The organism is Bradyrhizobium sp. AUGA SZCCT0105 (assembly GCF_018129565.1).
Taxonomy (GTDB): domain Bacteria; phylum Pseudomonadota; class Alphaproteobacteria; order Rhizobiales; family Xanthobacteraceae; genus Bradyrhizobium.
The window spans coordinates 53019-110689 of record NZ_JAFCMK010000002.1 but is presented as its reverse complement, the minus strand read 5'-3'; the positions used below and the strand labels follow the sequence as shown (position 1 = coordinate 110689).

Sequence of the window (57671 nt, the reverse complement as noted above, 5' to 3'; positions counted from 1 at the left end):
GGAATTCGCCGGCGAGGGCCGCGTCAACGCGCTGGTCAATCCGGCGGTCGATCCGCTGTCCGGCCAGCCGGAGTCCAAGCACACGCCGGTCAAGGCCGATCCTTACGCGCCGAAATGGCACGCCTTCATCCTGAGCCGCGATGCGATCAAGCGTCCGGCAAGCGGCTATTGGGTTTACGGCAAGGCCGGCGATTGCACGCGGCTGGAGCTTGCGCTCGACGTCCGCCCGGAGAGCTGGCGCGACTGGGCGCGCGCGCAGCTCGGCCTCGAAGGCGTCGAGATCGAGTGGATCGCCTATCGCGATCCGGCCGCGGGCCGCTTCCGCTACGCGGCGGTGCGTGACGGCCGGCTCGAGGGCTGCGTGTTCATCGCGCCCGATCACGTGCTGCCATCGCGGGCGTGGCTCGCCGGGTTGTTCGCAGAACAACAATTGTCGGCCAATGCGCGGATGGCGCTGCTCGCGGGGCGGCCGTTCGGCGCGGGCGAAGATGTCGGGCCGATCGTCTGCTCCTGCTTCGCCGTCGGACGGCACCAGATCACGGCCGAGATCAGGAAGGGCGCCGGCAGCGTCGAGGCGATCGGCCGCTGCCTGAAGGCCGGCACCAATTGCGGCGGCTGCAAGCCCGAGATCGGCAAGCTGATCGGCGCCACCGCGCAGGCGCGACAGGCGATCGCGTCCTAAAGGCCCGGCGCCGGCTTGAGCCGAGCGAATGAACGCATGATCCGGAAAGTGCGAAGCGGCTGTATTCATTGCGTATTGCCGGAAGACGTGCAATAGTTTCCTCAAGAAACTTCAGATAGCGTTCGTTCAGATGGAAGCCGCAATAAAAGATACGGTTTGCAGTATCTGGCGCTGCAGTTGCGATTCCATCAGGTTTCGGTTGATTCCGCACAATTCATTCATCGGTTTTCCGGCACTTCGATCGAAGTGCCACGTTGCGTGCGCCAATGATTTAAGGCTGAAGGCCGGCAGGTGACCGAAGGTCGGGCCGGCCCGATGAAGCTCCCGCTGCGGGCGATCGTGGAGCTACGAAGCAGCGGCGCACGATAGGATATTACTGCAAGAGATTTTGAGACCAATTGGGACGCGACCATGGATGTCGAGGAATGGTTGCAGGAGCTGGGCCTCGAACAATATGGAACGCTGTTCCGGGCGAACGAAATCGATGCCGAAGTCCTGCTTGAGCTGACCGAGATCGATCTTGAGAAGCTCGGCGTGCCGTTGGGGCACCGCAAGCGCCTGCTCAAGGCGATCGCGAAATTGAGCGCCACGGAAAAGGCGGAGGTTTCGCAACCGACGTCGGCCGAGCCGAGCCCGCGGGACGCCGCGGAGCGTCGTCAATTGACTGTCATGTTCTGCGATTTGGTTGGCTCGACCGCGCTGTCGGCGCGACTCGATCCCGAGGACATGCGCGAGGTGATGCGCTCCTATCAGGACGCGTGCTCCGGCGTCATCGCGCGCTATGAAGGTTTCGTCGCCAAATTCCTGGGCGACGGTATCGTGGCTTATTTCGGCTATCCGCTCGCACATGAAGATGATGCCGAGCGCGCCGTGCGCGCCAGTCTCGAAATCGTTGCCGTCCTTGCCGGGCTGGAGACGCGGGCTGCCGACCTGCTTCAAATCCGCATCGGTATTGCGACCGGGGTCGTGGTGGTTGGCGACCTCATTGGACAAGGCTCCGCGCAGGAGCATCCGGTGGTCGGTGACACACCAAATCTCGCCGCGCGGCTACAAAGCGTAGCCCACCCCGGCAGTATCGTGGTGAGCGAGCAGGTGCGCCGCCTGGCCGGAGGCACGTTCGATTACGAGGATTTGGGCGAGCTGACGCTCAAGGGCATCGCGCCCCCCACGCATGGCTATCGCATCCGCGGCATAAGCAAGACGGTCAGCCGCTTCGAAGCCGCCACCTCCGCGGGACTAACGGCCCTGGTCGGGCGGCACAGCGAGGTTTCGCTGCTGCAAGACCGCTGGGCCCAGGTGGTGGAAGGAACGGGGCAGGTGGTCTGCCTCAGCGGCGAGGCCGGTATCGGCAAGTCGCGCCTGGTTCATATGCTGCGCGCCCATGTGTCGGCCGGTCACGCGCTGTGCTTCTCGGCCAGCGGCTCGGCGTACCACCAGAACACCGCGCTGCACCCGGTTATCGATCTCCTGCAAGGGCTGCTGGGATTTGAGCCCGGCGACGACGCGCCGGCACGCCTGGCCAAGCTGCATCAGGGCCTCGCCTTGCATGGTCTCGGCGACGCCCGCATGGCGAGCGTGTTCGCCGCCTTGCTGTCGCTTCCCAGCGAAGCTGGCCAACCCGCCGCGACGGCCGGCACGCAAAAGGAAACGCTGGAAGCGATCCTCACTCTGTTGCTGGCGCTGGCCGCACGCAAACCGGTCCTGCTTGTGGTCGAAGATCTGCATTGGCTGGATCCTTCCACGCTGGAACTCCTGGGCTTGCTGATCGATCAGGTGCCCACGGCTAATATCCTGTTGCTGACCGCGGCCCGACCCAACTTCCAGCCGCCCTGGGGTGCGCGGCCGCAGGTCAACGCGCTGCGCCTCGGCCGGTTGGCGCGCAGCGAGATCAGCCAGCTGGTGCTGCAGGTGACGGGTAGCAAGCCGCTGCCGGCGGAGGTGCTGGAGCAGATCATCAAGAAGACCGATGGCGTGCCGCTATTCGTCGAGGAATTGACCAAGACGGTGATGGAACTCGGTCTGCTTAGGGATCTTGGCGAGCGCTACGAACTCGTGGGGCCGCTGACCCCACTGGCCATTCCGGCCACGGTGCATGACTCGTTGATGGCGCGCCTGGACCGTCTATCGACGGCCAAAACTGTGGCCCAACTTGGCGCCGTGCTGGGGCGCAGTTTTGCCTACGACCTGTTGCATGCGGTGGCGAAAATGGACGAGGCGACGTTGCGCCAGTCGTTGCAGCAGCTTGTCGTCGCCGAGGTGTTGCAGCAACACGGCCTGCCGCCCAGCGCCACCTACACCTTCAAGCACGCGCTGGTGCAAGACGCCGCCTATGGCTCCTTGCTGCGCAGCACGCGCCAGCTGTTTCACCAGCGCGTCGCCCAGGTACTCGTGGAAAGCTTCGCCACCCTTACGCAGGGACAACCCGAGGTGCTGGCCTATCACTACACCGAGGCTGGCCTGGCCGCACAGGCCATCCCGCAGTGGCAGCGCGCGGCGCAATTGTCGGTCGGGCGCGCGGCGCATCGCGAGGCAATCAGCCAGTTCAATGCGGCGCTCGGATTGTTGGCCGGCCTACCCGCAGGGTCCGAGCGGTCCAGGCAGGAACTTGAGGTGAGGCTCGGTCTCGGACCGGCGCTGATGGCGGCGCGCGGCTATGCGGCGCCGGAGGTCGAGCGGACCTACGAGCGGGCACGCGAACTCGCGAACGAACTGGGCGAGGCTGAGCAACGGTTCACCGTCTTGTTCGGGCTGTGGCGCTACTACTTGAACCGCGCCCGCCTGGCCACGTCGCGCGGTCTCGCCGAGCAACTCATCGCCTCGGCTGAGGAATCGAGCGTCGACACACAGTGGTCGATGGCGCGTTATGCGATGGGCACCACTCAATACTACCAGGGCGAGATCGAGCCCGCCGCCGCCAACCTGGAACAAGCCGCGGCGCTGTACGACCCGCGGCAGCATGTCAGTGTAGCGGCCAGCGACCCGCGCATCACCAGTCTTTCCTGCGGCGCCTGGGCGCTGTGGCATCAGGGCCTGGCCGACCAGGCCCTGATGCGCAGCGAGGAATCGGTGCGATTGGCGCACGAATTGTCGCATCTGCCGAGCCTCGCCCACGCCTTGTACTACGCCTCGCTGCTGCATCAGTTCAGACGGGCCGCGGATCGGGCGCGTGATTGCCTGCAGCAGTTGATGGCCTGCTCCACCGAGCGAGGCTTCTCCTACTGGGAAGCGCGCGGCTCCGTGCTTCAGGGCTGGCTGTTGGGCGAAGAAGGCCACACGGCCGAGGGCATCCGCACCATGCTGCGCGGCATCGAGGCGGTGCAGGCGACCGGTGCCGAACTGGCCCAGCCGAACTACTTGGCTATGCTGGCCGAACTGTATCTCAAGAACGGCGAAGCGGCCGCGGGGTTGCGCGCCGTGAACGACGCATTGGAGCGCATCGAGCACACCCTCGAGCGCCGCTGGCAACCTGAACTGCTGCGCCTGAAAGCCGAACTGCTGCTCGCCGAAGACGCCGGCGCGGCGGATGCCGCCCGGGACAGCCTGCACCAGGCGCTGGCCCTGGCGCGTCGGCAGAATAACCGGTCACTGGAGTTGCGCGCGGCGATGAGCCTCTATCGCCTGGAGCGCCGTCACCGGGGACGGTGCGACGGGCATCAACTGCAAACCGCCTGTTCCGCCTTCACCGAAGGGTATGACGAACCGGATCTACGCGAAGCCCGTACGTTGCTCCAAGCATCATAAAAGGGAAATAACGCCATGGAAGAGTCGCTGCTGCATGATCTGGGCGATGAGGCGCTGGACCCGATCATCAAGGAGTATGTCCAGATCGTCCAACGGGGATTGCCGCGACCGGCGCGCCCGCAGGACGTGATGATTGTCGGCGCCGGCATGGCCGGCCTGACTGCGGCGTATCTTTTGCGCAACGCGGGCCACCACGTGCGCATTCTGGAAGCCAACACTTATGTCGGGGGCCGCGTGCATACCTTTCGCTCCTTCAGCAGCGATCTCTATGCCGAAGCAGGTGCGATGCGGATCCCGAGCCAGCACCAGCTGGTGAGTGCATTCGCCGATCTGTTCAAGCTGCCGCGTGAACCCTTCTTCAATGTCGACATCGACCCCGCGACCCGCGACGCTGCCGACCCGGTGTCGCGCAACAATGAATGGCTGTTCGTCAATGGTGTGAAGATCAGGCGTAGCGCCTACACCGCCGGCCAATTGAACTTCCCGCTGCCGCCGGGCGAGAAAGGCCAGACCGCGCAGCAAATGCTGGACGCCGCGCTGGCGCCGCTGCGCGATTTCATCAAGGCCGATCCGGCGTCGCGATGGCCGGTGGTGATCGAGCGCTTCGGCGAATTCTCGGTGCGCCGCTTCCTGAAGGAACAGACGCTGTATTCCGAGGAAGCGATCGAGATGATCGTCGTGCTGAACAACCTGGAATCGCGATTGATGACGTCCTTCGTGCAGGCCTTCATCGAGCTTGCCATCATCAATGACAAGGTTCGTTACTGGCAAATTCCCGGCGGCAACGACTTGTTGCCGCAGGCCTTCCTGCCGGCGCTGAAAGACAGCATCAGCTTTGGCCAGCGCCTGAGCGCGCTGAGCTGGGACGGTAGCGGTGTCAGTCTGCGTACGACCAGTGGCGAGACCTTCAAGGGCGACGCGGCCATTGTCGCGATCCCCTTTTCCAGCCTGCGCTTCGTGCGCACTGACCCGTTGTTCGTGCCGCAGCGCCGGCGCGCCATTCGCGAATTGCACTATGACGCCGCCACCAAGGTCTTGCTCGAATTCAGCCGCCGCTTCTGGGAGCAAGACGACGACATCTACGGCGGGGGCTCCACCACCGACCTTGCCAACCGCTACATCTACTACCCGAGCCACGACATGGGCTCCAACCGGGGCGGCGTCGTGCTCGCGAGCTACGTCTGGGGCGAGGACGCCTTGCGCTGGGACTCGCTGACGGAGCCCACGCGCCTGCAGTTCGCGTTGGACGGCATCTGCGCATTGCACGGCGAGGGCGTGCGTAAACTGTATGTGGGTGGCACCAGCAAGAGCTGGATGCAGGATCCTTTCGCGTGCGGCGAGGCGGCCATCTTTGCGCCGGGGCAGTTCGAGATGCTGATGCCCTACCTGCTCGAGCCGGAAGGCGGCAAGATTCACTTCGCGGGCGAGCACACCTCGCTCAAGCATGCGTGGATCGAGGGCGCCATCGAGTCCGGCGTGCGCACCGCGCTGGCTGTCAGCGAAGGGCGCAAGCCGGCCGCGGCCCAACTGGGTGTCATGCGATGAACAAGCCACCCAACGCCATCGAATTCGTGCTCGGCGCGCTCAAGCAGGAAGGCATCAGCCATGTCTTCATGGTGCCCGGCGGATTGATCGACGGCTTCCTCACCGAGTTCGGTGACGTCACCGGCGTGAAAGCCATCGTCGCCGCCCATGAAGGCGGCGCGGGCTTCATGGCGGACGGTTATGCGCGGGCAAGCGGCAGGTTTGGCGTATGCCTCGGCATCGGCGGGCCGGGCGCGGCCAATCTGGTCGCGGCGCTCGCCAATGCCTATGCCGACGAGTCGCCGATCCTCGCCGTGACCGGTGAAGTGCAAAGCGACTGGGAAGGCCGCGGCTCATTCCAGGACGGCAGCGGTACGGGCATGAACGACGTCGCCCTGATGCGGCCGGTGACAGCGTTCGCCCAGGAAGTGCCGGCGGTCAGTCTGCTGCCGCATCATTTGCATGTCGCCTTGCGCACCATGGTGGGGGACTCGCCGCGGCCGGTCTTCCTGAGCCTGCCGCAAGATCTGCACGAGCGGCCCGTGACCGAGGCCTACCGCCCGCTGCAATACGGCCCGGCAACGCCGCCGCGTGTGCTGGACCGGGAAACCGCGGCCGCCGCGCGAGCGTTGCTGACGGCAGGCCCGCGCATCGCCATTCTGGCCGGAAACGGCTGCGTGAGATCCGGCGCCACGGAGGATCTCGTGCGGCTTGCCGATAGCTTCGGCATTCCGGTTGCCACCACATTGCGCGCCAAGGGCGTAATCCCGGAAGACCATCGCCTGTCGCTGGGCGTGTTTGGCTATGGCGGGACTCGCCATTCGACACTGGCTTTGACGCCGGACGACGACACCGGCCCCAACCCGCCGCCGGCGGCCGACGTGAAGGCCGACGTGCTGTTGATCCTGGGCTCGGGCCTGAGCCAGCGCGACACCATGTCGTGGAGTCCGAACCTGCCGGCGGTCACCGTACAGGTCGACATCGACACTTGCGAGTTCGGTCGCGACTATGCGGTGACCGGGTCCGTGGTGGGCGACGCGCGCGAGTTTGTGCGCTGGATGTTGGACGACGAGCCCGTGCGCAGCACTCTCGCCGGCACCCGGGCGGCGCGAGATGCGTGGACCGCGCGCATACGCGCGATGCCGCGCCTGTACGATGTGGCCAACACCCGCAGCAATGCGGTGCCCATCCACCCGGCGCGCGCCGTTGCCGACCTGCGTCAGGTGGCCCCGCGCGACTGCGTGTTGCTGGTCGACTCCGGCGCGCATCGGGTCTTTGGCGGGCATTACTGGCAAAGCCATGGGCCCAGCGCCTATCTCACCGCCACCGCCATGGCGCCGATGGGTTGGGCCATTCCCGCGGCAATCGGCGCCAAGCTGGCGCGGCCGGAGCTGCCCTGTGCGGTGATCACCGGCGATGGCTGCATGCTGATGCACGGCATCGAGATCCAGACCGCGGCGCGTCACGGTCTCGCTATCGTCTATGTCGTGATCAACAACGGCGCCTTGGGGAATGTCTACCTGCGCGCCAAGCAGATGAGCCCGGCCGCAGCCGAACTGTCCCTGCTTCGCACCCACGACTGGGTGCAATTTGCGCGCTCGCTGGGTGCCGACGGCGTGGTGGTGGAGCAGCCCGGCCATCTGGTCGGCGCCTTCGAGCAGGCCTTTCGTTCGGGCGGCACCTTCATCGTCGATGTGCGCTGCGACCGTGACGCCACCACGCCCGTGGGCCCCTGGAACCGCGCCAAAGGCGCGTCGCTGGACTGAAGCCATGGCACAATTGCCCGACCCGACGCCGGATCTGGACGACGAGGGCCGCGCCATCTATCGGCGCCTGGCCGGCCCGCGCGGCGGGCTGCATGGCATGTATTTGGCGCTGATGAATAATCCCGTGCTGGCTGAGCATATCGGCAATCTCGGCAGCTACCTGCGCTTTCATGGCCTGCTCAGCGCCGACGTGCGCGAACTCGCCATCCTGGCGACGGCGCGCGGCCTCGGCGTGGCCTATGAATGGGAGCAACATGCGCCGATCGCTCTCGCCGCCGGCGTGCCCCAGGCGGTGGTGAACGCCTTGCAGGCTGGTGATTTCGCAGCTCCGCCCATGAGCGCTCTCTACCTCGACATTTGCAGCGCGGCCCGCCATGTCGTGGCGCAAGAGTCTCTGCCCGACCTGCTGCAGCAGCGCTTGCAGCAGGCGTTGGGCTTGAAGGGCGTGGTCGAACTGGTGGCGCTGTGTGGCTTCTACCGCTGCATCGCCACCGTCGTCACGGCCTTCGACGTAGCCCTGCCCAATCCCGGACCGCCGCCGTTCTGAGACGGTCCCGTACAAGCCGTAAATGTCGAACCTTGGGAGCTCTTGATGAACTCCCGGAAGCGCGATCACGATTCAACTTCATCGCGTCCTAGCAGCCGCGGCAGATGCTCTTCAGCTTGCTGTTGAGCAGGCGGTCCTCCTCGTCGGAGGCCGCCTTGGTGTAGGGGTCGTCGGCGTGGTGCTTGTCGGCGGCAAATCCGCCGCCGCGACTGGCGCCGCCGGCATGCATGCCGTGCAAGCCGCCGCCATGGCCGTGGCCGCCGCGCGCATCTGCCGGCGGCATTGCGGCCGCAACCAGGGTCAGCAGCCCGACTGTTGCGATCGTCCGCATGATGTCCTCCTCGTCGCGGTAAAGTACCGCTGACGCTGGGGCAAATCGGTGTCGGCCAACTTCACAAATTCGCGTGGCGGCAATCGGCCCGATACTCGCGGCCGGTTCCCCAAGGACCCCCGCCGCTGCGCCACACGGGGATGGCTTCATGCCGACAATGCAGTGCTCGCGGCAGCAAAATGGTGTATCCGCAAGCTCTGGCGCGCCCAGGAGACGGGCAAGAAACGGGCAACACACGGTCCGGCGCCGGATAATCAAGATTTAGCAAGATTTCGGAGGAACGTTCATGTCGGCTCTGCCACTTTCGGGCATCAAGATTCTCGACCTGACGCGGGTGCTCGCGGGCCCGCTGTCGGCCCAGATGCTGGCGGATCTCGGCGCCGAGGTGATCAAGATCGAGCGGCCCGGCGGCGGCGACGACGCCCGCGCCTTTGGCCCGCCCTATCTTGCCGATCCCGAAGGCAGGGCGAACAACAACAATTCGTTCTACCTCTGCGCCAACCGCAACAAGAAGTCGGTCACCGTCAATATCGCCAAGCCCGAGGGGCAGGCGATCATCCGCGAGCTCGCCAAGTCGGTCGATGTGATGATGGAGAACTACAAGGTCGGCGACCTCAAGCGCTACGGCCTCGACTATGACACCATCAAGCAGCTCAACCCCGGCATCATCTATTGCTCGGTGACCGGCTTCGGCCAGACCGGTCCCTACGCCACGCGCGCCGGCTATGACGCGATCCTGCAGGCGATGGGCGGCCTGATGAGCGTGACGGGCCATATCGACGGCGAGCCCGGCGCGGGCCCGATGAAGGTCGGCCCCTCGATCGTCGACTACATGACCGGCATGAACACCTCGATCGGAATTCTGTCGGCGCTCTACCATCGTGACGCCAACAACGGCGAGGGGCAGCATGTCGACGTCTGTCTGTTCGACACGGTGATCGCCTCGCTGTCGCATTGGCTGCAGATCTACCTCGTCAACGGCAACATGCCGCCGCGCCGCGGCACCTGGGGCAATGGCGGCATGCCGGCCGGCGTGTTCCGCTGCACCGACGGCGAGCTGATGCTGGTGGTCGGCAATGACGGCCAGTTCCAGCGCACCTGCGCCGTGCTCGGCGAGCCCGAGCTCGCCAACGACAAGCGCTTCGTCAAGAACAACGACCGCGTCGTGCACGGCAAGGAGATCATGGCGATCTTCGCCGGCCTGTTCCTGAAGCATCCGGTCGCCTACTGGCTGGACAAGCTCGAGGAGGCGGGCGTGCCGTCCGGCCCGATCAACAATTTCGAGCAGGTGTTCAACGATCCGCACGTGCAGTCGCGCGGCATGCGGGTCAAGGTCGATCATCCCTTCGAGCCCAACTTGTCACTGATCCGCAACGCGCTGACCTTCTCGGGCACGCCGATCACCGACTACCGCGCCCCGCCGCTGTTAGGTGCCGACACCAAGGACGTGCTGGCGACCATCGGCTATGACGACGCCAGGGTCGAAGGACTGAAGGCGCAGGGGATTCTGTAGGCGCGCGCCGGAGCCACGGGCGGTCCGCTCTTCCCGTCATCCTGAGGCGCGAGCGGAGCGAGCCTCGAAGGATGAATCGGCCACCAGCCGGGCCGTGCATCCTTCGAGACGCGCTTCGCGCTCCTCAGGATGACGGGGAGAGGGCTGTTTTGTCGGCTACAACACTTCGACCTATATCGAAGCATCATTGACACGAGCCTGCTAGATTGGCGCCATCGATCCCTTATCGAAGGTGCCAATCATGAAACGGGAAGTGGTCCGCGTCGAACCGATCTCGAGCTGGCTGGAGCGCTGGAAGGCGCCGGCGTCGGCGGTCACGCGCGCCGGCAACATGGTTTTCGTCTCCGGCCTGCCGCCGTTCGATCCGGCAACCGGCGAGATCGCCGCCGGCGCCTCGATCGAGCGGCAGAGCGAATTGGTGATGGAGCAGCTCAGGCAGTGCCTCGAGGCGGCCGGCGCGTCGTTCGACAACGTGATGAAGTGCAACATCTTCTGCACCTCGGCAAAGCACTTCGCGACCTTCAACGCGATCTACCGGAGATATTTCGCGGATGACCTGCCGGCGCGAATCTTCGTCTGCATCCCGGAATGGACCGGGCCGTTCGATATCGAGATCGATTGCATCGCGATGGTGTAGCGCACGATCAGGAAAAGTGTGAAGCGGTATTCCGTCGCGACAAACGCAAGGCGTTTGCGCGGATCGTGCTCAGAAGAAAACGAAAGCGCGATGGAAAATCGCGCTTGAGGGCAGGGCCTCTCACAAATCCTGGCGCGTCAGCCGGCCGTGCACCACGACCGGCCGCAGCGCCGGCTTGCTCGGCACGTCGCCCATCGTCAGCGCCATCACCGAGACCGTGACCACGCGATCGATGATGGCGCGGACGTCGTCGAGATCGCATTTGCCTTCGGACAGCCGCAGCAGGCGCTCCTTCTCGCGGATGGTGTGATGCGCCATCGCGAGCGCGAAGTGCAGGCCCCAGTACAGTTCGGTGTCGTCACGGCCCGGCATCGCGCGGCGCATCGCGGCGGCGAATTTGCGCAAGTGATCGACCTCGCGGTTCTTGATGCGGCGGATCGGCGGTACGGACTCGATCGAGGCGCGGATCATGAAACGCGCCGCGGTCGAGCCCTCGCGATCGGGCCCGAGGCAGCCGCGCAAAGTGGGGCCGACGAGGGCGCGCATGATGTCCTCGATCGAGGCGCGTCCGCCGCCATTTTCCTCCGCCGCCTTCAATTCATTGAGACGTTCGCGGTTGGTCTGGATACTGCGGGTGACGAACAGCTCCGCGATCAATTCGTCCTTGGAGCCGAAATGATAGTTCACCGCCGCGAGGTTGACGTTCGCCTCCGCGACGATGTCGCGCAGCGTGACGTCGCCGAAGCCGCGGTCGGCATAGAGCCGCTCGGCGGCGGCGAGAATGGCGGATCGGGTCTGGTCGCTGGCCATGGTCTTGAGCCTTTCCGTTATTCCGCGGTGCGCCGGGGAATGACGAAGACGACGGGGAGTTGCATTTCAAACATTTGTATGAAACTATCGTTTGAAGAGCCGGAAATGTCAATCCGCTGATCGCGGGGCGGCGTTCTGGCACACCACCGCCGCCGTTTTCGCGAACGCCCTTGCGGGCCGCGGAGGCGGGGTCAACAATGTTGCCCAAACGGCCAAGGCCCAGTTCCGTGGCCCCAGTGCAAAGCCCAAGTCTAGGAAACGAGGAGCGTCCCATGGATTTCACGATGTCGGCCAGGCAGAAGGAATGGCTTGAGCGCGTTCAGGCTTTCATGAAAACGCATGTCCGCCCCGCCGTGCCGATCTACGACAAGCAGGACGCCGAAGGCCCGCGCTGGAAGGTGATCCCGATCCTCGAGGATCTGAAGAAGAAGGCGAAGGCCGAAGGCCTCTGGAACATGTTCATGCCGCCGTCCTCGCATGAGGATGACGAATTCCACGGCGCGGGATTGAGCAACCTCGAATACGCGCTGCTGTCGGAAGAGATGGGCCACATCTCCTGGGCGTCCGAGGTCTTCAACTGCTCCGCCCCCGATACCGGTAACATGGAAGTGTTCATCCGCTACGGCACCAAGGAGCAGAAGCGCAAATGGCTGCGTCCGCTGATGGACGGCGAGATCCGCTCCGCCTTCCTGATGACCGAGCCGGCGGTTGCGTCGTCTGACGCCACCAACATCGAGACCCGCATCGAGAAGGACGGCGATCACTACGTCATCAACGGCCGCAAATGGTGGTCGTCGGGCGTCGGCGATCCGCGCTGCAAGGTCGCGATCCTGATGGGCAAGACCGACTTCAACGCCGCCAAGCATCAGCAGCAGTCGCAGATCCTGGTGCCGCTCGACACCCCCGGCATCAAGGTCGAGAAGATGCTGCCGGTGTTCGGCTTCGACGACGCGCCGCACGGCCACGCCCAGGTGCTGCTCGAAAACGTCCGCGTGCCGAAGGAAAACATCCTGCTCGGCGAAGGCCGCGGCTTCGAGATCGCGCAGGGCCGTCTCGGTCCGGGCCGCATCCATCACTGCATGCGCACCATCGGCAAGGCCGAGGAGGCGCTGGAGAAGATGGTGAAGCGGCTCGCCTCGCGCACCGCGTTCGGCAAGAAGATCATCGAGCACTCGGTCTGGGAGCAGCGCATCGGCGAGGCCCGCACCGACATCGAGATGAACCGCCTGCTGTGCCTCAAGGCCGCCGACATGATGGACAAGGTCGGCAACAAGACCGCGCAGGCCGAGATCGCGATGATCAAGGTCGCAGCGCCCAACATGGCGCTGAAGATCATCGACCAGGCGATCCAGGCCTATGGCGGCGGCGGCGTCTCCGACGAGGCCGGGCTTGCCAAGGATTACGCCCACATCCGCACGCTTCGCTTGGCGGACGGTCCGGACGAGGTGCACAATCGCGCCATTGCCAGACTTGAACTTCGGAAGTATGCAAACACGTCGCACTGAGCATGATGCGGAACGCATGGCGTTCGCGCTGACATCGTGCTCAGAATGAAAAAGAGAAATCAGGCTGGCACGCCAGCCTGATCGCGGCAGCGCCCGGCGGTGCTGCCAAGAAAAATGAGTTGAGGGAGCGTCACCGTGGCGGACGGCGTCAGGAAAGACGAAGAATTTTCCGGCACAAGGGAAGTCGAGGAGCGCCATCGTATCAACGAGGCGAACCTCGCGGCCTGGATGCAGGAACACGTCGAGGGCTATCAGGGCCCGCTCAAGGTCCTGCAATTCAAGGGTGGCCAGTCCAACCCGACCTACAAGCTCGAGACCCCCGGCCGCAATTACGTGATGCGCCGCCGTCCGTTCGGTAAATTGTTGCCGTCGGCCCATGCGGTGGATCGCGAGTTCCGCGTCATCGCGGCGCTCGGCAAGCAGAATTTCCCGGTCGCGAAAGCCTACGCGCTGTGCACCGACGATGCGGTGATCGGCTCGGCCTTCTACGTCATGTCGATGGAGGAGGGGCGGGTGTTCTGGGATCCGACGCTGCCGAGCCAGCAGCCCGAGGCGCGCCGCAAGATCTTCACCAGCAAGATCGAGACGCTGGCGAAGCTGCACATGCTCGATCCCGAAAAGATCGGCCTCGGCGATTTCGGCAAGCCCGGCAATTATTTTGCGCGCCAGGTCGACCGCTGGACCAAGCAGTATCGCGCGTCCGAGACGCAGCACATTCCCGAATTCGAGAAGCTCGCGGAGTGGCTGCCGAAGACGGTGCCGGAGCAGAAGCGCGTCTCGGTCGTGCACGGCGACTATCGCCTCGACAATATGATCTTCCACGCTACCGAGCCGCGGGTGCAGGCGGTGCTCGACTGGGAATTGTCGACGCTCGGCGATCCCATGGCCGACTTCACCTATCTGTTGATGCAGTGGACCATGCCGGGCCTCGCCAATGCCGACCTCAAGGCGTTGAACATTCCGAGTCAGGACGAGGCCGCGCAGATCTACTGCGACGTCACCGGCATGGCTGTGCCGGATCTGAACTGGTACTTCTCCTACAACCTGTTCCGCCTCGCCGGCATCACGCAGGGCATTGCGGGCCGCGTCCGCGACGGCACCGCCGCGAATGCCAAAGCCCTCGAGTCGGCCAAGCGCACCGTGCCGCTGTCGCAGGCGTCATGGGAATACGCGCAGAAGGCCGGCGCAACCTGATCCGAAAACGCGGCGCGATCCCCCAGGGTTCGCGCCGCTTCTGCGGGCTGCGGCATGTTTCCGCATTGTAGCCATCTGTGACTTGAGTTCGCTGCGCCGCTTTGGCAAGTCAGTCCGGTCCACGCCCGCCCTGGTCCTGATCGGACACTTTCGCCTTGGCCCTTTCCTCGAATCTTCGCGGCAGCCTGTTCATGGCGGCGGCCATGGCCAGCTTCACGGCCAACGACGCCATCACCAAGGCGGTGTCGGCGGAGCTCAACATCGGCGAGATCCTGCTGGTCCGCGGCCTGGTCGCGATGGTGCTCGTCGCAGCACTCGCCTGGTACCGCGACGCGCTGCGCAGCCTTGGCGCACTGCTGATCTGGCCGGTCGGACTGCGCGTGATGGGCGAGATCGGCGGCACGCTGACCTATCTCTCGGCGATTTCGCAGATCCCGCTCGCCAACGCGTCGGCGATCTTCCAGGCGCTGCCGCTCGTCATCACGCTGGGCGCGGCGCTGGTGTTCGGCGAGCCGGTCGGCTGGCGGCGCTGGCTTGCGATCGCCGCCGGCTTCATCGGGGTGCTGGTCATCGTGCGGCCGGGGGCGGAGGGCTTCAGCCAGGCTTCGCTTCTGGCGCTGGCGTCGGTCGGCTTCTGTGCGGTCCGCGATCTCGCCACCCGCCGCATCCCGAAGGCGCTGCCGACCGTGTTCATCACGCTGCTCACCACCGTGACGGTGACGACGGCCGGCGCTGCCGTTCTGGTCCCGCTCGGCGGCTGGAAGCCGCCGTCGGGCCACGCCCTCGGCCTGCTCACATTCGCCGCGGTGCTGATCCTGATCGGCTACCAATGCATCATCGTGTCGCTGCGCACGGGCGACATCTCGGCGGTGGCGCCGTTCCGTTACTCCGCGCTGCTGTGGGCGATGCTGCTCGGCTATTTCGCCTTCGGCCACAGGCCCGACGTCCAGATGCTCGCAGGCGCTGCGATCATCGTCGCCTCCGGCCTCTATGCCTTCTACCGCGAGCGCAAGCGCGACAAGCTCCGCCCGGCCGCGACGGGGCCGGGCCTGCCGCCGGACGGGTTGTGAAGATTTGTAGGGCGGATTCGCGCAGCGTCATCCGCCCTACGGCTATCGCAGGTTCAAGGCCCGATATTCGGGCATGACGAAAACAACCGCCTCAGCGGAGACCGCCCGTCACGTGCAACGTTTCGCCGGTGATGTAGGAGGCATCGTTCGAGGCGAAGAAAGCCACAGCGGCTGCGATCTCCTCGACCTTGCCGATCCGTGCCAGCGGCGTGGTGGATTCGATCCACTTGCGCATCTCACCTTCGGCAAGGCCGGCGGAAACGACGCCTTCGGTAGCGATCATGCCGGGGTTGACGGTGTTGACGCGGATCTTGCGCGGCGCCAGTTCCTTTGACAGCACCGAGGAGATCGCGTCCACCGAGGCTTTGGTCGCGGTATAGACGGCGGTGTTCGGCGGCGCGATCGTCGATACGCCGGAGCTGATATTGATGATGCTCCCGCCTGCCGTATTGAAGTGCCGCGCGGCTTCCTGCGACACCAGCAACAGGCCAAGCACATTGAGATCGAAATGCTTGTGGAAGTGCTCGGCGGTGATGCCATCCAGCGGCGCGAACTCGTAGAGGCCGGCATTGTTGACCAGGATATCGATCGGACCGAACGCCTTGACGGTCTCAGCCACCACCGACTTCACCTGGCCGGCGTTGGTGAGATTGCCGTGGACGGCGATGGCTTTGCCGCCCTTGCCGGTGATCGCATCCACGACACGCTCTGCTGCCTGTTTGCTGGCGCTGTAGTTGACAGCAACCGCGGCTCCCTCCGCGGCGAGCCGGACGGCGATCTCCGCGCCGATGCCCTTTGACGCGCCGGTTACCAGCGCCACTTTGCCCTCGAGTCTTTTGCTCATCTTGTTCTCCATTGCCCGCGCGGATGCGCAAGTTGTTCAATAGTTCAGTAATAGTGAACTATTGAAGCTGTTCAAGGGCAGCGCTATATATTTCGTGATGGTGCAGTTCGTTCACCCGTCGCGTGAGGACATCACATTGGCCGGAGTGCTGGCAGCACTCGCGGACCCGATGCGGTTGAAGATTGTCAGGGGCCTGCTCGAGCAGGGCGATTGCATGTCGTGCACGGCCGCGGCGCCGTGCCCTGGCATGGCCAAATCGACGCTGTCGAACCACTTCCGCGTCCTGCGCGAAGCCGGCTTGATTCAAACCTCGAAAAAAGGCGTCGAGCATCGCAACGTGGTGCGCGAAGCCGATATCAATGCGCGCTTTCCCAAATTGCTCAAGACGATCCTGGGATATCCGGAACAGAGTGCGTAGGTCGGGAGCGAAGCGATACCCCGGGGCAGTGTTCCCGCATGTCGCTCCGCTCGTGCGGGCTACGGCTTCTGGCGCCGCGGCTTTGTAGGGCGGACTCCGCCGACGGTGCGGCAGCGCAGGAGCGGCGGGTTACGCTTCGGCTAACCCGCCCTACGCACTGAACATCAGTGAATGCCGGTGAATAGCCGGTTCCAGCGCACCGAGGACGGCCAGTGCCACACTTGCCATGCCGGCGCGTCATTGCCGATCGAGAAGAAGATCACCTTGGCTTGCCCGATCAGGTTCTCGAACGGCACGTAGCCGACCCCGCCGCGCGCGGGCGGCACGCGGCTGTCGGCCGAGTTGTCGCGGTTGTCGCCCATCGCGAAGAAATGCCCCGGCGGCACCACATAGACCTGTGTGTTGTCGTATTCGGAACGCTCGATGCGATCGAGCGTGTCGTAGCTGACCCCGTTCGGCAAGGTTTCGCGCCAGCGCTTGACGCGGACCGGGCGCGGTCCCTCGTCGCGATCGACATAGTCATCGACCCGCTCGCGCTTGACCGCGGTGCCGTTGATGTACAGCTGCCCGTCGATCATCTGAATGCGGTCGCCCGGCAGGCCGATCACGCGCTTGATGAAATCAACGGAGTCGTCGCTCGGCAGCCGGAACACCACGACATCGCCCGGCTTGGGTTCGGAGCCGAAGATGCGGCCCGAGAACAGCGGCGGCGAGAAGGGCAGGGAGTAGTGCGTGTAGCCGTAGCTGTATTTCGAGAGAAACAGGTAGTCGCCGACCAGCAACGTCGATTCCATCGACTCGGACGGAATGTTGAAGGACTGGAACAGGAACGTGCGGATGACCAGCGCGATGAGCAGCGCCTGCACGGCCACGCGGAAGGTTTCCGCCACTCCGCCTTGCTGACGTTCTTTCTCGGTCGACATGGTCCCGGGTTCCTGTTTCACGCCTTACGCATCAGAGTATCACTTCGCGCAATGCGCAATCAGCTCTGTAGGGCGGATTAGCGAAGCGTAATCCGCCGTCTGTCCGCGGATGGCGGATTACGCCTTCGGCTAATCCACCCTACACATGACCGCATCACTTCGCACAATGCGCGATCAGCCGTGCGACGAATTCGCCGCAAGCCTCGAGCTGCGACATCTCGACGAACTCATCCGGCGTGTGCGCCTGCGCGATAGAGCCGGGGCCGACCACCACCGACGGCACATCGGCCATGCTGACGAACAGGCTGGCCTCGGTGCCGAACGCGACCTTGGCGTGGTCGTTGCGGCCGGCGAGCTGCTTGGCGAGCGTGACGATCGGCGCGTCCGCCGCGGTGTCGAGCGCGGGGTAGTCGAGGATTTCCTCGAAATCGATGCCGCACTCCGGATGCCGCTTGCGCATGTCAGGCTCGATCTCGCCTTTCGCCCAGGCGATGATCGCGTCCGTCACCTGCCGGGACTCGGTGATGCCGATGCCGCGGCATTCGAACTCCACCACGCAACTGTCGGGCACGATGTTCAGCGCGGCGCCGCCATGCACGATGCTGGTGAGCAGGGTCGAGTGCGGGACATCGTAGAGGCTGTCTTGCTCCGCATCCGCGGCCAGCAGCGCGGCGCGGCGGCGAATTTCGGTGATCAGGTCGGCCGCATATTCGATGGCGTTGACGCCGTCGGGCGCGATCGAGGAATGCCGGGCAAGCCCGCGGAACGTGGCGCGCACGCCATGCTTGCCCTTGTGGCCGATGATCACCTGCATCCGGGTCGGCTCGCCGACGAAACAGCCGAGCGGCCTGATCGGCTTGCGTGCGACGTCGCGCAGCATCGGGCGCACGCCGACGCACCCGATCTCCTCGTCATAGGAGATCGCAAGATTGATCGGCGTCTTCAGATCGGCCGCGAGCATTTCCGGAACCATCGCGAGACAGACGGCGACAAACCCCTTCATGTCGGTGGTGCCGCGGCCGTACAGCCGCCCGTCACGCTCGACGAGCTCGAACGGATTGTGGCTCCAGTCCTGTCCCGCGACCGGCACGACATCGGTATGCCCCGACAGCACCAGCCCGGCTCTGTCCTCGGGGCCGACCGTGACCCACAACGAGGACTTCTGTCCGGTGTCATCGACGATGCGCTGTCCGCTGACGCCAAGCGAGGCGAGGTAGCGCTCGATGTAGTCGATCAAGGGCAGGTTGCTGCGGTCGCTGATGGTGTCGAACGCGACGAGGTCGGCCAAGAGCTTGCGGATACGGTCGGGGCGTTGGTTTTGCATTGCCTGTTCGTGTGCGAGGGAGTGTGCGAGGAATTGCTGATGTGCCGGCGATCCTGCCAGCAAAGTATAACAGCTGGTTTGCCTGCCGGGCCCAAGCAATATTCGGGCCGCTGCCGGACGTTATTGCGAGGCGACGTCGGTCGCCCCATGCGCGTCGGATGTGATGTCGTCCAGGCGAAAGCCAGGACCCCTTACGCCAAGTGGCAATTGTTATGCGGCGCTGGGGCCGTCGTCCCGTTCATAAGCAAATGCGGTGGTTATGGGTCCTGGCTTTCGCCAGGACGACGATGGTGTGCAAGGCATCCACCGCTGTCTTCGCCCGGCTTGACCGGGCGATCCAGGACGCAGCGGCCTCTCGGCTGAAGCACTGGCGTCTCTGGAATACTGGGTCACCCGCGTGCGCAGGTGATGAAAGCGAATACGCTGTTTGACATCTTGAATTGCGGCCCATCCTCATCGTCGTCCTGGCGAAGGCCAGGACCCATTACCCCAAATGAGAATTGTTGCGCGATGGTGGAACGACGAGTCCCCTTCACAACATCCGCTGCGGAGTATGGGTCCCTGCTTTCGCAGGGACGACAGTTGTGGGTGTGGCGCCGCCGTTGCGTTATAGGAACATGCGGCACCGCGAACGGAGAGCACCGTTGCTAGATCGGCTTGCCCGTATACGGCATCGACGCGGTGAGGCCGCCGTCGACCGGGATGGCCTGGCCGTTGACGTAGGACGCCTCGTCGCTCGCCAAAAACAATCCCATGGCGGCGAGCTCGTGCGGCTGGCCGGCGCGCTTCAGCGGATTGAGCTGGCCGATCTTGTCCTGGGTGCCGCGCTCCTTGGCGCGATCGAACACCGGCTTGGTCATGCCGGTCTCGATCAGGCCCGGGCAGACCGCGTTGATGCGCACGCCGGTGCCGGAGAGCGAGTAGGCGGTGGTCTGCACCAGGCTGATGACGCCGGCCTTGCTCGCGCCGTAGGGATGTCCGCTGGCGCCCGACTTCAGGCCCGCGACGGAGGCGGTGCAGACGATCGAGCCGGAACCCTGCTTGGTCATGTGCGGGATCGAATGCTTGATCGCGAGGAACGGGCCGATCAGATTGACGCGCAGCACTTCCTGCCAATGTTCCGGGGTCTGGTCGGCGAGAGGCACGAGGCCGCCGCTGACGCCGGCATTGGCCCAGATCGCATCGAGCTTGCCGTACTTCGACAGCGCCTTGTCGATGAAGGCCTTCACGTCGCTCTCCGAGCCGGCATCGGCGGTGACGGCTTCGACGGTGCCGCCGGCATCGCGCACCAGCTTGGCGGTCTCGTTGACGCCCTCGGTGCGATCGACCGCGATCAGCTTGGCGCCTTCCCTGGTGAACAGCAGCGAGGCGGCGCGGCCGATGCCGCTTCCAGCGCCGGTGATGATGACGGATTTGCCTTCGAGGCGGCCCATGGTTTTTCTCCCTGTTCACGTGGTTAGTTCGAGTGATCCTTGGCGCGTCTGCCGCGCGACGGAATTCAAACAAAATTTCAAACGTCCGAAGCACTTGAGGCGATGTGCGGCGTGACGTACAGCGACGGGGGACACTATTGAAGGGCTCATCCGATGTCCAATCCAGACAAGCCTAACGTGACGGTGACGCGGTGGTGGTGGGTTCGCCACGCGCCGGTGCGCAGCGACGGCGGCAACATCTACGGACAAGAGGATATCGACTGCGACACCGGCGATATCGAAGTGTTCGAGGCGGTCGCCAAGATGCTGCCGCGCGATGCGGTCTGGTATTCGAGCAACCTGAAGCGCACGCACAAGACCGCGGAAGCGATCTGGGCCGCCGGGTTTCCGAAGCCGGCCAACATGATTCAGGAACGCGACTTCGCCGAGCAGCATCTCGGCCAGTGGCAGGGCATGAACCGGGCCGCACTGCTCGCGCGCCAGCCCCCCGGCAGAAGCTGGTTTGCCGACGTCAACGAGCCCGCGCCCGGCGGCGAGAGCTTCATGGACCTCTATACGCGGGTCTGCCGCACGATCGTGCGGATCACGGCTGCGGAGACGGGCAAGAACATCATCGCAGTCGGCCATGGCGGCGTGATCCGGGCTGCGGTCGGTCTCGCGCTCGGCGGCCAGCCCGACCGAGGTCTGTCGTTCGACGTCGACAACGTCTCGGTGACGCGGCTCGATCACATCGCAGGCATCGGCCTGTCGACCTGGCGGCTGCCGATGGTGAACCAGCAGCCCTGGATCGCCGATCCGCGCCATGCCGCGATGCATCAGCCGTCCGGACCTGAAGTCCGGCCGGCAAGCAAGCTTGCGTGATTGCCGCTATCGCAACACCGGAACGCTGCCTAAGCTGAACACAGAATTCAAACGCCTTACATCAGGGAGAGAAACATGACCTTGTTCGACATGAAGGGAAAAGTCGCCGTCATCACCGGTTCGACGCGCGGCATCGGGCTCGCCATTGCCGAGCGCATGGCCGAGCATGGCGCCAAGGTCGTGATCTCCTCGCGCAAGGCCGACGTCTGCGAGCAGGTCGCGGGCGACATCAACGGCAAGTTCGGCAAGGGTACTGCGGTCGCGATCGCCGCCAACATCTCGTCGAAGGAAAACCTGCAAAATCTGGTCGACGAGAGCAATCGCGCCTTCGGCAAGATCGACGTGCTGGTCTGCAACGCGGCGTCGAACCCGTATTACGGTCCGCTCGCCGGCATCTCCGACGATCAGTTCCGCAAGATCCTCGACAACAACATCGTCGCCAACAACTGGCTGATCTCGATGGTGGTGCCGCAGATGATCGAGCGCAAGGACGGCTCCATCATCATCGTGTCCTCGATCGGCGGCCTCAAGGGCTCGACCGTGCTCGGCGCCTACGCGATCTCGAAGGCCGCCGACATGCAGCTCGCGCGCAACCTCGCCTGCGAATATGGCAAGCACAATATCCGCGTGAACTGCATCGCGCCGGGCCTGATCAAGACCGATTTCGCCAAGGCGCTGTGGGACAATCCGGACACGCTGAAGGCCTCGACCGCGCGCTCGCCGCTGCTGCGCATCGGCGTGCCCGACGAGATCGCGGGCGCCGCAGTGTTGATGGGCTCGCGCGCCGGCGACTTCCTCACCGGCCAGACCATCGTGATCGACGGCGGCGCGACGATCAGCTGACGCGCTCTGTTGGTGCGCAGAGCGCGCGACACACTCAAGGTGTCATCACCCGCGAAAGCGGGTGATCCAGTATTCCAGAGGCAGTCATTATTGAGCCGAGGGGCTGCGGCGTACTGGACGCCCCGCCTGCGCGGGGCATGACAGTGTTGGATGTCGAGGGAGGCGTGCGCGCCTCACTCCACCGCCGCATACACGCCGTTGCGCACCAGCGAGCGGGTATATTCGCGCTGGCCCGGGCCCTGCATCATGAAGACCGCGATGAGGTCTTCGCGCGGATCGATCCAGAAGAACGTGCCGGCCATGCCGCTCCAGAAGTACTGGCCGACCGAGCCGGAGAACGGAGCGATGCCCTGCTGCATGCGCACGGCGAAGCCGAGGCCGAAGCTGTGGCCGGGCGACACCAGCGTGCCCTGGACCTTGACGCCGGCGCCGAGGTGGTCGGAGGCCATGAATTCGAGCGTCTTGCGGCCGATGATCCTGGTGCCGTCGAGCGAGCCGCCGCCCAGCAGCATCTGCGCGAAACGGGCATAGTCCATCGTGGTCGACACCAGTCCGCCGCCGCCGGATTCCATCGCCGGCTTCTCCAGCATGTTGAACAGCTGCACCTTCTCATTGGTCCAGGGATCGTTGGCAAAGGCCTCGGCGAGGCGGCCGGCATTGGCCTCCGGCGTGTGGAAGGCGGTCTCGTTCATTTGCAGCGGCGAGAGGATGCGCTCGGTGAGGAATTCGCCGAGCGTCCTCCCGCTGACGACTTCGATGATGCGGCCGAGGATGTCGGTGGAGCGGCTGTAGTTCCACTCGGCGCCGGGCTGGCAGATCAGCGGCATGCCGGCGAGCATGGTGGCGTGCTCGGCATTGGTGATCTTGCGGCTGCGCAGCCGCGACTGCTGGTAGAGTTGCTGCACCGGGCCGTTGCCGGTGTGGTCATAGGTCAGACCAGAGGTGTGGCGCAGCAGGTCCTGGATCGTCATCTGCCGCTGCGCGGGGACCAGCTCGAGCTTGCCGTTGTGCTCGACGCCGACCTTGGTCTCGGCGAATTCGGGGATGAATTTCGCGACGGGGTCGTTGAGCAGGAAGTGGCCGTCCTCCAGCAGCATCATGATGCCGACCGAGACGATCGGCTTGGTCATCGAGAAGATGCGGAAGATCGTGTCATGCGTCATCGGCGCGGAGGCCGCTGGGCTTTGCCGGCCAATCGCATCGAACCAGCCGATCTGGCCGCGCCGCGCCACCAGCACCGTGAAGCCGGGCGCGGTTCCCTTGTCGACCTCGCGCTTGAAGGTGTCGGACAGTGCCTGCAGCCGCGTGCTCGACAGTCCGATCGATTCGGGCTTGGCGAGGGGGAGGGACGGGGTGGTTTGGCTGGCGGCCTGCTTGGTGGCGGTCTGGGCGTTCATGGTCTCTCCCGGGTTCTTGATTCTTGCGGCGGAGCGCCGACGTGAACTGGTGGCCGAAGTCTGGCGCAGAAGTTTTGCAATGAACAGAAGCTTCACCGCTTCGCCCTTGCAAACCGGCCATGCCCTGTGCTTGAAACGGCGCGAACCGGCGGCGACGCAGGTTCCCTGCAGGAGTGTAGCTCAATTGGTAGAGCACCGGTCTCCAAAACCGGGGGTCGCAGGTTCGAGCCCTGCCACTCCTGCCAGATTTTCCCCAATCATTTGAACGTGTTGGCCGAGGTCCTGGACCCCGGCCATGATTGTGTTCACTCACTTGATGAGCGGGCAGCCGCCGTCCTTCAGCGGCCGGAATGCCTGGTCGCCGGGCACCTCGGCGAGCACCTTGTAGTAATCCCACGGCGCCTTGGATTCCTCAGGTCTCTTGACCTCGAACAGGAACATCGAGTGCACCATGCGGCCGTCCTCGCGCACCACGCCATTGTCGGTGAAGGCGTCGCGGACCGGGGTCGCGCGCATCTTCGCCAGCACCGGCCTGGTCTCCCTGGTGCCGGCGGCCTTCACCGCGTTGAGGTAGTGCAGGGTGGCGCTGTAGGTCGCGGCCTGGTTCATGGTCGGCATCCGCTTCATGCGCTCGAAGAAGCGCTTGCCGAAGGCGCGGGTGCGGTCGTTGAGATCCCAGTAGTAGGCCTCGGTGATGATCAGGCCCTGCGCGAGCTTCAGCCCGAGGCTGTGAATGTCCGAGATGAACATCACGATGCCAGCCAGATTCTGCCCGCCCGCGACGATGCCGAATTCGGCGGCCTGCTTGATCGCATTGATGGTGTCGCCGCCGCCATTGGCGAGGCCGACGATCTTGGCCTTCGACGACTGCGCCTGCAGCAGGAAGGAGGAGAAGTCCGGCGTGTTGAGCGGATGCCGGGCGCTGCCGAGCACCTTGCCGCCGGCGGCGCGGACCACATCGCCGGTGTCGCGCTCGATCGAGTGGCCGAACACGTAATCGGCGGTGATGAAGAACCAGCTGTCGCCGCCGTTCTTCACGATCGCGCTGCCGACGGTGTGGGCGTTGGCGTAGGTGTCGTAGGTCCAGTGCAGCGTGTAGGGCGAACAGGACTTGCCGGTGATGTCGGAGCTCGCCGCATCCGTCACGATCATGATCTTCTCGAACTGCTTCGACATCTCCATGCCGGCGAGTGCGGTCGCCGAGGTCGGCATGTCGATGATCATGTCGACGTTCTCGGCCTCGTACCATTTGCGGGTGATGGTGGCGGCGACGTCGGCCTTGTTGAGAGCGTCGGCGGTGACGAGCTCGATCGGCTTGCCGAACATCGAGCCGCCGAACTCCTCGATCGCCATCTTGGTGGCTTCGACATTCCCGGCGCCGCCGATGTCCGAATAGACCGACTGGAAATCGGTCAGCACGCCGATCTTGAGCGGTGTCTGTTGCGCGAGCGCGGGCCCCGCCAGCGCGGCGGCGATCAGGCCGGCCGCAGACAGACTCGTGACGATGGATTTCATGGTGATGCGCCTCCCCAGGGTGTTCTTATCGGCTTGTCCGACAAAGCTAGATTTGCCCGGTTCCGGTGTCAATTCCGGCCGATCAGGTGCGACAATCCGGCCCAGAATTGCCTATTTGACGCTCCAAAGGCCTTCGCTTATCCTTTGTCCGACAAACGACAATGGGGAGCCCGAGGTGTCCGCCACGCCGCTGTTCCGGCGCATCGATGTCGCGCCGGCCTACCAGAAGGTCGCGGACGCGATCGAACGCGAGATCATCAACGGCCGGATCAAGCCGGGCGAGCCGATCGGCACCGAGCAGCAGCTCGTCGCGCAGTTCGGCGTCAACCGCTCGACCGTGCGCGAAGGCATTCGTGTGCTCGAGGAGGGCGGGCTGATCCGCCGCGATTCCAGCCGCCGCCTGCAGGCCTGCCTGCCGCGCTACAACAAGCTCGCCACGCGGCTGTCCCGCGCGCTGATCCTGCACGAGGTGACGTTCCGCGAATTGTTCGAGACGTCGATGACGCTGGAAGTCGCGAGCGTCGAGGGCGCGGTGGAGCGTGCGACCGAGGCGAACATCGCCGAACTCGCCGGCAATCTCGAGCGCAGCGCTGCGGTGGCCGGCAATCCCGCCGATCTCGCCGAGCTCGATGCGGAATTCCACGTGCTGATGGCCAAGGCCTCGCAGAACCGCGTGCTGCAGCTCGCCCGCGAGCCCGCCGCGCAGCTGTTCTTTCCGACCACCGAGATGATCGTTGGCGGCGTGCCGGAGGGCGGCGCGCGCCTGGTCGAGGCGCATCGCCACATCCTCGATGCGATCACGCGGCGCGACAAGGAGGCCGGCGTGCTGTGGACCCGGCGGCATTTGCAGGACTGGCGGCGCGGCTTTGAGAAGATCGCCTCGCTCGATCGCTCGGTCGAGCACACCTACATGGAACATGCCTACGCCGCCCGGCAATAGCGATGGCGCGGCGAAAACAACACAACGACAAAAAGCACATTCGGGAGGGACAAATGAGCGGAGACATCGCAGCAACCATCCAGCGCGCCCGCGAGCACAGCATCGGCGATCTGTTGCGCCGGTCGGCCAAGCGCTACCCCAACAAGACCGCGCTGATCTGCGGCGAGGTGAGCTGGAGCTTCGCGGAGATGGACGCGATCTGCAATCGGCTCGGGCGCGGCTTGCTTGCGCTTGGCATTGCGAAGGGCGATCGTGTTGCAGTGCTGTCGCGCAACTCGCATGGTTTCGCCGCGCTGCGCTTCGCGGTGGCGCGGATCGGCGCGATCCTGGTGCCGATCAACTTCATGCTCAATCCCGACGAGATCAATTTCATCCTCGCCAATTCCGGCGCGAAGCTGCTCGCGGTCGGCCCCGATTTCGTGGAGACCGCGCACACCGCGGCCGCCAAGGGCTCGGCGGTCGAAACCCTGATCTGGCTGCCCGGCGAGGATCCGGCCACCGCGCCCGACGGCATCACGACGTTCGACAGCCTGCTGCACAGCGACGCGTCGGCGCCGGAGGCCTCGGTCGACAGCCGCGATCCCGCGCAGATCATCTACACCAGCGGCACGGAGTCGCTGCCGAAGGGCGCGATCCTGACCCATGAAGCCGTGATGTGGCAGTATGTCAGCTGCATCATCGACGGTGGCATGGCGACCGAAGACACCGTGCTGCACGCGCTGCCACTTTATCACTGCGCACAGCTCGACGTCTTCCTGGGGCCCGCGATCTATCTCGGCGCCACCAGCCTCATTACCGGCAAGCCGGTGCCCGACAACGTCCTGGCGCTGATCGCGGCCCACAAGATCAATGCGTTCTTCGCGCCGCCGACGATCTGGATCGCGATGCTGCGCTCGGGCGCGTTCGATCGCACCGATCTGTCGACCCTGCGCAAGGGCTATTACGGCGCCTCGATCATGCCGGTCGAGGTGCTGCTCGAATTGCAGCGCCGGCTGCCCGACGTGAAGTTCTGGAATTTCTACGGCCAGACCGAAATCGCGCCGCTCGCGACCGTGCTGGCGCCGGAGCACCAGCTGCCGAAGGCCGGCTCGGCCGGCAAACCCGCGATCAATGTCGAGACGCGGGTGGTCAGGCCGGACATGACCGACGTCGGGGTCGGGGAGGTCGGTGAGATCGTGCATCGCTCGCCGCATCTGTTGTCCGGCTACTACAACGATCCGGTAAAGACGGCGGCAGCGTTTGCCGGCGGCTGGTTTCATTCCGGCGATCTCGCGACCGTCGATGCCGACGGCTACATCACCGTCGTCGACCGCGTGAAGGACATGATCAAGAGCGGCGGCGAGAATGTCGCGAGCCGCGAGGTCGAGGAGATGATCTACCGGCTGCCCGGGGTGTCGGAGGTCGCGGTGGTCGGGCTGCCCGATCCGCGATGGATCGAGGCGGTAACCGCGATCGTCGTGGTCAAGGCGGGCGAGAGCCTCGATGCCGAGGCCGTGATCAAGCACTGCGCGGCGTCGATGGCCCATTTCAAGGTGCCGAAGCGGGTCATCTTCGTGGATGCCCTGCCGAAGAACCCGAGCGGCAAGCTGCTCAAACGCGAGTTGCGCCAGCGCTACGTCGGTGGCGCCACGCTGGATCAGGCGGTCCAGAAGAGCTTTGTCGGATAGACCGGCTATTGGCCAGTCGTCGCAGGCGCCTTGTCCGACCACTCCGGCGGCAAGCCAAGCTTGCCGGCGGCCATGCCGATCAGGCCGGGGTTGCGGCCGAACGCCTCGCAGGCCGCGTATTTCGGCTTGCCGCCGAGCGAGGCGCCGATCTTGTCGAGTGACGGCAGCTGCGGCGGCTTGCCGAACGGTGTCGCGCCGGTGACGACCAGCTTGCTGAAATCGTCGCTGAAGGAGGACGCAAGATCGTAGGCGTCAGCTGCGCTCGAAGCCCGCGGCGTGTTGGTGAATGAATTTGCGCCGCGCGCCCAGACCATCGCCGCTTGCTGATGGCTGGCCGGATCGCGCACCTCGGCTTCGACGGTGAGGCTGCCGAGACCGACCGGCAATCGCGGTATCGGGACGGGCACGTTGGCGCTGAGCGCGGTCGGCAGAAAGCCGATCACCGTGGAGGCGCCCGCGGCGACCTCATCGGTGGGCGCCGCCTGGGTGACGAGCGCGTGCGCGGTCAGATCGGCTGGCTGATCGGGAGCGACGACTTGGAGCCGATCGCTGAGGCCGACGCAGAGCGAACGGTCGATCATGTTGGCGACGAGGTGCCGCTGCTCTTGCGACAGCGTCGGCGAGGCCGACTGCGCGAAGGTCGTCGGCACGATCCGCACCGTCTTCGCGGCGAGCACGTCGTCCTTGTTGACGTGAACCAGCGATTTCGCGAGCAGCCCGTCGGATGGGGTCAGCTTGTCGTAGGATGCCAGCGATCCGCCCGTGGTCATCGGCGCGCTGGCGCAGCCTGACAACAGCGCCATTGCCGCAACTCCGGCAAGCGAGGACGACCGAACATACCGGCGATCGAGCTGCGCCCGGCCCGTGCGCTGCCCATCAGTCGCAGCACCCGGTAGAAACTGGATTCTCATATTGCCCCTCGAACGACCGCTCACCCCGGAAACGATCGCATGTCACGATAGGGCGGGGCCGCCGAGACCGGGATTAAGAGATATTAAGTCAGTTATAGACCGCGAAACCGTGCGACCTATTTGAGCCACATTTGGCCGTGCAGGCTTAACAAAACGCTATATTTGCTCGCTGCGCATCCGAGGCCGACGCCTCTAAAATGCCGTGATGCAAATCCTGGAATACGATCTCGTGGCTCTCCCCGTCAGCAACGCGCACATTCTCTGCGTCGAGGACGACGCCGATATCGCGCGCATGCTGGCCGAGGTGCTGCAGGACAACGGCTTCAGAGCGGTGCTGGTCGGTTCGGCCATCGAGATGGATGCGTTGCTCAAGCGCGAGAGCTTCGATCTCATCGTGCTCGATGTGATGCTGCCGGGCGAGGATGGACTGAGCATCTGCCGGCGCCTGCGGATGTCGTCCACGATCCCCATTATCATGGTGACGGCGCGGGGCGAGGATATCGACCGCATCCTCGGCCTTGAGCTCGGCGCCGACGACTACGTCACCAAGCCGTTCAATTCGCGCGAGCTGGTGGCCCGCATCCGCGCGCTGTTGCGTCGGGTCGAGAGCGGCGCCGCGTCGCGCTCCCGGCCACGTCCTTTGACCTTTGCCGGATGGCGCATCAATCCGACCACGCGCGAACTGCATGACCCGGCCGGCGTGCGTATCACGCTGACCGGGGCCGAGTTCGATCTGCTGCTGGCGTTCTGCCGCAATCCCGGCCAGGTGCTGTCGCGCGAGCAACTGATCGAGCAGGCCTTTGGCGGTTTGATCGCATCGGTCGAGCGCAGCGTCGACGTCCATATCAGCCGCATCAGGCAGAAGATCGAGCCGGATCCGAAGGACCGCTCGATGATCAAGACGGTGCGGCTCGGCGGCTACCTCTTCACGCCTGCGGTCGAGCAGATATGATGGGGTGGGTGCAGCGGCTGATGCCGCGCAGCATCGCTGCGCAGATCATGAGCCTGGTCGCGCTGTCGGAACTGATCGGCATCACGCTCGCGGCGGCAGGCATCATTTTTTTGTTCGATTCTCCCTCGGTCAACGACACGCAGAAGTTTCTTGCGGGGCGGATCGCGGAGGTCGCACAGCTCCTGCGCTCCACGACGACGCCAACCGAAGCGGATGGGCTGCTGGCCGCAGCGAGGCGCGGCGGTCTCGATGTCAGGCGCGTCGCGTTGAGCGAACTCGTGCCTCGGACGATCGGAGAGACGCGGCCGTCCATGCGGGCGTTTCGGCAACTGGCGGCCGAGCCTGGAATTGAGTTGCTGGAGGAATTGCGTCATCCGGCAGGCTCGGCGTCACAGGTGATCGTGAAGCTCGACGACGGCCACGCGCTGATGGCCGACGTCGCGACCACCGGCCGCTTTTGGTCCTTTGTGCTCCGTCCGGCGGCCGCGATGGCGACTATCGTGTTGATCTCGATGCTGTTGCTGTCGGTCTATGCGGTGCGTTGGGTAATCGCACCGCTGGCCGAAGTCGCGCGCGCCGCGACGTCGTTCGGCCGCTCGCCGCGGGCTCCCGAGGTGCTGCACCGGCGCGGTCCGCTTGAAATCGCCCAGGTTGCCGACGCGTTGAACGATATGCGCACCCGTATCGCTGCGCTGCTCGACGACCGCACGCGGATGCTGGCCGCCATCAGTCATGACCTGCGGACGCCGCTGACGCGGCTCAGGTTGCGCTCCGAGCGGGTACGCGAAGATGCACTGCGCACGGCGATGCTAGCTGATATCGCCAAGATGACGCGCATGATCAACGAGACGCTGGAGTATCTTCGCGACGATGCGCGCTCGGAGGCGCTGTCGTGCATCGACCTGCCGAGCTTTCTGCAGACGATCTGCTCGGACTTTGCCGACACGGGCCACGCGGTGTCCTATTCCGGGCCGGCGCGACTGCCCTATGTCTGCCGGCCCCGTGCGCTGTCGCGGGCCGTCACCAATGTCGTGGAGAACGCTGTCAAGCACGGCAGCTTGGTCGTGGTGACGCTCCGCCTTACGGAGGCCGACCACGTCGAGATCGAGGTGGCCGACGATGGTCCCGGCATCCCGCCGGCACTGCACGACAGGGTGTTCGAGCCCTTCTTCAAGGCTGACAACGCACGACAGGACGGCGGCTTTGGGCTGGGACTGTCGATTGCCCAGGATATTGCCCAACGTCATGGCGGCAGCATCGCACTCAGGCTGCGGGAGCCGAGTGGATTGCTTGTATCGATGCTGCTGCCGCCAAAACCCGCCCTGGCCTAGACGAGCGACGGTTATCTCGGCAGCAAGCGGGGATATCGCCGGGCGCCGGCTAAGCCCTTGATTTGAGAGGCCCCGCTCCAATCTGCCCGAGTGGGGCCCCGGGTAGGGCGCACCCCGCCGACCTTGACCTTTGGCCGGTCTCGCAGTAGATACCCGGCACTCGCAGCCGGCCCGCTTTGATCGCGGATATCCGGCGCGGCCTAATTCCCCGAACATTCGAGCTCGTTTGTCGGCTCAACCTTCCAAACGAGGGCTGGGTCCGCAAGGTCGGCTGTTCGGATTCCTTGAAACGTTGCAAATCGTCCGGAGACGGACGCGGATCTCACGATGGCTTTCAGCCCGTTCAAATTCCTGCAGGAAGTGCGCTCGGAGACCAACAAGGTCACCTGGCCGACGCGCCGCGAGACGACCATCACCACCATCATGGTGTTCGTGATGGTGGCGCTGGCCTCGATCTTCTTCTTCGCCGCGGACCAGGTCATCCGCTACCTCATCACCCTGGTATTGGGCATCCACTGATGAGCATGGGAACTCAATTGATGGACAAGCGCTGGTACATCGTTCACGCCTATTCGAACTTCGAGAAGAAGGTCGCGGAATCGATCCGCGAGCAGGCCAAGCAGCGCGGGCTGGAAGAGCTGTTCGAGCAGGTGCTGGTGCCGACCGAGAAGGTCACCGAGGTGCGCCGCGGCCGCAAGATCGACGCCGAGCGCAAGTTCTTCCCGGGCTATGTGCTGGTGAAGATGAAGCTGACCGACGAGGCGTTCCATCTGATCAAGAACACCCCGAAGGTGACCGGCTTCCTGGGCGCTGAAAACAAGCCGATGCCGATCTCGGAATCGGAGGCGATGCGGATCCTGCACCAGGTGCAGGAGGGCGTGGAGCGTCCGAAGGCGTCGGTGTCGTTCGAAATCGGCGAGAACGTGCGCGTGGCCGACGGCCCGTTCGCCTCGTTCTCCGGCGTGGTGGAAGAAATCGACGAGGCGCGCTCGCGCGTGAAGGTCGCGGTGTCGATCTTCGGCCGCGCGACCCCCGTGGAACTGGAATTCGGTCAGGTCGAAAAGGTGGTCTGACCGGACGGCGTGGGGTATATGCCCCGCGTCAAGTGAGAGGCCGTGGGAGGGAGGAGGCGGTCGCCAGCCCCTTCAACCGAACCACGGAACCTGAAACCGCCGGCACCGTCCGGCACAACAGGAGTGATAGATGGCAAAGAAAGTGACCGGATACCTGAAGCTTCAGGTCCCGGCCGGTGCGGCGAATCCTTCGCCCCCGATCGGCCCCGCGCTTGGTCAGCGCGGTCTCAACATCATGGAGTTCTGCAAGGCGTTCAACGCGCAGACCCAGAAGGAAGAGAAGAATACCCCAATCCCGGTGGTGATCACGATCTACGCCGATCGTTCGTTCACCTTCGAGATGAAGACGCCCCCGATGTCGTTCTTCCTCAAGCAGGCTGCCAAGATCCAGTCCGGCTCGAAGGCGCCGGGCCGCGACAAGGCCGGCCAGGTGACCAAGGCGCAGGTGCGCGAGATCGCCGAAAAGAAGATGAAGGACTTGAATTGCGACACCATCGAATCGGCCATGAAGATGGTCGAGGGCTCTGCCCGTTCGATGGGTCTGGAAGTTGCGGGGTAACGGGCCATGGCAATCGGAAAGCGTTTGAAGAAGGCCCGCGAGGGTGTCGATCGCGAGAAGCTCTACCCGCTCGCGGACGCCATCAAGATGGTCAAGGAGCGCGCCAAGTCGAAGTTCGACGAGACGATCGAGATCGCGATCAATCTCGGCGTCGACCCGCGCCACGCCGACCAGATGGTCCGCGGCGTCGTCAACCTGCCGAACGGAACCGGCCGCACGCTGCGCGTCGGCGTGTTCGCGCGCGGCGCCAAGGCTGAGGAAGCCAAGGCCGCCGGTGCCGACGTCGTCGGTGCCGAAGACCTGGTCGAGAAGGTGCAGGGCGGTGCGATCGACTTCGATCGTTGTATCGCTACTCCCGACATGATGCCGCTGGTCGGCCGCCTCGGTAAGGTGCTCGGTCCGCGCGGCATGATGCCGAACCCGAAGATCGGCACCGTGACCATGGACGTCACCAACGCCGTGAAGGGCGCCAAGGGCGGCTCGGTTGAGTTCCGCGTCGAGAAGGCCGGCATCGTGCAGGCCGGCATCGGCAAGGCCTCGTTCTCCGAGGACAAGCTGGTCGAGAACGTCAAGGCGCTCGCGGATGCGGTCTCCAAGGCGAAGCCGGCGGGTTCCAAGGGCACCTACATCCAGCGCGTGGCGGTTTCGTCCACCATGGGCCCGGGCGTGAAGGTCGAGCCGGGCACGATCCTCGGCTGAGGTCTGTGGCCGTGACGAGATAGACAGGGCGGGATCGGGCAACCGGTTCCGCCCTTTGTTTTGCCGGAGCGCTTTCGCGCGAAGTGGCCACCGGCTCGCGTGAAGAAGACCCGCCAAGACGAGAATCCAAAGCCTCGTCCCGATTCAATCGGAACGGAAAAGGCTCCAGGTGAAGCCTCTCGCAGGAAACAACAGCAATGCCCGATAAGGTCCTGGTCTATTCGCGCTTTCCGAGAAACGAACTGGTGCGCTTCGGCGAGCGCTACGAGCTGCTGAATGCCGCGGGCAAGCGGCCGACCGAGATGTTTTCGGCGGCGGAGCTTGGCGAGATCCGGGCGATGATCACGGCGGGCGGGACCCCGCTTGGCGGCGAGGCGATGGACTTGCTGCCGAAGCTTGGCGCGATCATCTGCTACGGCACCGGCTATGAGGGGATCGATCTTGCCGCCGCCGCCAAGCGCGGAATTGCGGTCGGCCACAGCCCCGGCGCCAATGCCGCATCGGTTGCCGACATCGCGGTGACGCTGATGCTGGCGGCGACGCGCCGCCTGCCGGTCGCCGACAACTATGTCCGCAGCGGCGACTGGATCGCCGCCAAGCCGTCGCCGATGATGCGGCCGCAGGCCGGCATGCGCGGCCGCAAGGTCGGCGTGTATGGTCTCGGCGAGATCGGCCGCAAGATCGCGGCGCGGGTCGCGGCGTTCGAGACCGAGGTCGGTTATTTCAGCCGGTCACGGCAGGACGTGCCGTATCAGCACTTTCCGAGCCTCGAGGCGCTCGCCGACTGGTGCAGTGTGCTGATGATCGCGGTGCGCGCCGGCGCGGACACGGTTCACGCCGTCAATGCCGACATCCTGCGCCGGCTCGGCAACAGCGGGATCGTGGTCAATATCTCGCGCGGCTCCGTCATCGACCAGAAGGCGCTGGTCGCGGCGCTGACCGATGGCGCAATCGCCGGCGCCGGCCTCGACGTGTTCGCGAAGGAGCCGCACGCGCCGGACGAACTGACGGCGCTGCCGAACGTCGTGCTGTCGCCGCATATCGGAGGCCACACCCTGGAATCGCACGTGGCGATGCAGGACTGCGTGCTCGCCAATCTCGAGGCGTTCTTCGTCGGCAAGCCGTTGCCGTTTGAGGTAAGGGGCGCCTGAGCGGGAACCGGTTCCGGCCTCGGAACCGGTTCCCCGGCTGCAATGTGAAACTGGTCTGAAATTTGCTCTTGGCAAGTAGCGCGGGACCGGTTACATAGCGGCTTCCGGGCGTGCTGGCACTTGCTGGCATGTCCGTGCTCGCATTCCGAAAACCTGAGATGATAGGAGATCATTCCTTTCCGCATGCCCGCAAGGATGCTCGAAAGGAAGGAAACCCGTCGCCTCCAACGGAATGAGAGCAGGGCGTTCGGCCCCGGCCGATAGCCCGATCCTGTCCGAGACTGCAGGCGCCCGCGAGAACTTCGTGTTTTCAACGGCTTAATCGCATGGCCTGCATAGACGGGTGAAGACCGGATTTTGTGCTCCACGTCGCGGCCTGTTCGCGGCTGGGAGGCTGGTTTGGTTCGAACCTCGACAGCCCATGGCCGCAAGGCTCTGGGAGGGCAGGCTTCTAGATGTCGTCTTGCCCGGCATGTCCGAAGGGTCTTGCGCCCAACGGATCAGGTTTAGGGCGGGACGATGGGTGCAACCCGGCGGTCCTGCCTTCGCGGAAAGGCCGCCAACCGGAAAGAGCTTGCTGTGGAACGAGCGGCAAAAAAAGAGGCGGTCGGACAGCTCAACGAGGCCTTCAAGGCCACGAGCGTTGCGATCGTCGCTCACTATTCCGGCCTCACCGTGGCCCAGATGCAGAAGCTGCGCATGCAGATGAAGCAGGCGGGTGCGTCGGTGAAGGTCTCGAAGAACCGTCTCGCCAAAATTGCTCTTGAAGGCACTGACGTCGCTGCCATCGGTTCCCTGCTGAAGGGGCCGACTGTGATCGCTACTTCGAACGATCCGGTCGCGGCGCCAAAGGTTGCCGTCGAATTCGCCAAGGCGAACGAAAAGTTCGTCATCCTTGGCGGCTCGATGGGTAAAACCGTCCTGAATGTCGACAGCGTGAAGGCGCTTGCCTCACTGCCGTCGCTCGACGAACTGCGCGGCAAGATCGTGGGCCTCATCGTGGCGCCGGCGACCAAGCTCGCTCAGCTGTCGAACGCGCCTGCGGCCAAGCTCGCACGCGTCATTCAGGCTCATGCCTCAAAGAGCGAAGCGGCCTGACCCTTCGCTAATCTCAAAACCTGGTTCGAACCAAACGTTTAAGGAAACAGATCAATGGCTGACTTGCAGAAAATCGTCGACGACCTCTCGAGCCTCACCGTGCTCGAAGCCGCCGAACTCGCCAAGCTCCTCGAAGAAAAGTGGGGCGTCTCGGCCGCTGCCGCCGTCGCGGTTGCCGGCCCGGCTGGTGGCGGCGCTGCCGCTGCTCCGGCTGAAGAGAAGACCGACTTCACCGTCGTGCTGGCTGCCGCCGGCGACAAGAAGATCGAAGTCATCAAGGAAGTCCGCGCCATCACCGGCCTGGGCCTGAAGGAAGCCAAGGACCTCGTCGAAGGCGCTCCGAAGCCCGTCAAGGAAGGCGTCAACAAGGACGAAGCCGAGAAGATCAAGGCCCAGCTCGAGAAGGCTGGCGCCAAGGTCGAGCTCAAGTAATGCGCGATCCGGGAGCGCCGCAGGGCGCTCCCGGGCCTGCAAACGGCGTGCGACAGGTTGTCGCGTGGCGCGTCGGACACAAAAAAGTGTGGGGATCCGTGGACTTAACCCTCGAATCTCCTTTATTGCCATCCCATATCGGGTTGGCAGCAGAAAAACACGGTAGGCGGCGGGGGCGGCAGGGCACCCGGCGGAAGCCGTTGGGAGACAGTCAGATTTCGGGCTTTTTCAGTCCGTAAAGCGGAGCGTTTGGACGAGCGGGTGCAGTGATGCGCCTCGCGCGTCGTTTTGCGTTTTGGAGGCGATGGGGCCAGGCCGGGGATTTAATTCCTGACTTTGCGCTTCGTTCCTTCGGGACGATTCGAAATTCAACCCGGGGGCGATGGCAATCGCGTCCCGGAAGGTTCGCCCCACAAAGGCGACGAAAATGAGAGGCCACGATGGCGCAGCAGACATTCACCGGTCGCAAACGCGTACGCAAGTTTTTCGGTCACATCAAGGAAGTCGCCGAGATGCCGAACCTCATCGAGGTTCAGAAGGCATCCTACGACCAGTTCCTGATGGTTGACGAGCCGGCCGGCGGTCGCCTCGACGAGGGCCTGCAGGCAGTATTCCGCTCGGTATTTCCGATCTCGGATTTTTCGGGCACCTCGATGCTCGAATTCGTCCGCTACGAGTTCGAACAGCCGAAATATGACGTCGACGAGTGCCGCCAGCGCGGCATGACCTTCGCTGCGCCGCTCAAGGTGACGCTGCGCCTCATCGTGTTCGATATCGACGAGGAAACCGGCGCCAAGTCGGTGAAGGACATCAAGGAGCAGGACGTCTACATGGGCGATATCCCGCTCATGACGATGAACGGCACCTTCGTCGTCAACGGCACCGAGCGCGTCATCGTCTCGCAGATGCACCGTTCGCCCGGCGTGTTCTTCGACCACGACAAGGGCAAGACCCATTCGTCCGGCAAGCTCTTGTTTGCCGCGCGCGTGATTCCGTATCGCGGTTCCTGGCTCGACATCGAGTTCGACGCCAAGGACATCGTGTTCGCGCGCATCGACCGCCGCCGCAAGCTGCCCGTGACCTCGCTGATGTACGCGCTCGGTCTCGACGGCGAGCAGATCCTGTCGACCTTCTACAAGAAGATCACCTACAAGCGGACCAAGGACGGATGGCGCGTGCCGTTCGATGCCAACCGCTTCCGCGGCTACTCGACCATCAACGACCTGATCGACGCCGACACCGGCAAGGTGGTGCTCGAGGCCGGCAAGAAGCTGACCGTGCGCAGTGCGCGCCAGATGCAGGAAAAGGGCCTCAAGGCGCTGCGGATGTCGGACGAGGAACTCGTCGGCAACTATCTCGCCGAGGATCTCGTCAACCCGAAGACCGGTGAGATCTACGCCGAAGCCGGCGAGGAGATCACCGAGAAGTCGCTCAAGGTGCTGAACGAGCAGGGCTACAAGGACCTGCCGCTGCTCGACATCGACCACGTCAATGTCGGCGCCTACATCCGCAACACGCTCTCGGCCGACAAGAACATGACGCGTGAGGACGCGCTGTTCGACATCTACCGCGTGATGCGTCCGGGCGAGCCGCCGACGCTGGATTCGGCGCAGGCGATGTTCCAGTCGCTGTTCTTCGATGCCGAGCGCTACGACCTCTCCGCGGTCGGCCGCGTCAAGATGAACATGCGCCTCGAGCTCGATGCGCCCGACACCCATCGCACGCTGCGCAAGGAAGACATCCTGGCGGTCATCAAGACGCTGGTCGACCTGCGCGACGGCAAGGGCGAGATCGACGACATCGACCACCTCGGCAACCGCCGGGTGCGCTCGGTCGGCGAGCTCATGGAGAACCAGTACCGGATCGGCCTGCTCCGCATGGAGCGCGCCATCAAGGAGCGCATGTCGAGCGTCGATATCGACACCGTGATGCCGCAGGACCTGATCAACGCCAAGCCCGCGGCTGCCGCGGTGCGCGAGTTCTTCGGTTCCTCGCAGCTCTCGCAGTTCATGGACCAGACCAACCCGCTGTCGGAGATCACCCACAAGCGGCGCCTGTCGGCGCTGGGCCCGGGCGGTCTGACCCGCGAGCGTGCCGGCTTCGAAGTCCGCGACGTGCATCCGACGCATTACGGCCGTATCTGCCCGATCGAAACGCCGGAAGGTCCGAACATCGGTCTGATCAACTCGCTGGCGACGTTCGCGCGCGTCAACAAGTACGGCTTCGTCGAGACGCCCTATCGCAAGATCAAGGACGGCCGGGTCACCGACGAGGTGGTCTATCTGTCGGCGATGGAAGAGGGCCGCTACCGCGTCGCGCAGGCCAACGTGCCGCTCGATGCCAAGGGCCGCTTCACCGACGATCTGGTGGTCTGCCGTCATGCCGGCGAAGTGCTGCCGGTGACGCCGGACAAGGTCGACTACATGGACGTGTCGCCGAAGCAGCTGGTTTCGGTCGCCGCGGCGCTGATCCCGTTCCTCGAGAACGACGACGCCAACCGCGCGCTGATGGGCTCGAACATGCAGCGCCAGGCGGTGCCGCTGGTTCGCGCCGAGGCGCCGTTCGTCGGCACCGGCATGGAAGGCGTGGTCGCCCGTGACTCGGGCGCGGCGATTGCCGCGCGCCGCTCGGGCGTGATCGACCAGATCGACGCCACCCGCGTCGTGATCCGCGCCACCGAGGATCTCGATCCGACCAAGTCGGGCGTCGATATCTACCGGCTGATGAAGTACCAGCGCTCCAACCAGTCGACCTGCATCAACCAGCGTCCCCTGGTGAAGGTCGGCGATATCGTCAAGAAGGGCGACATCATCGCTGACGGTCCGTCGACCGATCTCGGCGAGCTCGCGCTCGGCCGCAACGTGCTGGTCGCGTTCATGCCGTGGAACGGCTACAACTTCGAAGACTCGATCCTGCTCTCCGAGCGGATCGTGAAGGACGACGTCTTCACCTCGATCCATATCGAGGAGTTCGAGGTGATGGCCCGCGACACCAAGCTTGGTCCTGAGGAAATCACCCGCGACATTCCGAACGTTTCGGAAGAAGCGCTGAAGAACCTCGACGAAGCCGGTATCGTCTACATCGGTGCGGAAGTCCGCGCCGGCGACATCCTGGTCGGCAAGATCACGCCGAAGGGCGAGAGCCCGATGACGCCGGAAGAGAAGCTGCTCCGCGCCATCTTCGGCGAGAAGGCCTCCGACGTCCGCGATACCTCGCTGCGCGTGCCTCCGGGCGTGCAGGGCACCATCGTGGAAGTCCGCGTCTTCAACCGTCACGGCGTCGACAAGGACGAGCGTGCGCTGGCGATCGAACGGGAAGAGATCGAGCGTCTGGCCAAGGACCGCGACGACGAGCAGGCGATTCTGGACCGCAACGTCTACAACCGCCTCGCCGAGCTGCTGGAGAACCGCCAGGGCATCGCCGGCCCGAAGGGCTTCAAGAAGGATACCAAGATCACCCGTGCGGTGCTCGACGAGTATCCGAAGTCGCAGTGGTGGCTGTTCGCCTCGCCGAACGACAAGCTGATGGCCGAGATCGAGGCCATGCGGAAGCAGTACGACGAGTCGAAGAAGGGCCTCGAGCAGCGCTTCCTCGACAAGGTCGAGAAGCTGCAGCGTGGCGACGAGTTGCCGCCCGGCGTGATGAAGATGGTCAAGGTCTTCGTCGCGGTGAAGCGCAAGATCCAGCCCGGCGACAAGATGGCCGGCCGTCACGGCAACAAGGGCGTGGTGTCGAAGATCGTGCCGATCGAGGACATGCCGTTCCTCGAGGACGGAACGCATGCCGACATCGTGCTCAATCCGCTCGGCGTGCCTTCGCGCATGAACGTCGGTCAGATCCTTGAGACCCATCTCGGTTGGGCCTGCGCCGGCCTCGGCAAGCGCATCGGTCAGACCATCGACGCCTACTATCAGAAGCAGGATCTCAAGCCGTTGCGCGAGACCCTGAAGAAGATCTATGGCGAGGATGAAACCATCAAGTCGCTGAACGACAACGAGCTGGTCGAACTCGGCCGCAATCTGAGCCACGGCGTGCCGATCGCAACGCCGGTGTTCGACGGCGCCAAGGAAGCCGACATCGAGGAGATGCTGAAGCTCGCGGGCTTCGACGCCTCCGGCCAGTCGACCGTCTATGACGGCCGCACCGGCGACCAGTTCGATCGCAAGGTGACGATGGGCTACATCTACATGCTCAAGCTGCACCATCTCGTGGACGACAAGATCCACGCGCGTTCGATCGGTCCGTACTCGCTCGTCACCCAGCAGCCGCTGGGCGGCAAGGCGCAGTTCGGCGGCCAGCGCTTCGGCGAAATGGAGGTCTGGGCGCTGGAAGCCTACGGCGCCGCCTACACGCTGCAGGAGATGCTGACTGTGAAGTCGGACGACGTCGCCGGCCGTACCAAGGTGTACGAGGCGATCGTGCGCGGCGACGACACCTTCGAGGCCGGTATTCCGGAATCGTTCAACGTGCTGGTCAAGGAAATGCGCTCGCTCGGCCTCAACGTCGACCTGCACAATTCCAAGGTGGGACCGGCGTCGACGTCGGAAGCGGCCGAGTAACGCGATGATTTACGCCCGGCGCGAAAGCGCCGGGCCTTCGCGCTCCGCTCGGACGTTGAGTGGGGCGCGCGTTGAATAAAAGTTTCGAATTTGCTGCCGGTGACGATCGGCACGCGAGGAGAAGACCATGAATCAAGAGATTATGAATCTTTTCAATCCGACGACGCCGGCTCAGGTCTTCGACCAGATCCGGATTTCGATCGCGTCTCCGGAGAAGATTCTGTCCTGGTCGTACGGCGAGATCAAGAAGCCGGAGACCATCAACTACCGCACCTTCAAGCCGGAGCGTGACGGCCTGTTCTGCGCGCGCATCTTCGGGCCGATCAAGGACTACGAATGCTTGTGCGGCAAGTACAAGCGGATGAAGTACAAGGGCATCATCTGCGAGAAGTGCTCGGTCGAGGTGACGCTGTCGCGCGTCCGGCGCGAGCGCATGGGCCATATCGAGCTGGCGGCGCCGGTCGCCCACATCTGGTTCCTGAAGTCGCTGCCGTCGCGCATCGGCCTCTTGCTCGACATGACGCTGAAGGATCTCGAGCGGATCCTCTATTTTGAATACTACGTCGTTCTCGAGCCGGGTCTCACCGCGCTGAAGGACCGTCAGTTGCTGTCGGAAGACGAGTATCTGAAGGCGCAGGACGAGTACGGCCAGGACAGCTTCACCGCCATGATCGGCGCCGAGGCGATCCGCGAACTGCTGAAGGGGCTTGAGCTCGAAAAGCTCGAGGCGACGCTGCGTGCCGACATGGCGGAGACCGACTCCGACATCAAGCACAAGAAGCTCGCCAAGCGTCTGAAGATCGTCGAGGCCTTCCGCGTCTCCGGCAACAAGCCGGAATGGATGATCATGACGGTGGTGCCGGTGATTCCGCCGGACCTGCGTCCGCTGGTGCCGCTCGACGGCGGCCGGTTTGCGACCTCGGACCTCAACGACCTGTATCGCCGCGTCATCAACCGCAACAACCGCTTGAAGCGGCTGATGGAGCTGCGTGCGCCTGACATCATCATCCGCAACGAAAAGCGCATGCTGCAGGAGGCCGTCGACGCACTGTTCGACAACGGCCGCCGCGGCCGCGTCATCACCGGCGCCAACAAGCGCCCGCTGAAGTCGCTCGCCGACATGCTGAAGGGCAAGCAGGGCCGGTTCCGTCAGAACCTGCTCGGCAAGCGCGTCGACTATTCGGGCCGTTCGGTGATCGTGGTCGGTCCCGAGCTGCGCCTGCATCAGTGCGGCCTGCCGAAGAAGATGGCGCTCGAGCTGTTCAAGCCGTTCATCTACTCGCGGCTCGACGCCAAGGGCCTGTCCACCACGGTGAAGCAGGCCAAGAAGCTGGTCGAGAAGGAGCGTCCGGAGGTCTGGGATATCCTCGACGAGGTGATCCGCGAGCATCCGGTGCTGCTCAACCGCGCGCCGACGCTGCACAGGTTGGGCATCCAGGCGTTCGAGCCGGTGCTGATCGAAGGCAAGGCGATCCAGCTGCATCCGCTGGTCTGCGCCGCCTTCAACGCCGACTTCGACGGCGACCAGATGGCCGTGCACGTTCCGCTGTCGCTCGAAGCGCAGCTGGAAGCGCGCGTCCTGATGATGTCGACCAACAACATCCTGCATCCGGCGAACGGCCAGCCGATCATCGTGCCGTCGCAGGACATCGTGCTCGGCCTCTACTACGTCTCGATCATGCGCGAAGGCCTGCCCGGCGAGGGCAAGATCTTCGGCGACATGGCCGAGCTCGAGCACGCCCTGCATTCGAAGGTCATCCACCTCCACACCAAGATCAAGTACCGGTGGGAAGGCCTCGACGAGGAAGGCAAGATGTCCAAGCGGTGGATCGAAACCACCGCCGGCCGCGTCATGCTCGGCAACCTGCTGCCGAAGAGCACCAAGATCTCGTACGACATCATCAACAAGCTGATGACCAAGCGCGAGATCTCCGGCGTGATCGACCAGGTCTACCGTCACTGCGGTCAGAAGGAGACGGTGATCTTCTGCGACCGCATCATGGCACTCGGCTTCTACAACGCCTTCAAGGCGGGCATCTCGTTCGGCAAGGACGACATGGTCGTGCCGGCGTCGAAGTGGAAGATCGTGGATCAGACCCGTACGCTGGCGAAGGATTTCGAGCAGCAGTACAATGACGGCCTGATCACCCATGGCGAGAAGTACAACAAGGTCGTCGACGCCTGGTCGAAGGCCGGTGAAGAAGTCGCCAAGGCGATGATGAAGGAGATCTCGTCCACCAAGAAGACGGCGGCGGGCGCGGATGCCGACATCAACTCGATCTACATGATGGCGCACTCCGGTGCGCGTGGTTCGCCGGCCCAGATGCGCCAGCTCGCCGGCATGCGCGGCCTGATGGCCAAGCCGTCGGGCGAGATCATCGAGACGCCGATCATTTCCAACTTCAAGGAAGGTCTGTCGGTGCTCGAGTACTTCAACTCGACCCACGGCGCTCGCAAGGGCCTCGCGGACACCGCCTTGAAGACCGCGAACTCCGGCTACCTGACCCGCCGTCTGGTCGACGTCGCGCAGGACTGCATCATCACGCAGACCGATTGCGGCACCAAACTCGGCATCAAGATGCGCGCCATCGTCGATGCCGGCACGGTCGTTGCCTCGCTCGGCTCGCGCATCCTGGGCCGTACGGCCTGCGATGACGTGCGCGATCCCGCCACCAACGAGGTTGTCGTCAAGCGCGACACGTTGATGGAGGAGACCCATGTCGACGCGATCCAGCAGGCCGGCATCCAGGAAGTGAAGATCCGCTCGGCGCTGACCTGCGAGCTGGTCAACGGCATCTGCGCCAAGTGCTACGGCCGCGATCTGGCCCGCGGCACCCCGGTGAACCACGGTGAGGCCGTCGGCGTCATCGCGGCACAGTCGATCGGTGAACCCGGCACGCAGCTGACGATGCGCACGTTCCACATCGGCGGCGCCGCCCAGCTCAACGAGCAGTCGTTCGTCGAATCGAACTTCGACGGCAAGATCGTGATCAGGAACAAGGCGATCGCCCGCAACAGCGAAGGCAACCTGGTCGCGATGGTGCGCAACATGGTCGTTGCGATCGTCGACGCCGACGGCACCGAGCGTGCAACCCACCGTATTCAGTACGGTTCGAAGATGCACGTCGACGAAGGCGACATGGTCAAGCGCGGCCAGCGCATCGCGGAGTGGGATCCCTATACCCGCCCCGTGCTCACCGAAGTCGAGGGCACGATCGGTTTCGAGGATCTGGTCGAAGGCCAGTCGATCTCGGAAACGCTCGACGAGTCGACCGGTATCGCCAAGCGCGTGGTCATCGACTGGCGCACGACGCGCGGCGGTTCGGACCTGCGTCCGGCCATCGTGGTCAAGGGCAAGGACGGCAAGGTGATGAAGCTCGCGCGTGGCGGCGATGCCCGCTACATGCTGTCGGTCGACGCCATTCTGTCGGTCGACATCGGCGCGAAGGTGATGCCCGGCGACATCCTGGCGCGTATCTCGACCGAGAGCGCCAAGACGCGTGACATCACCGGCGGTCTGCCGCGGGTGGCGGAACTGTTCGAGGCTCGCAAGCCGAAGGATGCGGCGATTATCGCGGAGACCGCGGGAACGATCCGCTTCGGCCGCGACTACAAGAACAAGCGCCGCATCTCGATCGAGCCGATGGACAAGACCGAGGAGCCGCGCGAGTACCTGATCCCGAAGGGCAAGCACATCCACCTTCAGGACGGCGACATCGTCGAAAAGGGCGATTTCATCGTCGAAGGCAATCCGGCGCCGCACGACATCCTGGCGATCAAGGGCATCGAGGAACTCGCTGCCTATCTGGTCAACGAAATCCAGGAGGTCTACCGGTTGCAGGGCGTGCTCATCAACGACAAGCACATCGAGGTGATTGTCCGTCAGATGCTGCAGAAGGTCGAAGTCACCGATCAGGGCGACACCGACATGATCTCGGGCGAGCAGGTCGACAAGATCGAGTTCGACGCGCTCAACACCAAGGCCAAGGAGGAGGGCAAGAAGCCCGCCACGGGGACGCCGGTTCTGCTCGGCATCACCAAGGCGAGCTTGCAGACCCGCTCCTTCTTCTCGGCGGCGTCGTTCCAGGAGACCACGCGCGTGCTCACCGAAGCTGCCGTCAACGGCAAGGTGGACCCGCTCGAAGGCCTCAAGGAGAACGTCATTGTCGGCCGCCTGATCCCGGCCGGCACCGGCGCCTCGATGGCGCGGATTCGCGAAGTCGCGGTCAAGCGCGACAAGCTGATCCTCGACGAGCGCGAGAAGCAGCAGGCGGCGATCGTGCCGACGGCTCCGGAAGCGGAGCCGCTGGCGCTGCCGCCCGCGGAATAGGCATCCGCAAGACTACGGTAGTCAGCGAGAGGGCCGGCGTTCTGCCGGCCTTTTTGTTGCTTTCTTGCCTTGCTGCGGTGCAGGGACGCAGTTTGTTCATCTTCCCTTCAGGCAAAAAAGTGCCTTTGCTAGGGTGACTTAGACCGGCTGTTTGGCTCGTGCCGGAGACGACGGAATCGATATGCTCGACTTGGCGATTGTAGGCGGCGGCCCCGGGGGGCTGATGAGCGCCTGGTATCTGAAGCGCAAACTCGGCGACCTCTGCCGCATCACCATCTTCGAGGCGTCGAACCGTCTCGGGGGCAAGATTGTCACGCGCAAATTCGACACCGCGCCGGCGATGTACGAGGCCGGCGTCGCCGAGATCTACGATTACTCGATGACGGGACCCGACCCGCTGCGCGAGCTGATCCAGCATTTCGGCCTGCAGACGATCCCGATGGATGCCGAGCAGGTGCAGCTCGACGGCGAACTGCTGGCCGACGTTCCCGGCATGCGCCGCAAATACGGCGGCAAGACCGCGGCCGCGATCGAGGCGTTCCGCAAGCGCTGCAGCGAGCTGGTGTCGCCGATCGAGTATTACGAGGGCGTCGGCGCCCACGACAACGAACATCCGTGGGCCTACAAGACCGCTGAGCAGATCCTCGACGAAGAGGTCGAGGACGTGACCGCCAAGCGGTTCTTCAAGGTGATGGCGCGCTCCGACCTCGCGACCGAGAGCCACAACACCAACGGCCTCAACGCGCTGAAGAACTACGTCATGGATGTCGACGGCTACATCGGCCTGTATTCGATCCAGAACGGCAACGAGCAGCTGATCGATTGCCTGCGCTCGGAGGTCAGCGCCGACATCCAGCTCAACCATCGCGTCCTCAAGGTCGGCAAGACCGCAAGCGGCCGCTATCAGCTCAACATGATGAACGGCAAGGGGCCGGAGACGCGCGACTTCGACCTCGTGCTGGTCTGCCTGCCGCATTCCTGGCTCGCGACCATGCGCTGGGACGGCGAACAGCTGCGCAAGTCGATGGTCAAGCACGTCGCCTATTTCGATCGTCCGGCGCACTATCTGCGCGTCTCGATCCTGTTCGACGAGCCGTTCTGGGGCGAGAAGATTCCGGGCGCCTGGTTCATGTCGGAGGCGTTCGGCGGCTGCTGCGTCTACAATGAGGGCGCGCGCCACGATGTCGGCAAGCACGGCGTGCTCAACTGGCTGATCGCCGGCTCCGACGCGCTCGCCTTCGCCAATCTCAGCGATGAGGAACTGATCGACGCCGCGCTGAAGTCGCTGCCGGCCTCGCTCGGCGATGCGCGTGCGCATTTCCTCGAGGGCAAGATCCATCGCTGGCTGTCGTCGGTCAACGCGCTGCCGGGCGGCCTTCCGGTGCGCGACGTCATGACCAACCACCGTCCCGATCCGAAGCAGCACCCCGGCATCGTGGTGGTCGGTGACTATCTGTTCGATTCGACGCTGAACGGGCTGCTCGATTCTTCCGATGCGGCGACCGACATCATCGTCACCGAGATGATGCGGCTGCGCCGCGCCCGCGCGCAGGACGAAGGCGCGCTGTCCGACAAGATCGACCGCAACTATTTCGAGAATTATCGCGGCGCCGGCCCCTACAGCGAGGTCTGGCGCAACTTCACCGACCCGGCCTATCTGACCGACCTGATCAAGACGGTGTGGGGCAGGGCGAAGGGCTACAAGCTGCTGATCGCCGGCTCCGCCAGCGGCGAGCTGGTCGGCGCGCTGCGCGAGCGCGGCATCGATGCCTGGGGCATCGAGAACAACCGCTTTATCCACGGTAAGACGCCGAAGGCGCTCAAGAAGTACAACAAGCTCGGCTCGATCGCCGACATGCCGTTCAAGGACAATGAGTTCGACTTCGTGTTCGAGACCTCGCTGTGCCATCTCGGCGAGAAGCAGGTCGTGCGCGGGGTGCGCGAGCTCAACCGCGTGGTCAAGACCGGCGTCGTGTTCGCGTCGGTGACCTCGGACATGGCGCCGGCGGTGATCGATCGCTACGACCTGCTGCGCGGCGTGAAGAAGCTCGGCACCTGGTGGGAATGGTCGGAATTGTTCTTCGGCAACGGCTTCGACCTGTCGATGCACCGCCGCGACTGCACCGATGCGCTGTGGACGTTGACGCTTGCCGCCAACAAGGGGCCGGGGCAATGGTACGCCGACTCCGACAGCCTGCGCTATTCCTTCTTCGACAAGGTCGAGGCGGATCACGACGACTAGCGGCAGCGACTGACGGCACCGGCTAGCGGTCTTGCGCAAGGCGAGCGGCCCCGCGTCAACCAACGTCAAACGGCGGCCGTGCCGTGATCCGAATCCACGGGACCGCGCGCCCCGCCGTTCCAAACGCTTTGCCGAATTCATTGTGATCGCATAGGATTGTACCAGCAGCATTCGCCGCTGCGGTTTCGATTTGCGGTCATGCCGGCCGTGGAGCAACGGTTGGTTTCATGGCGCCAAGACCTCCTGCATCAGACGATCCGAATCGATCGGCGGCCGACGATCCCGAGCTGAAGAAAAAGTCTGCGGCAGCGGCCGGTCCGCCTGCGGCAACGGCCTCCGCCAAGCCCGCCGCCGCGCCGGCCGATGACGACGATGATGAGGACGAGGACGACGAGTTCGAGCTCGACGACGATGATGACGAGGACCTCGTCGTCTTCACCGCCAGGGAAGCCGCCGGCGCGCTCTCCACGATCTTCAGCTTCGTCAAGCCGATCCTGACCAACTACAAGAAGCCGCTCGCCTTCGTCGCGATCGGCGTGCTGGTCGAGACGTTGTTCAACGTCATCATGCCGCTCAGCCTGAAATTCCTGATCGACGACGCGCTCGGCGAGGAGGATTTCCAGGCTCTTTACAAGATCCTCGGCGTGCTCGCGGTCGCCGGCATCGTCACCTCGATCATCGCGGTCTGGTACGAGCGCTGGGATGCGCGGCTCGGCGCGGGCATCATCGCCGACGTCCGGACCCGCATCTTCGACCACGTCCAGAACCTGCCGTCAGCCTATTTCGCCCGCACCAAGCGCGGAGAGATCCTGTCGCGTTTCTCGATCGATCTGTCGGCCTTCGAGGGCTCGGTCAAGACCTTCGCCAACAGCGCGGCGCTGCCGGGCCTCGAGCTGATCGCCGGCATCATCCTGATGCTGTTCCTGAACTGGCAGCTTGCCGTGGTCGCCTTGCTGGTGTTTCCGATCACGCTGATCGGGCCGCGCATCCTGACGCCGAAGGCGGTGCTGGCCAATTACGAGCAGAAGCAGAACGAAGCCGCGCTGCTCGGCATGGTGCAGGAGAACGTCGCGGCCCAGGCGGTGGTCAAGGCGTTCAACCTGCAGCGCCGGGCGCTCGGCTGGTTCACGCTGCGCAACCGCGACGTCCGGGCCAAGGCCGCCTCAGCCATGTTCCTGTCCACCATGGTGGAGCGCACCGTCACCATTTCGGTGCTGCTGCTTCACCTCGTGGTGCTGGCGATCGGCGCCTATCTCGCCACCAAGGGGCAGATCACGGTCGGCACCTTCGTGACCTTCGAGAGCGCATTCTGGGAGGTGTCGTACAACATCGCCCATCTCATGCATTTTATCCCGGTGTCGATCCAGTCTGCGGCGGCAGTGCGGCACATCCAGGAGCTGCTCGACGAGCCGACCCGCGGCGCTGACCGCCCCGGCGCGCCGGATCTGCCGCGCATCACCAACGACATCTCCTTCGACCGCGTCACCTTCCAGTATGAGGGGGCGCAGACGCCGGTGCTCGACAATCTCAGCCTCAAGCTCAATGCCGGCAAGAGCATTGCGATCGTCGGTCCCAGCGGCTCCGGCAAGAGCACGCTGATCAACCTGATCCTGCGGCTCTACGTGCCGGACGAGGGCCGCGTCGCGATCGACGGCGTCGACATCCGCCGGGTGACGCGCGAGTCGCTGCGGGCCAGCATGGCGGTCGTGTTCCAGGAGAACATGCTGTTCAACATGTCGATCCGCGAGAACATCCGGCTCGGCAAGGAAGGGGCCACCGACGCGGAGGTCGAGGACGCCGCCAGGAAGGCCGAGATTCATCGCTACATCATGAGCCTGCCGCAGCGCTACGACACGCCGGTCGGCGAGCGCGGCGACACCTTGTCCGGCGGCCAGCGCCAGCGCATCGCGATCGCGCGCGCGATCATCCGCAACCCGTCCGTGCTGCTGCTCGACGAGGCGACCTCGGCGCTCGACCAGACCACGGAGGCGGCGATCAACCGCACGCTGCTCAAGGTCGCCGAGGGTCGCACCATGATCTGGTCGACGCACCGACTGGCCTCGGTGGTCGAGATGGACGAGATCATCGTGATCTCCGGCGGCAGGGCGATCGAACGCGGCTCGCACGAGGAACTGCTGGCCCTGAATGGCGTCTACCGCAGGCTGTGGGACGACCAGGGGCATGTCCATCACGACGCGGACGACGAGGATGACGACGACGCGGACGATGATGAAGATGACGAGGATGAAGACGACGAGGATGAGGACGAAGACGAGGCGTGAGTCCCGCGCCGCGTCGCCGGCGATGGCCGGGCGCTAGAATCTTGTTTGACGCGCTTTCTTCACGCGAACCGGTATCCACTTCGCTCGAAAACGCTCCTGCTGATCACGCCTCTACGCCCTGTCTGCGGCGTGCGGACGTTGCCGGAAGTGATTGGCGGACCGTGTCGCTGACGCCGCCTGCGGGCGGTGCAGGCGGCGCAGCGTGCCCCGGCCGAGATAGCCGAGGAAGCGTGCCCAGCGCTGGGCTTGCCAGTAGGGCCCGCTGCCGATCGACACCTCGCGGAAGTTGAATGCCTTGGCATTCGACCAGGCATCGCACTCCGTCTTGACCGGATCGTCGTAGAACGCCGTGATCTTCTCCTCGCCCATGCCGTCGGTCGCAAGCCAGGCCGGGATATGGACATTGCAGAGCTGGGACACGTCGGTGAACACCTTGTCGGTCCCGGTGCCGGTGACGGGGCAGGTGCTGGCGAAGGCATCGCCGACCAGTACGACGCCGGCCTGCCGATAGCCGGTGCTGACATAGACGTCGGCGGGCCTGATCTTGATGTCGCCGACCACGTCGAACTCACCGGTGAGCCGGCGCAGCCGCGGCAGCGCAGCGTTCAGCGTCTCGACCGGATTGCGCCGCATCGCCCGCAGCCACGGATCGTCGGCCGGGCGGTAGGTGAAGAGGTTGGCGCGCATCCGGTTTCCGACCGGAAACAGCGTGATGTAGGGGATGCGGTCGCTCGGCCGCTCCGAAAAGTAGGTCATGGCCGCGAACGGGAAGGCGGGGCGGCCGACGGGGATGAAATCGAAGCCGATCGAGATCGAATGGCAGAAGCTGGTCACCAGCCGCTCGATGCCGAGCATCCGGCGCAGCCCGACATTCAGGCCGTTGGCAAGCACCACGAGCCGCGCCGAGATCTCCTCGCCGCCCGAAAGCACGAGCCGCTGCCGCTCGGAGCTGGTCGCGACATTGACGACCTTGTCGCGGATGAATTCCGCCGGCCCGGCGATCTCGGCCCGAATCGCAGTGATCAGCGCGTCGTACATGATGCCGTATTGCCGGCTCGGCTGCCGGTCGAGCAGATGGCCGAATCGCGCGATCCAGTTCTCGCCGTCGAGCGTCGCCGAACGCAGCACGGATTCGGCAATTCCGGTGCGGGCGAATCGCGCGAGCTGGAGGTCGCCGCCGACCTTTTCGACGCGGAAGTCGAACGGATAGACTTGGTGGGGGTCGATCAGGACGGTCGGTATCCCGGCACGGCCGAGCATGGCGGCCGCGGTCGAGCCCGCAAGACCTCCGCCGATGATCGCGATGTCGGTGTACCGCATGACGTTTTCCGTGGCCGTAGACCGCAATTTTTGCGCTGCGAATGGCAAATAAAGGCTTAGTTTCGAAATTCGCCTTCGGGTCCAAGTTGGGGAGAATTGTTTCTAATCATATTTTACCCGGATATAATATGATTCCGTTGGCGTGCCGGAGATTCGGATTCGGGCGAGGGGAGTCGCAGACGCTGTCATATTTCGGACGTCCGACGAGTGCCGCGAAATGCGAAATCTGCAAGCGCCAGAGGCGTTTCTTTGCTTGTCGTTTTGCTTGACTTCACTATCTCTCGATTATACAAGGCGCTCACTTAACGACAGGCGGTGAGCTACGCCAGCGTCGGAACGGAACACCCCAAGGCCCTTTTTCAGGGCCGGCCGGGCACCAACCTCGACGAATGCCGCTCAAACGCTGTCGATGATAGCTAGGCAATGCCAGGACGATTTTGGTTCTCTTGAGCACGTCCTCTTGAGAGTGAATTCGGATGCATGACCTCGGTGGCGGACCGGACAGCGAACGCTGAACGGTTCGGAATCGCGGTCCTCTGTGGCGTCGATGCGCTTTCCGCTCAGTGATGAGTGGTTGGCGCGATTTCGCTTTGCGCGGGTGTTTGTTCCGCGTCGAGCGGGCCGTACGGGACGGCTAGTCCTGAGAAGAAATTTGCGGAGCCATTCAAGGTTTCCGCGCGAACTAAAGGGTGAAGGCTGCATGCCGACGATCAACCAGCTGATCGCAAAACCACGTGAAGTGCAGAAGTCGCGCAAGAAGGTGCCGGCGCTGCAGCAGTCGCCGCAGAAGCGCGGCGTGTGCACGCGCGTCTACACCACGACCCCGAAGAAGCCGAACTCGGCGCTTCGTAAGGTCGCCAAGGTGCGCCTGACCAACGGCTTCGAGGTGATCGGCTACATCCCGGGTGAGGGCCATAACCTGCAGGAGCACTCGGTGGTCATGATCCGCGGCGGCCGCGTCAAGGACTTGCCCGGCGTGCGCTACCACATCCTCCGTGGCGTGCTGGATACCCAGGGCGTCAAGAACCGTAAGCAGCGTCGTTCGAAGTACGGCGCGAAGCGTCCGAAGTAAGCGGGAAACGATCAGATGTCGCGTCGCCATTCTGCTGAGAAGCGTGAAGTTCTTCCGGATCCGAAGTTCGGGAACATCATCATTACGAAGTTCATGAACTCGGTGATGTACGCCGGGAAGAAGTCGGTCGCCGAAAACATCGTCTACGGTGCGCTCGGCATGATCGAGGCCAAGACCAAGCAGCCGCCGCTCGGCGTGTTCGAGCAGGCGCTCGAGAACGTGATGCCGACCATCGAGGTCCGTTCCCGCCGCGTCGGCGGCGCGACCTACCAGGTGCCGGTGGAAGTCCGCACGGTGCGCCGTCAGGCGCTCGGCATCCGCTGGCTGATCTCGGCCGCCCGTGAGCGCAACGAGAAGACCATGACGGAGCGTCTGTCGGCGGAACTGCTCGACGCCTCGAACAATCGCGGCAACGCCGTCAAGAAGCGTGAAGACGTGCACCGGATGGCGGAAGCCAACCGCGCCTTCTCGCACTATCGCTGGTAACGGCGAAACACGGAATTTAAGGAACAGCCTATGCCTCGCGTTCATGCCATAGAGAACTACCGCAACTTCGGTATCATGGCGCATATCGATGCCGGCAAGACGACGACCACCGAGCGCATCCTGTATTACACCGGCAAGAGCCACAAGATCGGCGAAGTGCACGAAGGTGCCGCGACGATGGACTGGATGGAGCAGGAGCAGGAGCGTGGCATCACGATCACTTCGGCTGCGACCACCGCGTTCTGGAACGGCAAGCGCCTTAACATCATCGACACCCCCGGCCACGTCGACTTCACCATTGAGGTCGAGCGTTCGCTGCGCGTGCTCGACGGCGCCGTTTGCGTTCTCGACTCCAACCAGGGCGTCGAGCCGCAGACCGAGACCGTCTGGCGCCAGGGCGACAAGTACAAGGTTCCGCGCATCGTCTTCGCCAACAAGATGGACAAGACGGGTGCCGACTTCTTCAAGTGCCTGTCCGACATCGTCGACCGCCTCGGCGCCAAGCCGATCGCGATCCAGCTTCCGATCGGTGCCGAGAACAACTTCAAGGGTCTCGTCGACCTGGTTGTCATGAAGGGCATCGTCTGGAACGATGAATCGCTCGGCGCCAAGTTCGACTATGTCGACATCCCGGAAGACATGGTCGAGCAGGCCAAGGAATATCGCGAGAAGATGGTGGAAGCCGCCGTCGAGCTCGACGACGATGCCTTGGCTGCCTTCCTCGACGGCAAGGAGCCGGACGAGGCGACGCTGAAGCGCCTGATCCGCAAGGCCGTGCTGACCGGTGCGTTCTATCCGGTGCTGTGCGGCTCCGCGTTCAAGAACAAGGGCGTTCAGCCGCTGCTCGACGCCGTCGTCGACTATCTGCCGTCGCCGGTCGACGTGCCCGCGATCAAGGGCATCGACGATGACGGCAACGAAGTCGTGCGCCATGCGGACGACAAGGAGCCGCTGGCGCTGCTCGCGTTCAAGATCATGGACGACCCGTTCGTCGGCACCATCACCTTCTGCCGCATCTATTCCGGCGTGCTGCAGTCGGGCACCGGCGTGGTGAACTCGACCCGCGAGAAGAAAGAACGTATCGGCCGCATGCTGCTGATGCATGCGAACAACCGCGAAGACATCAAGGAAGCCTATGCCGGCGATATTGTCGCGCTGGCTGGCCTGAAGGAAGCGCGCACTGGTGACACGCTGTGCGATCCCGACAAGCCGGTCATCCTCGAGAAGATGGAATTCCCGGAGCCGGTGATCGAGATCGCGATCGAGCCGAAGTCGAAGGCCGACCAGGAAAAGCTCGGCGTGGCGCTCGCCAAGCTCGCTGCGGAAGATCCGTCGTTCCGCGTGTCGACCGACCAGGAGTCCGGCCAGACCATCCTCAAGGGCATGGGCGAACTGCATCTCGACATCAAGGTCGACATCCTCAAGCGCACCTACAAGGTCGATGCCAACATCGGCGCGCCGCAGGTGGCGTTCCGCGAGCGCGTGACCAAGAAGGCCGAAGTCAAGTACACGCACAAGAAGCAGACCGGCGGTACCGGTCAGTTCGCCGAAGTGTCGATCGTCGTCGAGCCGAACGAGCCCGGCAAGGGCTATGAGTTCGAATCGAAGATCGTCGGCGGCGCGGTGCCGAAGGAATACATCCCCGGCGTCGAAAAGGGCCTCAACAGCGTGATGGGCTCCGGCGTCGTTGCCGGCTTCCCGGTGGTGGACGTCAAGGTGCAGCTGGTCGACGGCAAGTATCACGACGTCGACTCGTCGGCACTGGCCTTCGAAATCGCGTCGCGCGCCGCGTTCCGCGAGGCGCTGACGAAGGGCAAGTCCGTTCTGCTCGAGCCGATCATGAAGGTCGAGGTGGTGACCCCGGAAGACTACACCGGTTCGGTCATCGGTGACCTGAATTCCCGGCGCGGCCAGATCCAGGGCCAAGACATGCGCGGCAACGCCAACGTCATCAACGCGATGGTGCCGCTCATGAACATGTTCGGTTACGTGAACAACCTGCGCTCGATGAGCCAGGGTCGCGCGACCTTCACAATGCAGTTCGATCACTACGCCGAAGCACCGGCGAACGTGTCGGCTGAAGTCCAGAAAAAGTTTGCTTGATTGTCGTTGGTTAGCAACTAACGACTGAACGGAGAGTCAAATGGCCAAAGCAAAATTCGAGCGTAACAAGCCCCACTGCAACATCGGCACCATCGGTCACGTCGACCATGGCAAGACCTCGCTGACCGCAGCGATCACCAAGGTGCTTGCAGAGACCGGCGGCGCGACGTTCACCGCCTACGACCAGATCGACAAGGCGCCGGAAGAGAAGGCGCGCGGCATCACGATCTCGACCGCGCACGTCGAGTACGAGACGAAGAACCGTCACTATGCCCACGTCGACTGTCCCGGCCACGCCGACTACGTCAAGAACATGATCACCGGTGCCGCCCAGATGGACGGCGCGATCCTGGTCGTGTCGGCTGCTGACGGCCCGATGCCGCAGACCCGCGAGCACATCCTGCTCGCCCGCCAGGTCGGTGTGCCCGCGCTCGTCGTGTTCCTCAACAAGTGCGACATGGTCGACGATCCGGAGCTGCTCGAGCTCGTCGAGCTCGAGGTCCGTGAGCTGCTCTCGAAGTACGAATTCCCGGGCGACAAGATCCCGATCATCAAGGGCTCGGCGCTCGCCGCGCTCGAAGACAAGGACAAGACGCTCGGCCACGATGCCATCCTCGAGCTGATGCGCAACGTCGACGAATACATCCCGCAGCCGGAGCGCCCGATCGACCAGCCGTTCCTGATGCCGGTTGAAGACGTGTTCTCGATCTCGGGCCGCGGCACCGTCGTCACCGGCCGTGTCGAGCGCGGCATCATCAAGGTCGGCGAGGAAATCGAGATCGTCGGTATCCGCGACACCCAGAAGACCATCGTCACCGGCGTCGAAATGTTCCGCAAGCTGCTCGATCAGGGCCAGGCCGGCGACAACATCGGTGCGCTGCTCCGCGGCACCAAGCGCGAGGAAGTCGAGCGTGGCCAGGTGCTGTGCAAGCCCGGTTCGGTCAAGCCGCACACCAAGTTCAAGGCTGAAGCCTACATCCTCACCAAGGAAGAGGGCGGTCGTCACACCCCGTTCTTCACCAACTACCGTCCGCAGTTCTACTTCCGCACCACCGACGTGACCGGCGTTGTGCACCTGCCCGAAGGCACCGAGATGGTGATGCCGGGCGACAACATCGCGATGGAAGTGCACCTGATCGTGCCGATCGCGATGGAAGAGAAGCTGCGCTTCGCGATCCGCGAAGGCGGCCGCACCGTCGGCGCCGGCGTCGTCGCCGCCATCATCGAGTAAGGGTGGATCAGTCAGTTTGCAGCGGGTGGGTTCGCCCACCCGCCGCTCACCACTCGCTATTCGCTAATTGAGCGACGAAGAAAGAGATACGGCAATGAACGGCCAAAACATTCGCATCCGTCTCAAGGCGTTCGACCATCGAATCCTCGATACGTCGACCCGTGAGATCGTGAACACGGCGAAGCGCACCGGTGCGCAGGTTCGCGGACCGATTCCGCTGCCGACCCGCATCGAGAAGTTCACCGTCAACCGTTCGCCGCACGTTGACAAGAAGAGCCGCGAGCAATTCGAGATGCGCACTCACAAGCGCCTCCTCGACATTGTCGACCCGACCCCGCAGACCGTCGACGCGCTGATGAAGCTCGACCTGGCCGCCGGTGTCGACGTCGAGATCAAGCTCTAAGGTTTTGGATTTTTACGTCCGCCGCTTGCGGACAGAAAGACAGGAAGCACGCCGATGCGCTCCGGAGTGATCGCACAAAAGGTCGGGATGACGCGGGTCTTTACGGAGACCGGCGAGCATATCCCTGTGACCGTGCTGAAGTTGGGCAACTGCCAGGTGCTGGGCCACCGCACGACCGAGAAGAACGGCTATGTCGCTCTTCAGCTCGGCTCGGGCGCCCGCAAGACGGTGTACATGCCGAAGGCCGAACGCGGCCAGTTCGCGGTCGCCAAGGTCGAGCCGAAGCGCAAGGTCGCCGAGTTCCGCGTGTCCGAGGACGCGCTGATCCCGGTAGGCGCGGAAATCCAGGCGGACCATTTCGTGGTCGGCCAGTTTGTCGACGTGACCGGCACCTCGATCGGTAAGGGCTTCGCCGGCGGCATGAAGCGCTGGAACTTCGGCGGTCTGCGCGCCACCCACGGTGTGTCGGTCTCGCACCGTTCGATCGGTTCGACCGGTGGCCGTCAGGATCCCGGCAAGACCTTCAAGAACAAGAAGATGCCCGGTCACATGGGCGTCGATCGCATCACCACGCTCAATCTGCGCGTGGTTTCGACCGACGTCGAGCGCGGCCTGATCCTCGTCGAAGGCGCCGTTCCCGGCTCCAAGGGCGGCTGGATCTCGGTGCGCGACGCGGTCAAGAAGCCGCTGCCGAAGGAAGCCCCGAAGCCCGGCAAGTTCAAGGTCGCCGGCGGTGAAGCTGCCGAGGCTGTAGCCGAGAAGGAGGGCGTGTGAGATGGAACTAAAAGTCACCACCCTTGAAGGCAAGGACGCCGGTTCGGTTCAGCTGTCGGACGAGATCTTTGGTCTCGAGCCGCGCAAGGACATCATCCAGCGTTGCGTGCAGTGGCAGCTCAACAAGCGCCAGGCCGGCACGCATAAGGCCCAGGGCCGCGCCGACGTCTGGCGCACCGGCAAGAAGATGTACAAGCAGAAGGGCACCGGCGGCGCCCGTCACGGCTCGGCCCGCGTGCCGCAGTTCCGCGGCGGTGGCCGTGCCTTCGGTCCGGTGGTTCGCTCCCATGCGACCGACCTGCCGAAGAAGGTGCGCGCGCTCGCGCTGAAGCATGCGCTGTCGGCCAAGGCCAAGGACGGCGGGCTGATCGTGATCGACAATGCGCAGCTCGAGGCCGCCAAGACCAAGGCGCTGCTCGGTCACTTCTCGGGCCTCGGCCTGACCAATGCGCTGATCATCGACGGTGCGGAGCTGAACAACGGTTTCGCGACCGCGGCCCGCAACATCCCGAACATCGACGTGCTGCCGATCCAGGGCATCAACGTCTACGACATTCTCCGCCGCCACAAGCTGGTGCTGACCAAGGCTGCGGTTGATGCGCTGGAGGCGCGCTTCAAATGAAGAACATCGATCCGCGCCACTACGACGTCATCATCTCGCCGGTCGTGACGGAAAAGGCGACGCTCGCCTCCGAGCACAACAAGGTGATGTTCAAGGTCGCCGGCAAGGCGACCAAGCCGCAGATCAAGGAAGCGGTCGAGAAGCTGTTCGACGTCAAGGTGAAGAGCGTCAACACTCTCGTTCGCAAGGGCAAGACCAAGGTGTTCCGCGGCAATCTCGGCTCGCAGTCGGACTCCAAGCGCGCGATCGTGACCCTTGAAGAGGGCCACCGCATCGACGTGACTACCGGACTATAAGGCGCAACGACGATGGCATTGAAAACCTACAATCCCACGACGCCGGGCCAGCGCCAGCTGGTCATGGTCGATCGTTCGGCGCTCTACAAGGGCAAGCCGGTGAAGACCCTGACCGAGGGCAAGCTCGGCAATGGCGGTCGCAACAACACCGGTCGCATCACCGTGCGTTTCCGCGGCGGCGGCCACAAGAAGGCTTACCGCACCGTCGACTTCCGCCGCGACAAGGTGGACATGCCGGCGGTCGTGGAGCGGCTGGAGTA

The 57671-nt window shown here is 64.2% G+C and carries 47 protein-coding genes and 1 tRNA gene (2 of these 48 cut by a window edge); 38 read left to right on the top strand and 10 right to left on the bottom strand.

The genetic code is table 11. The annotated features are described in order from the left end of the window. The 5 genes from JQ573_RS09460 to JQ573_RS09440 form a co-directional block, all read left to right on the top strand. Nucleotides 1-682 carry the 3' portion of a nitrate reductase gene (locus JQ573_RS09460; protein WP_212309694.1) on the top strand. The gene continues 1982 nt to the left of window position 1, outside the view, so 682 of the gene's 2664 nt are visible here — the last part of the coding sequence; its start codon lies off the left edge, out of view; the stop codon is at nucleotides 680-682. A gap of 411 nt (nucleotides 683-1093) precedes the next feature. Then, nucleotides 1094-4423 (top strand): AAA family ATPase, encoded by a 3330-nt coding sequence (locus tag JQ573_RS09455; RefSeq protein ID WP_212309693.1) that lies wholly within the window; start codon nucleotides 1094-1096, stop codon nucleotides 4421-4423. A gap of 15 nt (nucleotides 4424-4438) precedes the next feature. After that, nucleotides 4439-5968: a flavin monoamine oxidase family protein gene (locus tag JQ573_RS09450; RefSeq protein WP_212309692.1), complete on the top strand. Its 1530-nt coding sequence runs from the start codon at nucleotides 4439-4441 to the stop codon at nucleotides 5966-5968. Further along, entirely contained in the window at nucleotides 5965-7713 is a 1749-nt protein-coding gene (locus JQ573_RS09445) for a thiamine pyrophosphate-binding protein (protein WP_212309691.1), read from the top strand. The genes JQ573_RS09450 and JQ573_RS09445 overlap by 4 nt, the downstream gene beginning before the upstream one ends. Before the next feature lie 4 nt (nucleotides 7714-7717). Then, entirely contained in the window at nucleotides 7718-8260 is a 543-nt protein-coding gene (locus JQ573_RS09440) for a carboxymuconolactone decarboxylase family protein (RefSeq protein ID WP_212309690.1), read from the top strand. A gap of 88 nt (nucleotides 8261-8348) precedes the next feature. Here JQ573_RS09440 and JQ573_RS09435 read toward each other — a convergent pair whose 3' ends face one another. Continuing rightward, nucleotides 8349-8591 carry a hypothetical protein gene (locus JQ573_RS09435; RefSeq protein ID WP_212309689.1) on the bottom strand — a complete coding sequence of 81 codons (243 nt, stop codon included), beginning with the start codon at nucleotides 8589-8591 and terminating at the stop codon, nucleotides 8349-8351. 286 nt (nucleotides 8592-8877) lie between these two features. Between JQ573_RS09435 and JQ573_RS09430 the strand changes: the two genes are divergently transcribed. Further along, nucleotides 8878-10104, top strand: a complete 1227-nt coding sequence (locus JQ573_RS09430) for a CaiB/BaiF CoA-transferase family protein (protein ID WP_212309688.1) — start codon at nucleotides 8878-8880, stop codon at nucleotides 10102-10104. A 241-nt stretch (nucleotides 10105-10345) separates the two neighbouring features. Then, complete coding sequence (locus JQ573_RS09425; protein WP_207830325.1) at nucleotides 10346-10741, top strand: Rid family hydrolase; 396 nt, start codon at nucleotides 10346-10348, stop codon at nucleotides 10739-10741. A gap of 120 nt (nucleotides 10742-10861) precedes the next feature. On the opposite strand, the gene JQ573_RS09420 is transcribed toward JQ573_RS09425, so the two are convergent. Beyond that, a complete protein-coding gene (locus JQ573_RS09420) occupies nucleotides 10862-11551 on the bottom strand; it encodes a TetR/AcrR family transcriptional regulator (RefSeq protein WP_092115017.1) in 690 nt (229 codons plus the stop codon). 272 nt (nucleotides 11552-11823) lie between these two features. Here JQ573_RS09420 and JQ573_RS09415 point away from each other — a divergent pair, with 272 nt between their 5' ends. From JQ573_RS09415 to JQ573_RS09405, 3 genes are all read left to right on the top strand, one after another. Continuing rightward, the gene (locus JQ573_RS09415) at nucleotides 11824-13056 is read left to right on the top strand and encodes an acyl-CoA dehydrogenase family protein (protein WP_212309687.1); all 1233 of its coding nucleotides are present in this window, start codon (nucleotides 11824-11826) and stop codon (nucleotides 13054-13056) included. Nucleotides 13057-13191: 135 nt separating this feature from the next. Continuing rightward, nucleotides 13192-14250, top strand: a complete 1059-nt coding sequence (locus tag JQ573_RS09410; RefSeq protein WP_212309686.1) for a phosphotransferase family protein — start codon at nucleotides 13192-13194, stop codon at nucleotides 14248-14250. 155 nt (nucleotides 14251-14405) lie between these two features. Continuing rightward, nucleotides 14406-15320: a DMT family transporter gene (locus tag JQ573_RS09405; protein ID WP_212309685.1), complete on the top strand. Its 915-nt coding sequence runs from the start codon at nucleotides 14406-14408 to the stop codon at nucleotides 15318-15320. A 91-nt stretch (nucleotides 15321-15411) separates the two neighbouring features. On the opposite strand, the gene JQ573_RS09400 is transcribed toward JQ573_RS09405, so the two are convergent. Beyond that, the gene (locus JQ573_RS09400; RefSeq protein ID WP_212309684.1) at nucleotides 15412-16164 is read right to left on the bottom strand and encodes an SDR family NAD(P)-dependent oxidoreductase; all 753 of its coding nucleotides are present in this window, start codon (nucleotides 16162-16164) and stop codon (nucleotides 15412-15414) included. 97 nt (nucleotides 16165-16261) lie between these two features. On the opposite strand from JQ573_RS09400, the gene JQ573_RS09395 reads away from it, so the two are divergent. Continuing rightward, nucleotides 16262-16582, top strand: a complete 321-nt coding sequence (locus tag JQ573_RS09395; protein ID WP_092125718.1) for a helix-turn-helix transcriptional regulator — start codon at nucleotides 16262-16264, stop codon at nucleotides 16580-16582. A gap of 164 nt (nucleotides 16583-16746) precedes the next feature. Here the strand turns inward: JQ573_RS09395 and lepB are convergent, their stop codons facing one another. The 3 genes from lepB to JQ573_RS09380 form a co-directional block, all read right to left on the bottom strand. Continuing rightward, nucleotides 16747-17505: a signal peptidase I gene (gene lepB / locus JQ573_RS09390; protein ID WP_212309683.1), complete on the bottom strand. Its 759-nt coding sequence runs from the start codon at nucleotides 17503-17505 to the stop codon at nucleotides 16747-16749. Nucleotides 17506-17659: 154 nt separating this feature from the next. Beyond that, the gene (gene argE / locus JQ573_RS09385) at nucleotides 17660-18829 is read right to left on the bottom strand and encodes an acetylornithine deacetylase (RefSeq protein ID WP_212309682.1); all 1170 of its coding nucleotides are present in this window, start codon (nucleotides 18827-18829) and stop codon (nucleotides 17660-17662) included. Between the two features lie 647 nt (nucleotides 18830-19476). Beyond that, nucleotides 19477-20262 carry an SDR family NAD(P)-dependent oxidoreductase gene (locus JQ573_RS09380; RefSeq protein WP_212309681.1) on the bottom strand — a complete coding sequence of 262 codons (786 nt, stop codon included), beginning with the start codon at nucleotides 20260-20262 and terminating at the stop codon, nucleotides 19477-19479. Between the two features lie 153 nt (nucleotides 20263-20415). On the opposite strand from JQ573_RS09380, the gene JQ573_RS09375 reads away from it, so the two are divergent. Next, complete coding sequence (locus JQ573_RS09375; RefSeq protein WP_212309680.1) at nucleotides 20416-21123, top strand: histidine phosphatase family protein; 708 nt, start codon at nucleotides 20416-20418, stop codon at nucleotides 21121-21123. Nucleotides 21124-21198: 75 nt separating this feature from the next. Next, nucleotides 21199-21966, top strand: coding sequence for an SDR family NAD(P)-dependent oxidoreductase (locus tag JQ573_RS09370; RefSeq protein WP_092115009.1), 768 nt, complete (start codon nucleotides 21199-21201; stop codon nucleotides 21964-21966). A 173-nt stretch (nucleotides 21967-22139) separates the two neighbouring features. Here JQ573_RS09370 and JQ573_RS09365 read toward each other — a convergent pair whose 3' ends face one another. Next, nucleotides 22140-23363 carry a serine hydrolase gene (locus tag JQ573_RS09365; protein ID WP_212309679.1) on the bottom strand — a complete coding sequence of 408 codons (1224 nt, stop codon included), beginning with the start codon at nucleotides 23361-23363 and terminating at the stop codon, nucleotides 22140-22142. 169 nt (nucleotides 23364-23532) lie between these two features. Here JQ573_RS09365 and JQ573_RS09360 point away from each other — a divergent pair. Further along, nucleotides 23533-23608: transfer RNA gene (locus tag JQ573_RS09360), tRNA-Trp, on the top strand. Nucleotides 23609-23672: 64 nt separating this feature from the next. Here JQ573_RS09360 and JQ573_RS09355 read toward each other — a convergent pair. Next, nucleotides 23673-24878 carry an ABC transporter substrate-binding protein gene (locus JQ573_RS09355; RefSeq protein ID WP_212309678.1) on the bottom strand — a complete coding sequence of 402 codons (1206 nt, stop codon included), beginning with the start codon at nucleotides 24876-24878 and terminating at the stop codon, nucleotides 23673-23675. Between the two features lie 175 nt (nucleotides 24879-25053). Here JQ573_RS09355 and JQ573_RS09350 point away from each other — a divergent pair, with 175 nt between their 5' ends. Together JQ573_RS09350 and JQ573_RS09345 are read left to right on the top strand one after the other, a co-directional pair. Continuing rightward, nucleotides 25054-25818, top strand: coding sequence for an FCD domain-containing protein (locus JQ573_RS09350; RefSeq protein WP_212309677.1), 765 nt, complete (start codon nucleotides 25054-25056; stop codon nucleotides 25816-25818). Between the two features lie 53 nt (nucleotides 25819-25871). After that, entirely contained in the window at nucleotides 25872-27485 is a 1614-nt protein-coding gene (locus tag JQ573_RS09345) for an acyl-CoA synthetase (RefSeq protein ID WP_212309676.1), read from the top strand. Between the two features lie 5 nt (nucleotides 27486-27490). On the opposite strand, the gene JQ573_RS09340 is transcribed toward JQ573_RS09345, so the two are convergent. Then, nucleotides 27491-28288, bottom strand: a complete 798-nt coding sequence (locus JQ573_RS09340) for a DUF3313 domain-containing protein (RefSeq protein WP_249131559.1) — start codon at nucleotides 28286-28288, stop codon at nucleotides 27491-27493. A 313-nt stretch (nucleotides 28289-28601) separates the two neighbouring features. Between JQ573_RS09340 and JQ573_RS09335 the strand changes: the two genes are divergently transcribed. The 13 genes from JQ573_RS09335 to JQ573_RS09275 all read left to right on the top strand — a co-directional run bounded on the left by JQ573_RS09335 (nucleotide 28602) and on the right by JQ573_RS09275 (nucleotide 49104). Further along, nucleotides 28602-29348, top strand: coding sequence for a response regulator (locus tag JQ573_RS09335; RefSeq protein ID WP_212309674.1), 747 nt, complete (start codon nucleotides 28602-28604; stop codon nucleotides 29346-29348). Between the two features lie 47 nt (nucleotides 29349-29395). After that, a complete protein-coding gene (locus JQ573_RS09330) occupies nucleotides 29396-30679 on the top strand; it encodes an ATP-binding protein (RefSeq protein ID WP_249131558.1) in 1284 nt (427 codons plus the stop codon). Nucleotides 30680-31006: 327 nt separating this feature from the next. Beyond that, nucleotides 31007-31198, top strand: a complete 192-nt coding sequence (gene secE / locus JQ573_RS09325; RefSeq protein WP_044538526.1) for a preprotein translocase subunit SecE — start codon at nucleotides 31007-31009, stop codon at nucleotides 31196-31198. A gap of 20 nt (nucleotides 31199-31218) precedes the next feature. Beyond that, complete coding sequence (nusG, locus tag JQ573_RS09320; RefSeq protein ID WP_044538613.1) at nucleotides 31219-31752, top strand: transcription termination/antitermination protein NusG; 534 nt, start codon at nucleotides 31219-31221, stop codon at nucleotides 31750-31752. Between the two features lie 130 nt (nucleotides 31753-31882). Beyond that, complete coding sequence (gene rplK, locus JQ573_RS09315; RefSeq protein ID WP_066499365.1) at nucleotides 31883-32311, top strand: 50S ribosomal protein L11; 429 nt, start codon at nucleotides 31883-31885, stop codon at nucleotides 32309-32311. Between the two features lie 6 nt (nucleotides 32312-32317). Next, a complete protein-coding gene (rplA, locus tag JQ573_RS09310; RefSeq protein WP_029081784.1) occupies nucleotides 32318-33010 on the top strand; it encodes a 50S ribosomal protein L1 in 693 nt (230 codons plus the stop codon). 197 nt (nucleotides 33011-33207) lie between these two features. Next, nucleotides 33208-34161: a 2-hydroxyacid dehydrogenase gene (locus JQ573_RS09305; protein WP_212309672.1), complete on the top strand. Its 954-nt coding sequence runs from the start codon at nucleotides 33208-33210 to the stop codon at nucleotides 34159-34161. Between the two features lie 579 nt (nucleotides 34162-34740). Beyond that, entirely contained in the window at nucleotides 34741-35259 is a 519-nt protein-coding gene (rplJ, locus tag JQ573_RS09300) for a 50S ribosomal protein L10 (RefSeq protein ID WP_092115003.1), read from the top strand. A gap of 54 nt (nucleotides 35260-35313) precedes the next feature. Continuing rightward, entirely contained in the window at nucleotides 35314-35691 is a 378-nt protein-coding gene (rplL, locus tag JQ573_RS09295) for a 50S ribosomal protein L7/L12 (RefSeq protein WP_092115002.1), read from the top strand. A gap of 440 nt (nucleotides 35692-36131) precedes the next feature. Then, nucleotides 36132-40250, top strand: a complete 4119-nt coding sequence (rpoB, locus tag JQ573_RS09290; RefSeq protein ID WP_097675067.1) for a DNA-directed RNA polymerase subunit beta — start codon at nucleotides 36132-36134, stop codon at nucleotides 40248-40250. A gap of 127 nt (nucleotides 40251-40377) precedes the next feature. Beyond that, nucleotides 40378-44580 (top strand): DNA-directed RNA polymerase subunit beta', encoded by a 4203-nt coding sequence (gene rpoC / locus JQ573_RS09285; protein ID WP_092115000.1) that lies wholly within the window; start codon nucleotides 40378-40380, stop codon nucleotides 44578-44580. A 181-nt stretch (nucleotides 44581-44761) separates the two neighbouring features. Beyond that, nucleotides 44762-46822 (top strand): FAD-dependent oxidoreductase, encoded by a 2061-nt coding sequence (locus JQ573_RS09280; protein ID WP_212309671.1) that lies wholly within the window; start codon nucleotides 44762-44764, stop codon nucleotides 46820-46822. A 227-nt stretch (nucleotides 46823-47049) separates the two neighbouring features. Then, nucleotides 47050-49104 (top strand): ABC transporter ATP-binding protein, encoded by a 2055-nt coding sequence (locus tag JQ573_RS09275; RefSeq protein WP_212309670.1) that lies wholly within the window; start codon nucleotides 47050-47052, stop codon nucleotides 49102-49104. A gap of 111 nt (nucleotides 49105-49215) precedes the next feature. Here JQ573_RS09275 and JQ573_RS09270 read toward each other — a convergent pair whose 3' ends face one another. After that, nucleotides 49216-50424 carry an FAD-dependent monooxygenase gene (locus tag JQ573_RS09270; RefSeq protein ID WP_212309669.1) on the bottom strand — a complete coding sequence of 403 codons (1209 nt, stop codon included), beginning with the start codon at nucleotides 50422-50424 and terminating at the stop codon, nucleotides 49216-49218. 700 nt (nucleotides 50425-51124) lie between these two features. On the opposite strand from JQ573_RS09270, the gene rpsL reads away from it, so the two are divergent. The 9 genes from rpsL to rplB form a co-directional block, all read left to right on the top strand. After that, on the top strand, nucleotides 51125-51496 hold the full coding sequence (rpsL, locus tag JQ573_RS09265; RefSeq protein WP_028168167.1) for a 30S ribosomal protein S12: 372 nt from the start codon (nucleotides 51125-51127) through the stop codon (nucleotides 51494-51496). A 15-nt stretch (nucleotides 51497-51511) separates the two neighbouring features. Beyond that, nucleotides 51512-51982 (top strand): 30S ribosomal protein S7, encoded by a 471-nt coding sequence (rpsG, locus tag JQ573_RS09260; RefSeq protein WP_212309668.1) that lies wholly within the window; start codon nucleotides 51512-51514, stop codon nucleotides 51980-51982. Nucleotides 51983-52012: 30 nt separating this feature from the next. Further along, nucleotides 52013-54085 (top strand): elongation factor G, encoded by a 2073-nt coding sequence (fusA, locus tag JQ573_RS09255; protein WP_212309667.1) that lies wholly within the window; start codon nucleotides 52013-52015, stop codon nucleotides 54083-54085. Between the two features lie 40 nt (nucleotides 54086-54125). Continuing rightward, nucleotides 54126-55316: an elongation factor Tu gene (tuf, locus tag JQ573_RS09250; protein WP_212309666.1), complete on the top strand. Its 1191-nt coding sequence runs from the start codon at nucleotides 54126-54128 to the stop codon at nucleotides 55314-55316. A 94-nt stretch (nucleotides 55317-55410) separates the two neighbouring features. Further along, nucleotides 55411-55719 carry a 30S ribosomal protein S10 gene (gene rpsJ, locus JQ573_RS09245; RefSeq protein ID WP_002712302.1) on the top strand — a complete coding sequence of 103 codons (309 nt, stop codon included), beginning with the start codon at nucleotides 55411-55413 and terminating at the stop codon, nucleotides 55717-55719. Nucleotides 55720-55773: 54 nt separating this feature from the next. Further along, entirely contained in the window at nucleotides 55774-56493 is a 720-nt protein-coding gene (rplC, locus tag JQ573_RS09240; protein WP_029081772.1) for a 50S ribosomal protein L3, read from the top strand. A 1-nt stretch (nucleotide 56494) separates the two neighbouring features. Further along, nucleotides 56495-57115: a 50S ribosomal protein L4 gene (gene rplD / locus JQ573_RS09235; protein ID WP_092114993.1), complete on the top strand. Its 621-nt coding sequence runs from the start codon at nucleotides 56495-56497 to the stop codon at nucleotides 57113-57115. Then, complete coding sequence (locus JQ573_RS09230; RefSeq protein WP_092114992.1) at nucleotides 57112-57411, top strand: 50S ribosomal protein L23; 300 nt, start codon at nucleotides 57112-57114, stop codon at nucleotides 57409-57411. The genes rplD and JQ573_RS09230 overlap by 4 nt, the downstream gene beginning before the upstream one ends. Nucleotides 57412-57423: 12 nt before the next feature. Beyond that, nucleotides 57424-57671 carry the 5' portion of a 50S ribosomal protein L2 gene (gene rplB / locus JQ573_RS09225; protein ID WP_021081655.1) on the top strand. Its footprint extends 586 nt past the window's final position, so the window shows 248 of its 834 coding nt (coding positions 1-248); its start codon is at nucleotides 57424-57426; its stop codon lies beyond the right edge, outside the window.

Coding starts and splice junctions, on each gene's coding strand:
- JQ573_RS09455 (WP_212309693.1), top strand. CDS start 1,094: ATGGATGTCGAGGAATGGTTGCAGGAGCTGGGCCTCGAACAATATGGA.
- JQ573_RS09450 (WP_212309692.1), top strand. CDS start 4,439: ATGGAAGAGTCGCTGCTGCATGATCTGGGCGATGAGGCGCTGGACCCG.
- JQ573_RS09445 (WP_212309691.1), top strand. CDS start 5,965: ATGAACAAGCCACCCAACGCCATCGAATTCGTGCTCGGCGCGCTCAAG.
- JQ573_RS09440 (WP_212309690.1), top strand. CDS start 7,718: ATGGCACAATTGCCCGACCCGACGCCGGATCTGGACGACGAGGGCCGC.
- JQ573_RS09435 (WP_212309689.1), bottom strand. CDS start 8,591: ATGCGGACGATCGCAACAGTCGGGCTGCTGACCCTGGTTGCGGCCGCA.
- JQ573_RS09430 (WP_212309688.1), top strand. CDS start 8,878: ATGTCGGCTCTGCCACTTTCGGGCATCAAGATTCTCGACCTGACGCGG.
- JQ573_RS09425 (WP_207830325.1), top strand. CDS start 10,346: ATGAAACGGGAAGTGGTCCGCGTCGAACCGATCTCGAGCTGGCTGGAG.
- JQ573_RS09420 (WP_092115017.1), bottom strand. CDS start 11,551: ATGGCCAGCGACCAGACCCGATCCGCCATTCTCGCCGCCGCCGAGCGG.
- JQ573_RS09415 (WP_212309687.1), top strand. CDS start 11,824: ATGGATTTCACGATGTCGGCCAGGCAGAAGGAATGGCTTGAGCGCGTT.
- JQ573_RS09400 (WP_212309684.1), bottom strand. CDS start 16,164: ATGAGCAAAAGACTCGAGGGCAAAGTGGCGCTGGTAACCGGCGCGTCA.
- JQ573_RS09395 (WP_092125718.1), top strand. CDS start 16,262: ATGGTGCAGTTCGTTCACCCGTCGCGTGAGGACATCACATTGGCCGGA.
- lepB (WP_212309683.1), bottom strand. CDS start 17,505: ATGTCGACCGAGAAAGAACGTCAGCAAGGCGGAGTGGCGGAAACCTTC.
- argE (WP_212309682.1), bottom strand. CDS start 18,829: ATGCAAAACCAACGCCCCGACCGTATCCGCAAGCTCTTGGCCGACCTC.
- JQ573_RS09380 (WP_212309681.1), bottom strand. CDS start 20,262: ATGGGCCGCCTCGAAGGCAAATCCGTCATCATCACCGGCGCTGGAAGC.
- JQ573_RS09375 (WP_212309680.1), top strand. CDS start 20,416: ATGTCCAATCCAGACAAGCCTAACGTGACGGTGACGCGGTGGTGGTGG.
- JQ573_RS09370 (WP_092115009.1), top strand. CDS start 21,199: ATGACCTTGTTCGACATGAAGGGAAAAGTCGCCGTCATCACCGGTTCG.
- JQ573_RS09365 (WP_212309679.1), bottom strand. CDS start 23,363: ATGAACGCCCAGACCGCCACCAAGCAGGCCGCCAGCCAAACCACCCCG.
- JQ573_RS09355 (WP_212309678.1), bottom strand. CDS start 24,878: ATGAAATCCATCGTCACGAGTCTGTCTGCGGCCGGCCTGATCGCCGCC.
- JQ573_RS09345 (WP_212309676.1), top strand. CDS start 25,872: ATGAGCGGAGACATCGCAGCAACCATCCAGCGCGCCCGCGAGCACAGC.
- JQ573_RS09340 (WP_249131559.1), bottom strand. CDS start 28,288: ATGGCGCTGTTGTCAGGCTGCGCCAGCGCGCCGATGACCACGGGCGGA.
- JQ573_RS09335 (WP_212309674.1), top strand. CDS start 28,602: ATGCAAATCCTGGAATACGATCTCGTGGCTCTCCCCGTCAGCAACGCG.
- JQ573_RS09330 (WP_249131558.1), top strand. CDS start 29,396: ATGAGCCTGGTCGCGCTGTCGGAACTGATCGGCATCACGCTCGCGGCG.
- secE (WP_044538526.1), top strand. CDS start 31,007: ATGGCTTTCAGCCCGTTCAAATTCCTGCAGGAAGTGCGCTCGGAGACC.
- nusG (WP_044538613.1), top strand. CDS start 31,219: ATGGACAAGCGCTGGTACATCGTTCACGCCTATTCGAACTTCGAGAAG.
- rplK (WP_066499365.1), top strand. CDS start 31,883: ATGGCAAAGAAAGTGACCGGATACCTGAAGCTTCAGGTCCCGGCCGGT.
- rplA (WP_029081784.1), top strand. CDS start 32,318: ATGGCAATCGGAAAGCGTTTGAAGAAGGCCCGCGAGGGTGTCGATCGC.
- JQ573_RS09305 (WP_212309672.1), top strand. CDS start 33,208: ATGCCCGATAAGGTCCTGGTCTATTCGCGCTTTCCGAGAAACGAACTG.
- rplL (WP_092115002.1), top strand. CDS start 35,314: ATGGCTGACTTGCAGAAAATCGTCGACGACCTCTCGAGCCTCACCGTG.
- rpoB (WP_097675067.1), top strand. CDS start 36,132: ATGGCGCAGCAGACATTCACCGGTCGCAAACGCGTACGCAAGTTTTTC.
- rpoC (WP_092115000.1), top strand. CDS start 40,378: ATGAATCAAGAGATTATGAATCTTTTCAATCCGACGACGCCGGCTCAG.
- JQ573_RS09280 (WP_212309671.1), top strand. CDS start 44,762: ATGCTCGACTTGGCGATTGTAGGCGGCGGCCCCGGGGGGCTGATGAGC.
- JQ573_RS09275 (WP_212309670.1), top strand. CDS start 47,050: ATGGCGCCAAGACCTCCTGCATCAGACGATCCGAATCGATCGGCGGCC.
- JQ573_RS09270 (WP_212309669.1), bottom strand. CDS start 50,424: ATGCGGTACACCGACATCGCGATCATCGGCGGAGGTCTTGCGGGCTCG.
- rpsL (WP_028168167.1), top strand. CDS start 51,125: ATGCCGACGATCAACCAGCTGATCGCAAAACCACGTGAAGTGCAGAAG.
- rpsG (WP_212309668.1), top strand. CDS start 51,512: ATGTCGCGTCGCCATTCTGCTGAGAAGCGTGAAGTTCTTCCGGATCCG.
- fusA (WP_212309667.1), top strand. CDS start 52,013: ATGCCTCGCGTTCATGCCATAGAGAACTACCGCAACTTCGGTATCATG.
- tuf (WP_212309666.1), top strand. CDS start 54,126: ATGGCCAAAGCAAAATTCGAGCGTAACAAGCCCCACTGCAACATCGGC.
- rpsJ (WP_002712302.1), top strand. CDS start 55,411: ATGAACGGCCAAAACATTCGCATCCGTCTCAAGGCGTTCGACCATCGA.
- rplC (WP_029081772.1), top strand. CDS start 55,774: ATGCGCTCCGGAGTGATCGCACAAAAGGTCGGGATGACGCGGGTCTTT.
- rplD (WP_092114993.1), top strand. CDS start 56,495: ATGGAACTAAAAGTCACCACCCTTGAAGGCAAGGACGCCGGTTCGGTT.
- JQ573_RS09230 (WP_092114992.1), top strand. CDS start 57,112: ATGAAGAACATCGATCCGCGCCACTACGACGTCATCATCTCGCCGGTC.